The organism is Actinoplanes xinjiangensis (assembly GCF_003148685.1).
Taxonomy (GTDB): Bacteria; Actinomycetota; Actinomycetes; order Mycobacteriales; family Micromonosporaceae; genus Actinoplanes; species Actinoplanes xinjiangensis.
Map to the genome: position 1 here is coordinate 285,658 of NZ_QGGR01000005.1, position 57,671 is coordinate 343,328.

The 57,671-nt window shown below is 71.8% G+C and carries 45 protein-coding genes, 1 tRNA gene and 1 pseudogene (2 of these 47 only partly in view); 19 read left to right on the forward strand and 28 right to left on the reverse strand.

Annotated features, from left to right (window positions below; all coding sequences use genetic code 11):
- From BC793_RS13680 to BC793_RS13700, 5 genes are all read right to left on the reverse strand, one after another.
- A protein-coding gene (locus tag BC793_RS13680) for an HAD family hydrolase (protein ID WP_109593044.1) crosses the window boundary here: on the reverse strand, positions 1-609 show its 5' portion. Its footprint begins 87 nt before the window's first position; only the first 609 of its 696 coding nucleotides appear in the window; its start codon is at positions 607-609; its stop codon lies off the left edge, out of view.
- An 81-nt stretch (positions 610-690) separates the two neighbouring features.
- On the reverse strand, positions 691-1,491 hold the full coding sequence (locus BC793_RS13685) for a slipin family protein (RefSeq protein WP_109593045.1): 801 nt from the start codon (positions 1,489-1,491) through the stop codon (positions 691-693).
- A 206-nt stretch (positions 1,492-1,697) separates the two neighbouring features.
- Positions 1,698-2,585 (reverse strand): DUF6910 family protein, encoded by an 888-nt coding sequence (locus BC793_RS13690; protein WP_109592869.1) that lies wholly within the window; start codon positions 2,583-2,585, stop codon positions 1,698-1,700.
- 20 nt (positions 2,586-2,605) lie between these two features.
- The gene (locus tag BC793_RS13695) at positions 2,606-3,037 is read right to left on the reverse strand and encodes a PPOX class F420-dependent oxidoreductase (RefSeq protein ID WP_109592870.1); all 432 of its coding nucleotides are present in this window, start codon (positions 3,035-3,037) and stop codon (positions 2,606-2,608) included.
- A gap of 141 nt (positions 3,038-3,178) precedes the next feature.
- Positions 3,179-4,408 (reverse strand): hypothetical protein, encoded by a 1,230-nt coding sequence (locus BC793_RS13700; protein WP_146246257.1) that lies wholly within the window; start codon positions 4,406-4,408, stop codon positions 3,179-3,181.
- A gap of 120 nt (positions 4,409-4,528) precedes the next feature.
- Here BC793_RS13700 and BC793_RS13705 point away from each other — a divergent pair, with 120 nt between their 5' ends.
- Together BC793_RS13705 and BC793_RS13710 are read left to right on the forward strand one after the other, a co-directional pair.
- On the forward strand, positions 4,529-4,819 hold the full coding sequence (locus BC793_RS13705; protein WP_146246258.1) for a hypothetical protein: 291 nt from the start codon (positions 4,529-4,531) through the stop codon (positions 4,817-4,819).
- A 166-nt stretch (positions 4,820-4,985) separates the two neighbouring features.
- Positions 4,986-5,711: a pectate lyase gene (locus BC793_RS13710; protein WP_239169983.1), complete on the forward strand. Its 726-nt coding sequence runs from the start codon at positions 4,986-4,988 to the stop codon at positions 5,709-5,711.
- A gap of 247 nt (positions 5,712-5,958) precedes the next feature.
- Here the strand turns inward: BC793_RS13710 and BC793_RS13715 are convergent, their stop codons facing one another.
- From BC793_RS13715 to BC793_RS13735, 5 genes are all read right to left on the reverse strand, one after another.
- Positions 5,959-8,277 (reverse strand): transglutaminase TgpA family protein, encoded by a 2,319-nt coding sequence (locus tag BC793_RS13715; RefSeq protein WP_109592873.1) that lies wholly within the window; start codon positions 8,275-8,277, stop codon positions 5,959-5,961.
- Positions 8,271-9,413: a DUF58 domain-containing protein gene (locus tag BC793_RS13720; protein ID WP_109592874.1), complete on the reverse strand. Its 1,143-nt coding sequence runs from the start codon at positions 9,411-9,413 to the stop codon at positions 8,271-8,273. Before BC793_RS13720 ends, BC793_RS13715 begins: the two co-directional genes overlap by 7 nt.
- 4 nt (positions 9,414-9,417) lie before the next feature.
- A complete protein-coding gene (locus tag BC793_RS13725; protein ID WP_109592875.1) occupies positions 9,418-10,389 on the reverse strand; it encodes an AAA family ATPase in 972 nt (323 codons plus the stop codon).
- Positions 10,383-12,935, reverse strand: a complete 2,553-nt coding sequence (locus tag BC793_RS13730) for a fibronectin type III domain-containing protein (protein WP_109592876.1) — start codon at positions 12,933-12,935, stop codon at positions 10,383-10,385. The genes BC793_RS13725 and BC793_RS13730 overlap by 7 nt, the downstream gene beginning before the upstream one ends.
- Before the next feature lie 140 nt (positions 12,936-13,075).
- Positions 13,076-14,626, reverse strand: a complete 1,551-nt coding sequence (locus BC793_RS13735) for a tetratricopeptide repeat protein (RefSeq protein ID WP_158319243.1) — start codon at positions 14,624-14,626, stop codon at positions 13,076-13,078.
- A 169-nt stretch (positions 14,627-14,795) separates the two neighbouring features.
- On the opposite strand from BC793_RS13735, the gene BC793_RS13740 reads away from it, so the two are divergent.
- Positions 14,796-14,880 (forward strand) — tRNA-Leu (locus tag BC793_RS13740).
- A gap of 97 nt (positions 14,881-14,977) precedes the next feature.
- Here BC793_RS13740 and BC793_RS51275 read toward each other — a convergent pair.
- The 3 genes and pseudogenes from BC793_RS51275 to BC793_RS13755 form a co-directional block, all read right to left on the reverse strand.
- A pseudogene (locus BC793_RS51275) lies at positions 14,978-15,166 on the reverse strand (helix-turn-helix domain-containing protein); the annotation flags it as partial.
- A gap of 464 nt (positions 15,167-15,630) precedes the next feature.
- On the reverse strand, positions 15,631-18,708 hold the full coding sequence (locus tag BC793_RS13750; protein ID WP_109592878.1) for an FtsX-like permease family protein: 3,078 nt from the start codon (positions 18,706-18,708) through the stop codon (positions 15,631-15,633).
- On the reverse strand, positions 18,705-21,788 hold the full coding sequence (locus BC793_RS13755; protein ID WP_203896181.1) for an FtsX-like permease family protein: 3,084 nt from the start codon (positions 21,786-21,788) through the stop codon (positions 18,705-18,707). The genes BC793_RS13750 and BC793_RS13755 overlap by 4 nt, the downstream gene beginning before the upstream one ends.
- 273 nt (positions 21,789-22,061) lie before the next feature.
- On the opposite strand from BC793_RS13755, the gene BC793_RS13760 reads away from it, so the two are divergent.
- A complete protein-coding gene (locus BC793_RS13760; protein ID WP_146246259.1) occupies positions 22,062-22,523 on the forward strand; it encodes a hypothetical protein in 462 nt (153 codons plus the stop codon).
- A 121-nt stretch (positions 22,524-22,644) separates the two neighbouring features.
- On the opposite strand, the gene BC793_RS13765 is transcribed toward BC793_RS13760, so the two are convergent.
- Entirely contained in the window at positions 22,645-23,979 is a 1,335-nt protein-coding gene (locus tag BC793_RS13765) for a hypothetical protein (RefSeq protein WP_146246260.1), read from the reverse strand.
- Positions 23,980-24,356: 377 nt separating this feature from the next.
- Here BC793_RS13765 and BC793_RS13770 point away from each other — a divergent pair, with 377 nt between their 5' ends.
- The 5 genes from BC793_RS13770 (at position 24,357) to BC793_RS13790 (ending at position 28,045) form a co-directional block, all read left to right on the forward strand.
- Positions 24,357-24,800, forward strand: coding sequence for a hypothetical protein (locus tag BC793_RS13770; protein ID WP_109592881.1), 444 nt, complete (start codon positions 24,357-24,359; stop codon positions 24,798-24,800).
- An 80-nt stretch (positions 24,801-24,880) separates the two neighbouring features.
- Positions 24,881-25,390: a hypothetical protein gene (locus BC793_RS13775; protein ID WP_146246261.1), complete on the forward strand. Its 510-nt coding sequence runs from the start codon at positions 24,881-24,883 to the stop codon at positions 25,388-25,390.
- The gene (locus BC793_RS13780) at positions 25,387-26,199 is read left to right on the forward strand and encodes an efflux RND transporter periplasmic adaptor subunit (protein ID WP_109592883.1); all 813 of its coding nucleotides are present in this window, start codon (positions 25,387-25,389) and stop codon (positions 26,197-26,199) included. Before BC793_RS13775 ends, BC793_RS13780 begins: the two co-directional genes overlap by 4 nt.
- Positions 26,196-26,873 carry an ABC transporter ATP-binding protein gene (locus tag BC793_RS13785; RefSeq protein ID WP_109592884.1) on the forward strand — a complete coding sequence of 226 codons (678 nt, stop codon included), beginning with the start codon at positions 26,196-26,198 and terminating at the stop codon, positions 26,871-26,873. The genes BC793_RS13780 and BC793_RS13785 overlap by 4 nt, the downstream gene beginning before the upstream one ends.
- Entirely contained in the window at positions 26,870-28,045 is a 1,176-nt protein-coding gene (locus BC793_RS13790) for an ABC transporter permease (protein WP_109592885.1), read from the forward strand. Before BC793_RS13785 ends, BC793_RS13790 begins: the two co-directional genes overlap by 4 nt.
- Positions 28,046-28,057: 12 nt before the next feature.
- Here BC793_RS13790 and BC793_RS13795 read toward each other — a convergent pair whose 3' ends face one another.
- Complete coding sequence (locus BC793_RS13795; protein WP_109592886.1) at positions 28,058-29,008, reverse strand: sensor histidine kinase; 951 nt, start codon at positions 29,006-29,008, stop codon at positions 28,058-28,060.
- Positions 29,005-29,859, reverse strand: coding sequence for an MEDS domain-containing protein (locus BC793_RS13800; protein WP_109592887.1), 855 nt, complete (start codon positions 29,857-29,859; stop codon positions 29,005-29,007). The genes BC793_RS13795 and BC793_RS13800 overlap by 4 nt, the downstream gene beginning before the upstream one ends.
- A gap of 283 nt (positions 29,860-30,142) precedes the next feature.
- On the opposite strand from BC793_RS13800, the gene BC793_RS13805 reads away from it, so the two are divergent.
- From BC793_RS13805 to BC793_RS13815, 3 genes are all read left to right on the forward strand, one after another.
- Positions 30,143-30,946, forward strand: coding sequence for an alpha/beta fold hydrolase (locus BC793_RS13805; protein ID WP_109592888.1), 804 nt, complete (start codon positions 30,143-30,145; stop codon positions 30,944-30,946).
- Positions 30,943-32,175, forward strand: coding sequence for a PP2C family protein-serine/threonine phosphatase (locus tag BC793_RS13810; protein ID WP_249037379.1), 1,233 nt, complete (start codon positions 30,943-30,945; stop codon positions 32,173-32,175). The genes BC793_RS13805 and BC793_RS13810 overlap by 4 nt, the downstream gene beginning before the upstream one ends.
- A 91-nt stretch (positions 32,176-32,266) precedes the next feature.
- Entirely contained in the window at positions 32,267-32,599 is a 333-nt protein-coding gene (locus tag BC793_RS13815) for a hypothetical protein (RefSeq protein ID WP_239169990.1), read from the forward strand.
- 55 nt (positions 32,600-32,654) lie between these two features.
- Here the strand turns inward: BC793_RS13815 and BC793_RS13820 are convergent, their stop codons facing one another.
- Positions 32,655-34,013: an extracellular catalytic domain type 1 short-chain-length polyhydroxyalkanoate depolymerase gene (locus tag BC793_RS13820; protein WP_109592890.1), complete on the reverse strand. Its 1,359-nt coding sequence runs from the start codon at positions 34,011-34,013 to the stop codon at positions 32,655-32,657.
- Positions 34,014-34,361: 348 nt separating this feature from the next.
- Between BC793_RS13820 and BC793_RS13825 the strand changes: the two genes are divergently transcribed.
- Positions 34,362-37,142 carry a glycosyl hydrolase family 95 catalytic domain-containing protein gene (locus BC793_RS13825; RefSeq protein WP_109592891.1) on the forward strand — a complete coding sequence of 927 codons (2,781 nt, stop codon included), beginning with the start codon at positions 34,362-34,364 and terminating at the stop codon, positions 37,140-37,142.
- An 18-nt stretch (positions 37,143-37,160) separates the two neighbouring features.
- Here BC793_RS13825 and chrA read toward each other — a convergent pair whose 3' ends face one another.
- From chrA to BC793_RS13840, 3 genes are read right to left on the reverse strand one after another with little or no spacing between them, the layout of a single operon-like run.
- Positions 37,161-38,561: a chromate efflux transporter gene (gene chrA / locus BC793_RS13830; RefSeq protein ID WP_109592892.1), complete on the reverse strand. Its 1,401-nt coding sequence runs from the start codon at positions 38,559-38,561 to the stop codon at positions 37,161-37,163.
- Positions 38,562-38,587: 26 nt separating this feature from the next.
- A complete protein-coding gene (locus tag BC793_RS13835; protein ID WP_109592893.1) occupies positions 38,588-39,019 on the reverse strand; it encodes a chromate resistance protein ChrB domain-containing protein in 432 nt (143 codons plus the stop codon).
- On the reverse strand, positions 39,016-39,504 hold the full coding sequence (locus BC793_RS13840) for a Chromate resistance protein ChrB (protein ID WP_203896182.1): 489 nt from the start codon (positions 39,502-39,504) through the stop codon (positions 39,016-39,018). The genes BC793_RS13835 and BC793_RS13840 overlap by 4 nt, the downstream gene beginning before the upstream one ends.
- A 114-nt stretch (positions 39,505-39,618) precedes the next feature.
- Here BC793_RS13840 and BC793_RS13845 point away from each other — a divergent pair, with 114 nt between their 5' ends.
- Positions 39,619-41,412, forward strand: coding sequence for a thiamine pyrophosphate-requiring protein (locus tag BC793_RS13845; RefSeq protein WP_109592894.1), 1,794 nt, complete (start codon positions 39,619-39,621; stop codon positions 41,410-41,412).
- A gap of 16 nt (positions 41,413-41,428) precedes the next feature.
- On the opposite strand, the gene BC793_RS13850 is transcribed toward BC793_RS13845, so the two are convergent.
- Complete coding sequence (locus tag BC793_RS13850) at positions 41,429-41,797, reverse strand: STAS domain-containing protein (protein WP_158319244.1); 369 nt, start codon at positions 41,795-41,797, stop codon at positions 41,429-41,431.
- A gap of 406 nt (positions 41,798-42,203) precedes the next feature.
- Between BC793_RS13850 and BC793_RS13855 the strand changes: the two genes are divergently transcribed.
- Positions 42,204-42,920, forward strand: a complete 717-nt coding sequence (locus tag BC793_RS13855; RefSeq protein ID WP_109592896.1) for a GAF and ANTAR domain-containing protein — start codon at positions 42,204-42,206, stop codon at positions 42,918-42,920.
- A gap of 18 nt (positions 42,921-42,938) precedes the next feature.
- Here BC793_RS13855 and BC793_RS13860 read toward each other — a convergent pair whose 3' ends face one another.
- From BC793_RS13860 to BC793_RS49550, 4 genes are all read right to left on the reverse strand, one after another.
- Positions 42,939-43,697, reverse strand: coding sequence for an ANTAR domain-containing protein (locus BC793_RS13860; RefSeq protein WP_146246262.1), 759 nt, complete (start codon positions 43,695-43,697; stop codon positions 42,939-42,941).
- A gap of 111 nt (positions 43,698-43,808) precedes the next feature.
- Positions 43,809-44,936, reverse strand: a complete 1,128-nt coding sequence (locus BC793_RS13865) for a GAF and ANTAR domain-containing protein (RefSeq protein WP_109592898.1) — start codon at positions 44,934-44,936, stop codon at positions 43,809-43,811.
- 2 nt (positions 44,937-44,938) lie between these two features.
- Positions 44,939-45,661 (reverse strand): GAF and ANTAR domain-containing protein, encoded by a 723-nt coding sequence (locus BC793_RS13870; RefSeq protein ID WP_109592899.1) that lies wholly within the window; start codon positions 45,659-45,661, stop codon positions 44,939-44,941.
- Positions 45,662-45,936: 275 nt separating this feature from the next.
- A complete protein-coding gene (locus BC793_RS49550; RefSeq protein ID WP_158319245.1) occupies positions 45,937-46,539 on the reverse strand; it encodes a GAF domain-containing protein in 603 nt (200 codons plus the stop codon).
- 609 nt (positions 46,540-47,148) lie between these two features.
- Between BC793_RS49550 and BC793_RS13880 the strand changes: the two genes are divergently transcribed.
- Positions 47,149-50,199 (forward strand): tetratricopeptide repeat protein, encoded by a 3,051-nt coding sequence (locus tag BC793_RS13880; RefSeq protein ID WP_158319246.1) that lies wholly within the window; start codon positions 47,149-47,151, stop codon positions 50,197-50,199.
- Between the two features lie 75 nt (positions 50,200-50,274).
- A complete protein-coding gene (locus BC793_RS13885; RefSeq protein WP_109592902.1) occupies positions 50,275-50,886 on the forward strand; it encodes a PilZ domain-containing protein in 612 nt (203 codons plus the stop codon).
- A gap of 194 nt (positions 50,887-51,080) precedes the next feature.
- Here the strand turns inward: BC793_RS13885 and BC793_RS13890 are convergent, their stop codons facing one another.
- Positions 51,081-52,322, reverse strand: a complete 1,242-nt coding sequence (locus tag BC793_RS13890; protein ID WP_109592903.1) for an alpha/beta hydrolase family protein — start codon at positions 52,320-52,322, stop codon at positions 51,081-51,083.
- Positions 52,323-52,509: 187 nt separating this feature from the next.
- Between BC793_RS13890 and BC793_RS13895 the strand changes: the two genes are divergently transcribed.
- Entirely contained in the window at positions 52,510-53,991 is a 1,482-nt protein-coding gene (locus tag BC793_RS13895) for a sensor histidine kinase (RefSeq protein WP_239169991.1), read from the forward strand.
- On the forward strand, positions 53,979-54,620 hold the full coding sequence (locus BC793_RS13900; protein ID WP_109592904.1) for a response regulator transcription factor: 642 nt from the start codon (positions 53,979-53,981) through the stop codon (positions 54,618-54,620). The genes BC793_RS13895 and BC793_RS13900 overlap by 13 nt, the downstream gene beginning before the upstream one ends.
- 243 nt (positions 54,621-54,863) lie before the next feature.
- On the opposite strand, the gene BC793_RS13905 is transcribed toward BC793_RS13900, so the two are convergent.
- Together BC793_RS13905 and BC793_RS13910 are read right to left on the reverse strand one after the other, a co-directional pair.
- Positions 54,864-57,545 carry a hypothetical protein gene (locus BC793_RS13905; protein ID WP_109592905.1) on the reverse strand — a complete coding sequence of 894 codons (2,682 nt, stop codon included), beginning with the start codon at positions 57,543-57,545 and terminating at the stop codon, positions 54,864-54,866.
- 49 nt (positions 57,546-57,594) lie between these two features.
- On the reverse strand, positions 57,595-57,671 hold the end of the coding sequence (locus BC793_RS13910) for a glycoside hydrolase family 26 protein (RefSeq protein ID WP_146246263.1). The gene runs 889 nt beyond the window's last position; 77 of the gene's 966 nt are visible here — the last part of the coding sequence; its start codon lies beyond the right edge, outside the window; its stop codon occupies positions 57,595-57,597.

Here is a 57,671-nt window from a genome sequence, read left to right on the forward strand (position 1 = left end):
GGTGAGGACCCGGATCGAACGGGCCCCCAGAGCCGCGGCCACCGCCATGTCCGTCGTGGGGCGGTCGCCGATCACCACCAGGTCGGACGGGTGGACGCCCAGGGTCTCGGCGGCCTGGCGCAGGCCCTCGGGGTGGGGTTTGCGCAGGGTGCGGCCGCCCAGTTCGTCGGTGATGACGATCGTGGTGAAAGCTTCGGCCAGCCCGGTGGCGGCCAGTTTGGCCCGCTGGATCGCCGGGTTGCCGTCGGTCAGGCAGGCCACCGGGTAGCGGGAACTGATCGCGAGCAGCGCGTCCAGGGCCCCCGGATAGCGGGGCAGCCGGCGCGGGCGGTAGGCGGTGAAGGCGTCCACCAGCACCGGGATCAGCCCGGCGGCCAGATCGGGGGCGATGCCGTAGGCGGCCAGCGCCCGGTCGATGGTGCCGGCCCGGTCCGACCCGGCCAGGAACTGCCGGCGGAGCGCGCGGCTCAACCGGACCGGGTCGAGCCCGGCGGCGGCCCCGGCACGGCCGACCGCACGGGCCGCGCCGTAGAGGTGACTGCCCTGCGGGAACAGGGTGTCGTCCAGGTCGATGACGACGGCCAGAGGGGGTCTCTCGATCAGGTCCATGACGGAAACCTCCACAGTCCGGGCATGAGTGATGGCGCGACCTGCCAGATCGGCCGCGCCATCACCGCAGTTGAGGGTTCGTCACTCGTTCACATGCTTGTCGAAGCCGATGTACAGGCGGGCCGACGCGTTCGCCCCGAGCGCACCGAGCGTCTCCAGCTCACGCAGCCGCAGCAGGGCCGGGTGCTGCGCGTACGCCTCGGCGGCGTCGGCGAGCCGGCGCAGCGCGTCGACCTCGGCGTCGGCGCGGATCCGCTTGGCCTCGGCGTCGGCCTCGGCGGCCAGCCGTGCGGCGTCGGCACGCGACGTCGCCTCCAGCAGTTCCCGGTCGGCCTTGGTACGGGCCTCGACCATCTGTGCCTCCGCCAGGCGCTGGGCGGTGAGCACCCGGTTCATCACGTCCTGAAGGTTGCCCGGGAACACCAGGTCCTTCACGTCGGCACGGATGATCTGCACGCCGTAGCCCGCCGACACACCCTCGACGTCACGCAGGATGTCCTCGGACAGCTGGTTGCGGTTGGTGAGGATGGCGTCGAGGTTCATCGACGCGAGCGACCGGCGGGCGGCGAGCTGCACGTCGCTGTAGACCCGGTCGCTGTAGTCCGACACCCGCTCGACGGCGGCCACCGGATCGGTGACCCGGAAATGCGTGATGATGTTGACCCGGACGGCGACCTTGTCGGCGGTCAGGATCTCCTGGCCCTTGATGTTGAGCTCACGCTCACGCAGGTCGACCTGGACGACGTCGACCGTGGCCACCCGGCCACCCAGCCGGCGGCGCCGCGGCAGCTCGTACCGGCCCGGCTCCAGGACCTGGTCGAATCGGCCGTCCACGTAGCGCAGGCCACGGAAACCACTGCGAATGATCACCTCGTCGGTCATCGGGTACACCTCATTACTTCATTGCTGCGATACATCGAAAGAAAGGGAGGCCCCGTAGCGGTTCCGATGGGAAGGATCGGTCGCGGATGATGGCAGCGGACAAGCCTGGTTTGATCGCCTGTGCGCCCGCTGCTTACGCGCTTTCTTCTGCAACCGCCGGGGCCGATCGCCATTCTTCAGTGCGCGGCGGCCGGTTCACAACGCATTTACCAGTGCAACCGCAGCGCGAGCCGGCGCGACGGGGTCTCGTGGTCGTCGGCGTCGACGACGGCCAGCAGCCGGGCACCGTCCGCGGTCGTCCCCCGCAGGGCCAGACCCTCCACCTTCTCGGCGCCGGGGATCTCGGCGAACACCGGCGGCTCCCCGTCCGCCCCGAGCAGGGCCAGCCCGGACGCCACCACCGGGCCGTCGTCGACCGCGTTCGGGGTGTCCTCGGCGGCGGCGCTCACCAGCACCCGGCCGTCGGGGAGCGCCACCGCGTCGGTGACCGCCAGCGCCACCCCGTGGGCGACACCGAGGTCGTACCGGCGTACCCCATGGATCTCGATGGTGTCCGGACCGGCCTCACCGCGCACCGCGGCGAGCAGCGCGGCCACCTCGACCTCCGCCGACGCCGTCGCCGCGCCGGCCGCCAGGTTGGCGCGCTGGAACCAGCGCAACCGGTCGCCGGCCAGGCAGGCGCCCTCCAGGTTGAGCTGGTCCTCGCGCAGCCCGAGAGCGGCGGCGACGGCCAGGTAGAGCGGTCGCAGATCGGCGACCGTGAAACCGTCGGCGCCGACCAGCGAGGCCCGCATCCGCGCCGGTGACGACCCCGAGCCCAGCAGCAGGACCTCGCCACCGGGAACCGCGCACGCCGCCTCGAAGTCGGGTTTGAGATGTTTGGTGCCGGCGGCGGAGCTGAACGTCTCCAGACCGTCGACCGGGTCGACCACCCGCAGCGCCGTGGTCGCGCCCGGCCGCAGCCAGGCCGCATGGGTGGCGTCGTCCTGCGCCACCAGCCAGCCGTCACCGAACGGGGCGATCGCCGAGGCCGCCCGCACCGGCGAGCCGTCGTCGAAGGTCAGTGCCGAGGTGTCCTCGATCTCCAGCCGCACGCCCCCGATTCTCGCATCCGTCAGCGCAGCCTGGCGCCGTAGACGTGATCCACCTTCAGCGCCATCAGGACCCGGCGGTCGTCGACCATGACCCGCCGGTACTCGGCCCAGTCCGGGTGCTCACCGGCCGCGGCCCGGTAGTAGTCGACGAGAGCCTGCACCTCGGGGCCGTCCGGGTCGTCGCCCGGGCCGATCAGCGTCACCGGGCCCTCGGCGGTCGCCCACGCCCAGCCGTCCGGGCTCGTCACCTCGAAGGCCGCCCGCGGGTCACGGCGCAGGTTGGCGGCCTTCGCCCGGTTCGCGGTGATCGAGACGTAGATGGTCTCGGTTGTTCGGTCGTACCACGGCGTCACCGGTGAGAGCTGCGGCAGACCGTTGGCCTTGATCGTGGCCAGGACACCGATCTTGGCTTCTGCAAGCAATTGACGAGGGTCGAACGAAGAGTCGGTCATATCCCTGCCAATCCTCGGGTGGGGTGCGGTATTCCGGGTTCCCGTCCGGATCGACGCCCGACCGGCGTGCCGGTCGGGCGTGCCAGTTGGGCGTGGCGCGCGGGCGTGGCGCGGCGGTTTCGGGGATCCGGGCGCCGACCGTCAGGCCGCCATGCGCAGGACCGCGGCGAACAGGACGGCGCCGGACAGCAGGGCGAGCAGCACCCGCGGCTGGCGCAGGCCACGCCACCAGGGCAGAACCCAGAGCAACGCCCACACTCCGAGGAAGCCGAGAACGTGGACGCGAATCACGCCCCAGGTGAGTTCCTCGCATCCGTTGACCGCCCTGACGTTGTCACACATCGACGGCGCGTAGCTGTCGGAGCCCAGGATCACGATGCCCCAGAACGCCACCAGCACCGGTGCCGCGAACAGCGTCACCACCGGAACCGAGATGTATCCCAGCCGGTCCCGTCGGCGGTCCGACATCCAGCGTTGCAGACCCCGGGGCCGGCCCTCGGCCTCCTCGTAGTCGTCGTCGCCGGCCTCTGCAGCTCCGGCCTCTGCCACTCCGGGCTCTGCCGTTCCACGCTCTGCCGTTTCGGACTCTGCTGTTCCGGCCGAGAGATCGGCGTCGGCATCGATGCCCATGGCGTCGTCGAAGTCAGGCGTGGTCTCAACGGCGGGGACGCGATTGCCGGCGCTCGTTGCTGCTGCCACCGCGGCAGCGAGGGCGGCCGCATCGGCGGCGGCGTCTGCGGCTTCGGCAGCCGCACGGGCGGCGCGGGCGGCGGCCTCCGCGGCGACTTCGGCGGCTGCCGCGGCGATCGCCGCCGCGGCGGCAACGTCAGCCGGCCCGACATGGATGCCCGCATCATCAGTGACCGGCTGGTTCTCGGTGGTCGGCGCCTTCGATACGGCCTCCTGGATCTCCGAGTGGTCCACCTCAGCAGCGACCTCGACCGGCTCTCCCGCGGCAACGACCTCGACCGACTCACCCTCAGTCACGACCTCCACCGAGTCCCCCTCAGTCGCGACCTCGACCGGCCACTCCCCCGTCACAACCCCAGCCGGTTCTCCCTCCGTCGCAACCTTGACCGGCACCTCCTCGGCCGCGGCCTCGACCGACTCCCCCTCAATCGCGACCTCGACCGACCCTTCCCCCGTCACAACCCCAGCCGGCTCTCCCTCGGTCGCAACCTTGACCGCCCCTTTCTCAGTCACGACCTTGACCGGCACTTCCTCAGTCGCGGCCTGCACCGGCGCGGAGTCGTCGTCGTGCACCGTGGATTCCGGACGCGCACGGACACCCCCGTCTCCGGGCGCGGCAGTGCCGGTGGTGGAGACCGTGCGAGATGATGCCGCGTCGGCCGCGGTGCTGAGTTCGGACATGAGGCGTGATCATAGACAGCCGTCGCCCTTTGTCGAATACCCACCGATCGGCAGGTGGAGCACGGTGCATGGACGTGCAGCGATGCCCCGATGTACGCGGATGGACAGGGTCCACGGGTGATGACATCAGTGCCCGGCCGGACGACGTTGATGGTCGCGGCAGCGATCCCGTTCGGCTTCATTCTGATGACGTTCGAGGACACGTGGATGAATGACCTGGCCGACGACGGCACCGGCCCCGTTCATGTGACGGCCGGGCTGTGGGCGGTCTTCCTGCTGTTCTTCCCCGGGGCGATGCTGTGGCGTTTCCCGCGTGCGCGGACGGCGGCGGTCGCCGGCTGGGCACTCGCCCTGCTACCGGCAGCAGGCCTGGTGGCCTGGGCCCACAGTCTGATGACGACTGCCGGCTGAGCCCGCCAGCGCTCGCCATCACCTTAAGAGATCCTTAAGTCTGCTCCGCAGGGGAAACCGCTTTCTCGCAGGATCCGTGCCAAGGGAGAGAAACCCCGCCCCTGCGAGCGAAAGGCACATGATGGCTGATTCCCGGCGTATCAGAGGCAGAGCGATCGGGGCGGCGGTGATCGCTCTCGGACTGGGTGCGGCCGTCGTCTTCACGAACTTCGCGTCGGCGGCGGTGCCCGAGGCCAGCGGCGAGCAGGTGGTCACCGAGACGATCGAGGTCACCGGGGTCTTCGACGGCGAGAACAAGCGGTTCATCGGTGGCGGCGCGCTGGGCGGCGGCGGACAGGAGGAGGGGCAGGACCCACTGTTCCAGCTCGCGGACGGCGCGACGCTGCGCAACGTGATCCTGGGCAACCCTGCTGCCGACGGCGTGCACTGCGCCGGCAGTTGCACCCTGTCCGGAGTCCACTGGGAGGACGTCGGCGAGGATGCCGCGACGTTCCGGGGCACGAACGCGACCGTGGTGATCGAGGGCGGCAGCGCGGCGAAGGCCGACGACAAGGTCTTCCAGGACAACCGGGGCGCCGGCGGATCGGTGACCATCCGTGACTTCGAGGTCGCCGACTTCGGCAAGCTCTACCGGTCGTGCGGCAACTGTTCCACCCAGGCAGCCCGCACGGTGACGATGGAGAACATCACCGCGACCGCGCCGGGTGACGTGCTGGCCGGCATCAACTCCAACCTCGGCGACCGCCTGACGATCGACGGCGTGACCCTGGTCGGCGACGACATCGAGCTGTGCGACCGGTTCGAGGGCAACGACACCGGCGACGAGCCCACCAAGATCGGTTCCGGACCGGACGGCACGAGCTGCATCGCGAGCAACGTGACCGGTCCGTAAGACCCCCGCCGGGGCAGACGGTCCCCCAGTTACCTCCGGCTGCCCCGGCGGGCCCCGCTGTCAAAGTCGGCTGGTTCTCACCGCTGTCTCAAGCACGCTGAGACAGCGGTGAGAACCAGCCGGACTTCGCACTTCGACGCCCGAACACCCGACGCCCCGGCGCCCGACGCCCCGGCGAGCAGGCGGCCCCGAACCCGGCCGCGCCCGCATGACCACCGGCCGCGGGTGGCGGGTGGGGTTCCTTGGTTCAGGGAGGGGGTTCGGTGGTGGGTGTGCGGTTCCAGCGCAACGGCCCCGGGTGTACGGACCACCAGACCCGCCGCCACCACGAGCGACGCCCCCGCAGCGCCACGGCGTAGGCGACCGCCTGCTCCCCCGCGACCCGTGCTTGCACCGCATCGGCGGCCTCCGGCGCGAACCCGGCCGTGTTGACCGCGTCCACCAGCCCGTCCAGCTCGGGCAGCGGCACCGCGTCCACGACCGGTGACTGCTCGTCCACCGGCACCGCCCGCCGCAGCAGACCGGTCCGCTGCACCGGCCGGGGCAGCACCGCCGCATGCCGTACCGCTTCGGTGGCCGACAGGTGTGCCGGAACCGGCCGCCCGGCCAGCCGCAGCGCGTCGGTGAACTCGAGCCACGCCCCGGTGATCCGCTGCCCCGGGCTTCCGCCGGTCAGCCGTCGCCGGCGCTGGGCGTTCCGCTGGAAGGCCACCGCCCCCGCCGCCGCCCCGATCAGCAACAGCAGCCCACCGGACGTGCCGGACGCGACGAGCACCGCCGGCGGCCCGGCCTGCACGGGTGGGGCGGCGATCTGCGGCGCCGCCGACTCGGGGCCGGTGGCGGTGGGCGGTGGCGGTTCCGACTGGGACGGCGGCGGGCTCGGTGTGGGCGGGGTGAAGTCCTCCTCGACCGGCCGTACCTCGTCGGTCTTCGGCATCGGGTCGAACGCCACCCACCCGAGTCCGTCGAAGTAGACCTCCGGCCAGGCGATCGCGTCGCCGGCGGTGACCGCGCCGCCGGCGGCCGGTGCGGTGAATCCGACGACGACCCGGCTCGGCAGGCCGGTCAGCCGGGCGAGCACCGCGTACGCCGCCGCGAACTGCTCCGACGTGCCCTTCTGCCCGCCGATGTCCCGCCTGCCGAACAGGAAGTGCCGCAGGTTGGGAAGAGCGTGCCCGCTGGGCGCGTCGGCGACGTGCTGGTAGTGCTCGGCGAGGAACGCCTCGATCGCGACGGCCCGGTCGTACGGCGCCCCGTTGCCCTCGGAGAGGTGCTCGGCGAGTTTCTCCACCTGGTCGGGGGTGTCGGCGCCGATGGCCAGGTAGCGGAGGACCGCGTCCCCGGACGGCACGTTCGCGATCGGCAGCTGGTTGAGATCCGGGTTCTGGACCTGGGACACCGCCGTGTAGTGCAGACCTTCGGCGAGTCCCTCGGGCCGGATCAGGGTGCCGCTCGCCGCGTCGAAGGCGACCCGGGCCCCGGTGATACGGGTCGGCGTCGGCACTGCCGGGAGCAGCCGCCCGGTGAGCCCGGTGATGGTGATCTGCTGCTGGGTCTCGGTGACTTCGGTCCCGGCGGGCACATCGGGTGACGGCAGCACCCGGCCGGCGTTGCGGTAGACCCCGCCGACCTTCCAGGTGACCCCGTCGTAGTCGGAGAGGACGGCGAGCCGCAGCCGCACATCCCGGCCTGCGGTCTTCCCTGGGGAGGAGGCCGAGGGCGCCGGTGTGGGGGCGGCGGGATCGCCGGGGCGGAACTCCAGGAGGGGCTGTTTCGGATCGAGCGCCCAGCCGGAGATCCGGTTCAGCGGGCTCTCGTCGAGGCTGTCCACGCGCGGCGGCTGCACGTACCGTCGGGGGTCGACGGGTGTCGCGGTGACGTGGTCGCCGACCCACGGGCCGGCCGCCGCGATCACGCCGAGCAGCACCGCCAGCCCGGCGACCGCCCCGCCCACCGCGCGCACCCGCACCGCCGCGGGCGTACCCGAACCGGTTCCGGAGGCCGCGGCGAGGGCCGCCACCACCAGGCCCGCCAGAGCCAGGGTGTATCCGGTGGCCGCCGACGCGTTCGGCCCGACCACGTAGAGCGCCGCCGCGTACACGGCCACCGGCGGCACACAGCCGAGCAGCACGCGGCCACTGCGCACCGCCACCTCGGCGGCGGCGAGCCCGGCGATCCAGATCGCGGCGACCGCGACGACCACGGTGTCCGGTGCGGTCTCGACCGGGATCATCGCGGTGAGCAGCCGCGGAATCCCGTTGCCCAGCGCGTCCCGGGCCACCGCGACCGACAGCCCGGCGGCTCCGGCGGCCAGATGCAGAGCCAGCGCGAGATAGCCGCCGAGCAGCACGGTGGAGATCGGCGCGACCGCCCACGACGGCAGCCGCCGCATCGCGGCCCCGGCACCGACCGACCCGACCGCGGCGCCCGCGGCCAGCCGGAACATCAGGTCATCGGCGAAGATCCGGCCCAGCACGGCCCCGGCCAGCACCAGCATCCCGGCGAGCGCCACCGGCACGACGGCGCGGCGCACACCACCGCCGATCCTCGAGACGGGCGTCACCATCCGCGCATCCCGTCCCAGGCGGCGGCGAACTCGGCGCCGTCGACGGCCTCGATCACCAACAGGCGGTCGGTGGCCGCGGCAGGCGACGAGTCCCGGTCGCCGAGGACGGCGGCGAGAGCGATGGGGTACGCCGTCCGCAGCCCACTGACGGCCCCGAGGTCGTCACGCCCACCCGGCCCGGTCAGGAAGATCAGGGTGTCCCCGATCTTCTGCGCCCGCAGCCGGCGCAGAGTGGCCGCGAGGTCGCCGTCGCCGAGTGCCGCCTCGGTCAGCACGTCCAGGTGCGGCCCGGTCGCCGTGCCGCCGACGAGGTGCAGGCTGACCGGAAGGTCCTCCCGGACGGCCGCGACCACGATCGACGCGGCGGCCTCACAGGCGTCCTCGAAGCTGTCGTCCCGATGCGCGGTGGCCCGGTCGTCGAGGAGTACGACGATCGTGGGTTCCGCGGTGTCCAGCTGTTCGCGGACCATCAGTTCGCCCACCTTGGCGCTGCTGCGCCAGTGCACCCGCCGCAACTCGTCGCCCGGCACGTATTCCCGCAGCGTGTCGAAGGCGATCGTCCCGTGCGGCACCTTGTCGACGCTGCCGTCCAGGCTCCGGGTGAGCCCGGCCGGTGTCGCCCGCAGCGGATGCACCTTCGGATAGACCCGCACCATGATCGTCTCGCCGTAGGCCCGGGCCAGGGTGATCAGCCCGAGCGGGTCACGGCGGGTGACGTGCAGCGGCCCGATCGGCACCAGCCCGCGCCGATGGGTCGGCACCGGATAGGTCTCGACGGTGTCGTGTCCGGCCCGCAACCGCAGCAGCGGCACCTGCACGGACGTGGTGCCGCAGCGGTCGGTGGCGACGAGGGTGGCGGCCCGCATCCGGCTGGTGTTGCTGATGGTGAGGGTGACGTTCGCCGGTTCGCCGCGGGAGACCCGGTCGGGATCGGCCACCCGGGTGACGCCGAGACGCGGCCGCCAGAACGCGAACGCCACCGCCGCCAGCACCGCGATGCCGGCGGCCGCGCCGAGCAGCGCCAGATCCGGATATCCGTAGCGGAAACCGGCGCCGAGCAGCGCGGCCGCTCCGGCGATCAGGCCGATGCCACGGGCGGTGAGGCCGGAACGGGTGGTCTGGGCGGAGCGGCGCAACGGATCAGGCCGGTACGTGCTGGTCGGGCAGCGGAACGGGCACCGAGCGCAGCGCGTCGGCGAGCACCTCGGCCGGGGTCACCCCACGGAGCTGGGCGTCGGCGGAGAGCAGCACCCGGTGGGCGAAGACTGGCTCGACCAGGTCCTTGAAGTCCTCCGGCAGGACGTAGCCACGGCCGTTGATCAGCGCGTACGCCGAGGCGGCACGGGTCAGGGCGATCACGCCGCGGGGGCTGACGCCGACGCGGACCTGCGGGTGGTTGCGGGTGGCGGCGGCCAGGCGCACGGCGTACGCGTAAAGGGGGTCGGCGATGTGCACCGCCGCGACCATCCGGGTCATCTCGCCGATCATGGCGGTGTCGGTGACCGGTTCGAGGTTGTCCGGTGACCGGACCGCGGCGCCGCGCAGCACCTCGATCTCGACGTCCTCGGACGGGTACCCCACGGACAGTTTGACCAGGAAGCGGTCGAGTTGAGCCTCGGGCAGCCGGTAGGTGCCGTCCATCTCCACCGGGTTCTGGGTGGCGACGACGAGGAACGGCTGCGGCACCGGGTGCGGCACGCCGTCGACGGTGACGCGGCGTTCCTCCATCACCTCGAGCAGCGCCGACTGGGTCTTCGGTGAGGCCCGGTTGATCTCGTCGGCGATCACCAGGTTGGCGAAGACCGGCCCGGGGTGGAACTCGAATCCCCGGTTCGCCTGGTTGAAGACGGTCACCCCGGACACGTCGGAGGGCAGCAGATCGGGGGTGAACTGGATGCGCCGCCACTGGCCGCGGATGGAGGCGGCCAGCGCCCGCGCCAGGGTGGTCTTGCCGACGCCGGGCACGTCCTCGAGCAGCACGTGGCCCTGGGCGAACATCGCGGTCAGCGCCAGCCGGACGACCTCGGGCTTGCCGAGGACGACGGTGCCGATGCGGTTGGCGAGTTCACCGGCGACGTCGGCGAATCCCTGGATGTGGGCGGGAGTCAGCACGTCGACAGGTCTGCCAGGTCGTCCCCGCCGTCGAGGTTCAGCCACGCCCACGGGATGTACGTCTTGCCCTCATAGTCCACCTGGATCCACCACGTGCTTCTCTTGTCCTTGTTGTAGACGAACGCGTAGACCGATTCACCGGTCTTCTTGCAGTACGTCTTCAATCTCGTCCCGTTCTTCACCCAGCCGGCCTGCTCATCGTCGTCCTGCCTGGTGACCTTGAAGATCTCGTTGCCGTTGCGACCGTCGACCTCTTTGTCGCAATACGTCTTCTGATCACCGGAGTCGCCGTTGATGCAGGTGGCCGTGCCGTAGAGGGCGTCGGTCGTCTTCGCCATGCCCTTGGCGGCGTCGCCGGCCGCGTTCTTGGCGGTGACCGTGAACGTGTAGGCGGTACTCGGTTTCAGACCGCTGGCGTTCAGCGACGAGCAGCTGCCGGTGGAGCCCTTGCCGCCGCCGGTCACGGTGAGCGTGCACGTGGTCGTACCGCCGCCGTTGTTCACCGAGAACGTCACCTTGGCCGTGTTGTAGGTCGGATCCACCCCGGTGACGGTCACCGTGGGAGCCGCCACGGTGCGCGCCGACGCGGTCGCTGCCGCCCCGGGCCCGGCCTCGTTGACCGCCGTCACCTCGACCTGCACGTTGGCGCCGTCGCCGAGCCCGGTGAGGGTGGTCGCGGTCTCGGTGACCTCGGTCTCCTTCCCGCCGGCCTTCACCACGTACTTCGTGATGGGCCGCCCGTTGTCGACCGGCGCCGTCCACGTCACCGACACCGCCCCGGCCTGCCCGGCGACGGTGGCGGCGCCGAGGTTCTCCGGCGCGCCCGGTACGGCGAACGGGACCACGCTGTTGCTGACCGCCGACGCCTTCGACCCGGCGCCGATGTCGTTGATCGCGACGACCGTGAACGCGTAGGACTTGCCGAACTCGATCTGGTTGGCCGCCACCGACAGCTCGGTGCCGGTCGCCTCACCGATCGGAGAGGTGCCGCCCTCGGTCACGGCCGTCACCGCATACCGCACGATCTCGTGGCCCTGACCGTTGGCGGCCGGCCAGGTGATCGCGACCGTGCCGTCCGGCCTGGCCTCGGCGACCGGGGGTCCCGGCGCGTCCGGGACCTCGGCCGTCGGCATGACCTCGTTGCTGCTGCGGCCCGGCCCGTCGCCCTTGCGGTTGACCGCGTGCACCTCGAACTTGTATTTCTGCCCGTTGATCAGCTGGTCCACCACCAGCGAACGCTGGTCGGCGCCGACCTGGAAGGTGCGGCCCGCACCGGCCACCACGTACTTGGTGATCGCGGCGCCGTTGTCCGGCGCCGCCTGCCAGGAGACCCGGACCTCGGCGTTCCCGGCCGCGGCCCGCACGCTGCGCGGGGCGCCCGGCTCGGCTGCCTGCGGCTTCCTCGGCTTCTCCTTCTTCGGCGGGGCGGGCGGCGCCTTGACCGGCGGCGGATCCCCGCCGAGGACGTCGTCGTCGTACTTGTCGACGGTCCGGACCTCGTGGTTGTCGTCGACGACGCGGGCCGTCGAGGAGCCCGGCGCGTTGATGAACAGCCGGTTCTCCCGGACCTCCAGCTCCAGGTCGCCGCCGGGCCGGTCGATGTCGATCGGCGCCTGCTGCCGGCCGGTGCTGTCGAAGACGTGCACCGTGCCGTCGTTCTCCGGCACATACAGATAACCCTGATAGGTGACTGCCGGCCGCAGGTCACCCCCCGAGTCGGGGATGGTGACGTCACGCACACCGCCGGCGGTGACGGTGTAGACCCGCCGCTCGTCCGGCACGGTGACCGCGATCATGTCGTCCTCGGAACGCGGCGGCAGCTGCCCCGGGGAGTTCAGCGGCAGCGTCGTCGGCTGGCCGGCGCCCTTGTCGTCCACCCGGACCAGCACGTTCGTGGTCCGGTCCAGGACGGCGACGCCCTTGTCCAGAGCGGTGACCGCCAGATCGTGGCTGGGCGCGGCGACCGGATCGGTGCGCAGCCTGCTCGCCCCGGCCTCACCGGCCTCGATCGCCGTCACGGTGCCCTCGCTGGGCACGGCGACCCACAGCCGGCCGGCCCCGTCGAACAGACCGCCACTGATACCCGGCGGGAACTGCAACGGCTCCCCCACCGGCTGCACGGTCGACGGATCCACCTGCTGCACCTTGCCCTGCACCGCGTCGACGACGAACGCGTCGTCACCGTGCAGCGCCACGCTCACGCCGATGCCCGGCTCGAGCTGCTGGCTCCAGAAGACCTGCAGGTCGGTGAGGTCCATCGAGGCGATCGAACCGGTGTTGACGTCACGAAGCAGCACGAACCGGTCACTCTGGCTGACCTGCACCTGGTGACGCAGCGCCTGTGGCACGTCGGCACGGGTGTCGATGCGGGCGCTCACCCCGTTGAGCCGGGCCAGCTCGCCGGCCCCTTTGCTCCACACCCAGGACGCGGCGTCGAAGCTGGCCAGCGCGTCGTCGGCGGCACCGAGCCCGCGCACGGTGAGCCCGAGACCGGCCACCAGAACGGCGACGGTCGCCATCGTGACCAGTCGGCCCCGGCTGAACATCCGGCTTGCACGCCCCGATGTGCTGGCGTCAGTGCTGGTCACCGCGGCGGCCCTCCCCGTGTCGGCGCCTCAAGGACGTGGGCCACCTTAGCGAAACGACGGTCCCCGTCGATACCCGTGTCCCGCGCCTGTGGACAAAGTCAGCCCCGTTCGGTGCACACCTGGTTCGAGCTGGCGTACCGGTCGGAGGTATAGACGGCCACCACTGCAAAGCAGTACTGGAGATCCGGATTCAACCCCGCCACCGTCGTCCTGACCTTGCCCAGACCGACCTGCGCCACCGGCTTGAGCTGCTGACCCTCACGCGCCATCGTGATCATGAAGGGCGCCTTCCCACCACTCGGATCGCGCCACGTCACGTCGATCGCCGAGCCGCGATCCTTCAGCTTCACCCCGGTCGGCGGCGCACCCGACAGCTGCGGCGCACCCGCCGAGGCGGTCGCCACCGGCGTGACCGGCTTCTCACCCTCCCGGCCGATCAGCACCACCACCAGGGCACCCACCGCGACCAGCGCGACCAGCGTCGTGACAACGGTCAACCCCACGGCAAGACCACGACCACCCTTGCGGTACGGCACACCCGCACCGTTGTCCTGCTGAGGCGTCCCCGGCCACCCGGTGATCGGCACGGCCCCGTGCTGCACCGGCGGGTATCCGCCCTGGTGAACGGGCTGCGGGTTATCCACAGTGCGGTATCCGCCCTGGTGGGCGGCCTGCTCGACGGCGTGCGCCGGAGGCGTGACCGGATACCCGCCCGAAAACGGGTGCTCCGCCACGGACGGCCGCCGCTGCTCCGGCACGGCAGGCGCCGCGTCCCACGGATTCCCGAACCGCCCGTCCGGCTGCGGCTGCGGCTGCGGCTGCGGCTGCGGCTGCGGCTGCGGCTGCGGCTGCGGCTGCGGCTGCGGCTGCGGCTGCGGCTGCGGCTGCGGCTGCGGCTGCGGCTGCGGCTGCGGCTGCGGGATGAACGTCGTCTCCGCGCGTGAGACGTGCCCCGGGCGGGTGACCGGAAGCACATCGGTCGGCCGTTCCCATGCCGCTCGCGCATCCGCATCCCCGCCCCTCGGCCGGGGAACCGGACCCGGCGTCACCGCAGGCGGGAACGCTGTCGCCTGCGTCACGGCCGGCGTGACGTCGGCGACCGGAGCCACGATCCGCTGCACGGGCGCCTGATCGGTGGCAGGGGCCACATCGGCGACCGGCGGTGTCGGCACGACACTGGGAGCAGTCGTCGGCGGGGCGTCCGGCCGTACCGTCGCGCCTGAAGAATCCTCGCCCAGGTAGGACCGCGCGTGAACGACGAACTGATGGCCCTCGCCGAGGGCCGCCGGCCCGTTGGCGGCCACCCGGCCGAACGCCTTCCGCGCCTCGTGCCGGTTGCCCAGCTCCTGGGCGACGATGCCGAGGTCGTAGGAGATGTGCAGCATGAGCGGATCACCGTCGCCGAGCCGCCACTGCCCCGCCGCGTAGGCGTCCTCGAGCATCCGCCGCGCCGCCATCGGATCATCCGACTGCAGGAACACCCCGGCCAGCTCCCGCTGGGCGGTGAGCACGTCCGGTTCGTCCTCCCCCAGGTTCTCCCGCCCCAACTCCACGGCCCGCTCCAGCAGAACCTGAGCCGACCCGAGATCACCCGACGCGATCAGGGCACGCGCACGTTCGATGGCGGGAGTCAGGGGGGATCGGGACACGTCCGCCATGCTGCCCGTTTCCCCCGCCGGGCGCCACACCCCCGGGAACGACCGGCCCCCGCTTCGACCGGGGTCCGGGGCCGTATATAGTTCTGTCCGTGCAGCCGACAGGGCAGCCAAAACCCAGGTGAAAGCCAGGGCGGCGGTCCCGCTAAACTGCACGTAGCAGGTCCGGGTGGCGGAATGGCAGACGCGCTAGCTTGAGGTGCTAGTGCCCTTTATCGGGCGTGGGGGTTCAAGTCCCCCCTCGGACACAGATTAAGCACACGGCCGAAGTCGTCAGAGACGACCTCGGCCTTCAGTGTTTTCAGGTCGAGTTAGGTTTTCCGCAGGCCGATGCCGGCTCACCGGGGACGGGGTACGGACCCGGCCCTGCTCCAGCCGGGAATAGTAATCCGGCGACAGCGCCGCCAGACCCGCCACCTCCTCCCGGCGCAGACCGGGGGTGCGGCGCCGGCCACCACCGGGCAGACCGACGTCCTCGGGCCGTAAACGCTCCCGCCGGTGGCGAAGGAAATCCCCGAGCGCTTTGTCGTCCATGTCGACCTCCCCTCGCGCCGGTGTGAATCCAGCATCGCCGGAAGGAACCGGGATATGAAGGCCACGTTCAGCCTAGGTGTCCCATACCGTGGCTACCGCCTGATCCCTGCCATCGCCAACATGCACGGACAGCATTCGTTCTCCTGCGATGCAGGCATCGGCGTTCGTTCAGAGGCGCGACGGAGAAGGCGGTTCAGCCCGGGCCTGGCGGTCACTGCCGCCGGGCCCGGACGGTCCCATGGAGATCGCCGGTGGTGGCCATGTCGACGAAGAGTTCAGCGAGCGCGTGTCCGGACGTGGTCATGGCGGCCTCCTCAAGCGGTTGATGCGCCGAGCCTGGGCCGGATCCCTCGGGCGTAACCAGGCACAGCCCGTCCGAGGATCATTCGTCCCGGCCCGGCCTCTTCGTCTTCACGGCCACGCCGGGGCCGCCGAGCACCCCGAACCTGCACCGGGCCCCGATGTCACAGCGTTCCCCGGCGCATCACCCGCCGGCGCAGATGGCGTCCCGTGGCGACGGCCACGGCCGTGTGCACCAGTAGGACCACCGCACCCACCGCCAGCAGCACGGTGACCCGCGGCCAGCGGGGCAGTGGGAGGTCCGGCGGGTACGGGCCGGCGAGCGGCAGGGCCCAGCCGGTGACCAGCCACGCGATCGCCGCGACCAGCAGTCCGATCACTACGGCGACGGCGACCAGTGCCGGGTACGTCCAGAGCATCGCCTGGCCGGCCGGGCCGGGACGCAGCCCCTGGGCCCGCAGCGCGGCGAGGTCCTCGGCCCGGCGGCGCCGGTCCACCGCCGCCGCCAGCACCAGTGCGCCCGCTCCCAGCAGTACGGCCAGAGCGCCGGCCAGTACGTGGAACCAGAGCGCCAGCGCCGGCCCCTGTTGTTCGAGGCGGCGGCGTGACTGATCGGAGCGGACGTCGGCGATGACGGTGAGCCCCTGTGCTGAGACCCGGTCCAGGATGTCCGGCGGTGCCGCCGCGTTGAGCCAGATCTGGGGCGCGTTGCCGAGGCCGACGTTCATGGTCATCCGGTCCGCGTACTCGAGGTCGACCACGACGGCCCGGCGGCCCAGCTGGGGCACGACCGGCAGGGTCTCGGTGTTGGTGATCAGCATGGGCGTGGAGTCCAGGCCGCTGATGACGTCGTCGGCGAGGGGGTCACCGGCCACGACGGCCGGGATCGGGTCCGGGGTGCTGGCCGGCTTGATCCAGACGAGCGGGGTGTCGCTGACCGATTCGGCGAAGTTGAGTCGCAGGCCGTCCGGCGCCTGCGTCAGCCGTACCTCCGGGATTGTCCGCCAGCTGTTCGGGTCGGCCAGCTGGGCCGGGGGCAATACTTCCCGGTCCGGGCCGGTGGCGCGCACGCCGTGGAGCATCACCTCGGCGGTGATGGGGAACGAGCCGGTCCGGGCGAGCCCGATGCCGTCGATCCGGCATCCTTCCTGGCAGACCGCGATCCTCTGCTGGTACGTGACCGACCGGTTCTGCAGCTCGCCGAGCTCGACCACCGCGTCACCGGTCCCGTCCAGCGACGATACCGACACCTGGAGCCGCAGGCCTTTCGTGCCCGGTACCAGGCCGGACGCCGACACGTCGAGGGCGATGTCCGGGCCGGGGAACTGCGGTGGAGCGGGCAATTCCGGGCGCAACCGGCTGGCGACCTGGGCCGGCCCGGGTCCGTCGCTCGACCACGCCGCGACGGCCGCCAGCCGGGTGGAGTCCACGGCCAGGCCGGGTGCGTCGGCGGCGGAGCCGCCCGGGGGCAGCCGGGTGACCGCCATGGCGAAGTCACCGTCCGGGTCGATCCGGCGCACCGCGGCCAGCAACTGCTGGGGTTGTGCCGTCTGCACGGTGAGGACCCGGTCCGCACCGATGCCGAGGGTGGCCTCGACGGCGCGGCCGGCGGCGGCGGTGTCCACCGCGCAGGTCGCGTATCCGGCCACGGCCGTGGTGGCCACCAGCAGTGCGAAGAGCCGGCCGGCGCCGGGTCGGCGGGCGAGCTGCAGACCGGCCAGGGCGACACCGAGGCGGCCGCGGTGCAGGGCGCGGACCGCGTACCGGCTGATCAAGGGGAGCAGGGCGCGGGCGGCGAGCAGGCCGAGGGCGAGCATCAGGATGGCGGGTGCGAGCAGGCCCATCCCGGTCAGTGAACCCTTGGAGAGTACGAGCTGGACCGAGGCGATGATGGCGAGGAGTACGGCGAGCGCCTCCGCCGCAATCGCCCACCGGCCGTTGGCGGTCGAGGGGTTCCGGCGCAGCAGTCCGGCGACCGAGCCGACGAACTGGCGGCGCTGGGCCACCATCACCGACAGCAGCGCAGCCCCTGTGGCCAGTGGTGCGTAGCGCAGTGAGCTCCAGTCGGAGGGGATGCCGCCGTCCGGCAGGACGATCGCCGCGATCGCGTTGACCAGCAGCTGCCCGATCACGCAGCCGCACAGCGCGCCGGCCAGGACCGCGATGAGGCTTTCGCCGGCCGCCAGCCACCACCGCGTCCACCATCGCGACCCACGCAGCGCGACGACCGCCAACTCGCTCTGCCGGCCCTCGAGGCCGTAGCCGACGGTGAGGAAGATGGTGAAGCAGGCGAGCAGGATCAGTGGTGCGGCCAGCACCGGCACGAGCGGCCGGGTCGACGACTGTCCGATGTCGATGCGGTCCAGCAGCGCCGTCATGCCGGTGTCGATCTGCACCGCCATGCCGACGTCGGCGGTGGTCTGCTGCAACTCCTGCAGGTCGGCCCGGAGCTGGCCGAGACGGTCGGGGTGCAACGCGGCCGGGCCGGCCCGGCCGTCCATCGCCAGCGCGATCTTGCCGTGGTCCATCGTCTGCTGCGTCACCGCGGCGGTGAAGATCGGTTCGCCCGGGCCGGTCTCCGGTGTCGCGGTGAAGTAGCCGCGGGCGCCCCAGAAGCTGTCACCCGGGTCGGTCGGCCGGTAGGTGCCGGCGATCAGAAGGCGCCGCGGCTTGCCGTCCGGTAGCCAGGCCTTCCGCCGCGGATCCGGACTCGGCAGGGCCGACCGCAGCTCGACCGAGTCGCCCGCCTTGAGGTTGAGCCGCTGCGCCGTGTGCTCCCCGAGCAGTACATCGCCCTCGGCGGCCAGGCAGCGGCCGGTCAGGATCTGCAGGTGGGCGCAGACGTCCTGGCGGTAGACGAAGCGCCCGGCGTTCGCCGGGTTCGAGTCGATGCCGATGACCCAGTACTCCGCCGAGTAGACGTAGGTGAAGCCGGGCAGGGCGACCAGCGCCGTGGCCACGTCGCCGAACTGCACCCCACCCTGCTCCGCCGGGTCCGGGACCTGGCTCGGGTCCTGGGTGTCCTCGTCGGTGGCGACGCGCTCGTTCTGTTCCGCCCTCGCCACCAGGCCCAGCTCGTTCGGCGCGGCGGTGGCGATCTGGCCGACGGCGACCGCGCGGCCGACCGCGAGCAGATAGGCCGGCGCGGCGACCGCGGAGGTGACCGCCAGCAGGCCGAGCAGTGCCAGGGTGACGGCCTGCCCGCGGCGGTGCCAGAGCATGACGAAGACCAGCGAGATCATCGACGGTCCTCTTTCGGATCGGCACCGCGTCCGGCGGCGGTGCCGGCCGGTACGCCGCCGGCATGCCGGTCGGGCGGCGGCGCGGAGCCGGGCGCTCGCAGGTTGCGAAGGAGCGGGAGCACCGACAGCCATCCGGTCATGCCGAGCATGACCAGGGCGACCAGCGCGGACAGCGTGAGCACAGCGCCGCTGAGCGTGGCCGGCGGCGGCAGCACCGCCCAGCCGTCGGTGAACGGTGGCACGATGATCCGGGTGAGCGGCCCGACCAGCGAGGCGGCGAACACACCGATCGACAGACCGGCCAGTACGATGGCGGCCGTCCCGGCATAACCGGTGGTGAATGCGACCGGGGCGGGTAGTCCCTGCAGGCGCAGCGCCTCGAGTTGCCCGCGCAGGAGGGGCCGGTCGACGGCGACAGCGACGGCTGTCGTGGCCGCGGCGAGCAGCAGCGCCGCCACACCGGCCAGGAACCCGAACCGCGCGACGGCGGCCGGTCCCTGGCGGCCGAGGACGGCGGATCGTTCCGCGGCGCTGTCGTCCGTGATCACGGTGAGCCCGGCCGCGGTCAGGTCGGCCACCAGGCCCGAGCGGGCGCCGGCGGAGAGCCAGACCTGGAACTCTCCGGGCGGCTCGCTCTCACCCGTGACACGGCGGGTGGCGTCCAGGTCGACGAGGATGCCGTCCGTTCCGAGCCTGGGCAGGGCTTGCGCGGTGCCGGCGACCCGCGCCGGGACCCGGCCGAACGAGTTCAGCAGCGGGTCGGTGAGCCGCCATTCGGCCGGGGCTTCGCCGACCAGTACCACCGGCAGGGGCATCGAGGTGTCGGATGCCCAGACCTCGGTGCCGCTCGACGGCGCTGCCAGCTCATTGCGGTCGGCGGACAGCCGCAGGCCGTCGCCGGTCGTGGCGATGTCGATGGCGACGTCACCGTTGGCGGGCCGCCACCAGCCGATATTGCCGAACTGGGCGGGGTCAAGGACCTCCGCCGCCGGGCCGTCCTGCCGCAGGCTCTGCAGCGTCACCACGGTGTCCGGCGGGAGCGGGGTCCCCTTGCCTTTCCGGTCCGGCGCGGTCAGCCTCCAGCGGACCAGGCGACAGCCGGGCGCGGCGGCGCATCCGGGCGCCGGAGCCGAGACCGTCCTCTCCCCCGCGGCCGGAACACCGAAGTCGACCTGCACCGGCAGGCCGGTGCCCTCGTGCTGGAGCAGCAGCTCGACGGTGACCGGGGCGGTGCCCTCGTACCGTGCCCGGAGAGTCAACCGGTCGCCGGTGACCATCGGCAGTTGCTTCACGCTGCCGGCCGCCGTCGCGTCCGGGAGCAGACCGACCGGCCCGAACTCGGGGCGCCACTCGGCGACCGCGGCGAGCCGCGTGGTGTCCACGGCCAGCACCCGCGGGATGGTCGTGGTGTCGGCGACCACCGCCATCGCCTCCCGGCCGCCCGGATCGGCCCGCCGGACCGCCGCGAGCAGCGCCGTACGGTTCGGCGCCTGGACCTTGAGCACCCGGGCGGCGCCCAGCTCCGCGGCGCTGCGATCGGCCCGAACGGTTTGGTCGGCGGCCAGCCCGCCGGCCGCCGTGGTGAAGCTGGCGACCGCCACGACGATCAGGGCGAACACCCGGTCGGCGCCGCGTTGCCGGGAGATCTGGACGGCGGTGAGGCCGAGCCGGAGCCACCCGCCGGGCAACGCCAAGCCGACGGCCCGGTCTGCGACGCGTACCAGCAGCCGGGCGGCCAGCAGTGCCATGGCCAGCGCGGCGAGCGCGGGTGCGGCGGCCTTGAGGCCGTCCTCCGACCCGCCGGACCGCGCCTGGTAGACCGCGGCGACAGCGAGTGCGGCGAGCACCTGGTCGACCAGGGTGGAGCGCCAGTCGGCGCGTCCCGTCGCCGAGCGCTGCAGTAGCACCGCGACCGGCTGCCGCAGCATCAGCGCCTCACCGAGGATCAGTACGAGCAGGCTGCCGAACAGTACGGCGGCGACGGCGGCTCCGACGAGTAGCAGCGCGGCGCCCCGGTCGACCGGGGGCACCGACCCGGCGAGGCCACCGGCGAGCAGGAGCCCGGCGGGCGCACCGACCAGCACACCGAGCAGCAGCGGCACCAGGTGTTGTCCCCAGGCCAGCCGCAGGATGTCGCCCCGGCTCAGGCCGTGCAGTTTGAGCAGCGCCACGTCGGTACGCCGGTCCCGGCCGGTGCAGCGCCCGGCGATCCCGATCGCGAACCAGGTCAGGATCAGCGTCTGCAGGCCCGCGGTGAGAACGCCGCGGCGCACCGTGTCCCGGTCCTCGGCGATGCGCTCCAGCACCGTGTCGATGCCGGTGATCATCCGCAGCCGGTTCAGGCTCAGCCGGGCCTCGGCAGCGTCCAGCGCGACACCGAGGCGCTGCGCGCGGTCGCCGCGGATCAGGTCTGGCGGGACCTGGACGTCGTAGGTGAGTGTCGGCTCCGCGAACAGGGGGGAACCGAACGTCTCGACCGGTGTGAAGACCGGGTCGAGTCCGGGGGTCTCGGCCCGGAACAGCGGGTTGCTCCAGTACGGGTCCGCGGGATCGCGTAGCGAGTAACGGGCGACGACCGTGAACTGGAGCGGGGTGCTCAGCCGGCCCAGCAGGGTCAGTTTGTCGCCGGTCTTCAGCCCGAGGTTCTGGGCGGTGGCGGTGCTGACCGCGATCTGGAGGGGGGCGGACGGGCAGGGCCCGTCGAGGCGGACGTGCTGACAGAGGTCGTCCCGGTAGGCGACCGCCATGTTCGCGTCTCCGCCGGCCCGGGTGACGCTCAGCCGTAGCTGGATCCCGCGCACCGGCTGGTCCAGTGAGCTGGACAGCTCACCGGCGGCGACGGCGGCGAACCGGCGGAGCGCGTCGGCGGCGTCGTCCTGGGTAGTGGTCTCGGTCTGGATCGAGACGTTGCGCTGGGCCGCCGAGGCGGCGCTCAGCTGCGCCTCGGCGGCGCGGGTCGCGGCTGCGTAGGCATACCAGGGACCGGCGGCCGCGACGGCGGCGGCCAGCGCGGTCAGCACAAAGATCGCCAGTACCTGCGCGGTCCGCGCCCGCACCGCGTCGAAAACGAGCGCGAACAAACTCCACCCTCCCCCGATCAACGGGCAGGCTACGCGATAGCCACAGCATGTGGGGGGCCACTGTGGATCCACGGCGAACCGTGACTCGGCCGGACGGTCTGATCACTACGTTGCGCACCGCCCGCCGGCAGGTGACCGCGGCCCCGTCGATCCATTTCGGGACATCGCCGGCACGCCTTCGGGCTCGGCTCGGCGCTGTTCGGCCTGCGCCGGTTCTACGCACGAGCGGCGGCATGCGAGTGTGGCGGGGAGGGTATCTGCGGATCACGGGGGGTGATTGAGCTGAGCACCGTCCTTGTGCTGGCCGGTATCGCGCTCATTCTGTGCGGTGTGGGCGTAACGATCATGCAGTTGCGTCCCGGCGAAACCGGCATCGGCCTGCTGCGAGGCGGCAATGCCGAAACCCGCCGGGCCGTGCGCCGGGCGATCCGGGAGGGTGAGACCGAGGACCCCGGAGTCGACCGGCTGGCCCGCGCCGCGCTCCAGGCGATGGTGCCACCCCGTTGGGCGCGTTACCTCTTCGCGACGATGCTGGCTCTCGCGGTTCTCCTACTGGCGACCGGCTCCCATACGGTCACCGACATCGCGGTGCGCACGTCACAAGTGCTTCTGTGGTCGGGCCTGCTCGTGCTGAACGTGGTCAACCAGCGCCGCTTCGACAACTACCGGGGCTTGCGTCCGGTCCGGGCGGACCGCGACACCACAAGCGCAAGCGACCGGGCCGGCCCGGCCTGACGGCGCGCCGCGACCGCGGTCACCGACCCGCCGGCCGGTGCGACCACGGCGTGCCCGGATCGCTGATGGGCACGGCCGGGACCGCACCGTGCCCATCGGCGAGAACTCGACGGCTCAGATGTCAGGCGAGCGGGACGAGGCCGATGTCGACGACGGCCTCGCCGGCGTCGGTCACCTCCACCACGGCGCTCCAGCCCTGGGGGTAATAGTCACCGGTGCTGCCGATGACGTCCGAATCGCCCGCGTCGTCGCCGACGTCCGGCACGGTGAACCGGTAGGGCGACTCGACCATCAGATAGACGTTCGCCACATAGCGGCCCGGCTTCAGCCGCGCGAAGTAGGTGCCCGCTTCGATGAGGTGGGCGCGGGGGACGTCCCAGTCCGGTTCGGTGCCCTCCAGCACGAACTCGATCTTGCCCACCTTTCCGTACGCGCTCGGCTCGTCCGCGTCGCGCCGGCCGTCACGGTCGTCGTCCAGCCAGGCTCGGCCACTCATCGTCCCCTCGGCGAAGTAGACCGTGCCGCCCTGAGCGGTGTTGTTCCCGGTGCTCTCCTCCGGGCTCGTCGTGGCGACGGTGGCGGTGAAGACCAGCGGCCCGTCCGGGGTGCCCGGTCCGGCGACCAGCCGGAGCCGCAGCCAGTTGTACAGCTGTGTCACGTCGTACAGACCGTCGTGGGCGCATTCGACGGCCCGGTCGGCATCCGTACCGACCAGGGCGCAACTCCAATCGGGGTGATCGGGGTCGAGTGACGCCGCGCGCACGGTCGGGGGCAGCGGGATCCGCACCGTGACGTCGTGCGCCGGGCTCCCTCCGGCGTTGTCGATCTCGACGTGCAGGTCGAACTGCTGGTTCGCCTTGACCTGCTGGGCGGGATCGACGGAGACACTGTTGACCGCGATGTCGGCGGGGCTCGGCACGACGTACCGGAAGGTCGTCTGACCGCTGTTGTTGCTCAGCGAGCGCTCGCGCGTGGTGGTGGACACCGATCCGCTCATCGTGACCGTGTCGCCCACCGTCCCGGCGGGGAGCAGGACCGTCAGGTTCAGGCCCTCGACCTCACCGGCACCGACGGTACGCCCGTTGGTGCATGCCCACGTCGCGGTCGAGGTGTCGCAGGTCCAGCCGAACTGTTCGTTCTCGGCGGGATCCATCGTGCTGCCCGGCGGCGGGGTGAAGTGGAACGTCACCCGGGCCGCGGCTCTCGTACCGATATTGGTGACGAACGCCTGCACGAACGCCCGTGCACCGCGGCCGCCCAGGTAGGACACGTCGGTGGACTCCGGGCGCCAGGCGAACTCCAGGTCCGCCCGGCCGGCGGCTGCCCCGGCCACCACGCCGGCGGGCCCCGTAGCGGCCGCCGCCGGATTCGCGAGCACCGTCGCCGTCGCGAGTGCCACCGTCAGGGCCGGCAACGACGCCAGGAGCGTCCGCACCGACCGCGATATCTTGATCATGATCTCCCCCGTTGAAGCCGTCCGCCGGTGCAGGCCACGCCTGCCGTTCACCATTCCCCAGGCCAACCGGCGATCAGAGGCATCGTAAACCCTCGATCTGTCACGGTGGGGCCGACTTCCCCCGGCCGGAATGGGATCCGGAACCGCGCGGAATGGCATCGGAAACGGGATCTCGAATCATGCCGATCGGGGCGTGACTCTAGAATTCGGCCCGTTTTGTTAGGTTTCCTTATGTTTACCGGGGGTTTGCGGAGGCGGGGTTGCAAAGAAATCCCGGGGAGTGCAAGATCGCATCGACATTTGTCAACTCCTATGTGTATCCGGCAGATTCTCCGAGCTTCATCGCCGGTATGCATGGGACAAACGAGGGGAACACAATGTCTTCCGTCGTCCAGCACCGCCGGCCTCTCCGGGCCCTCGCGATCGGGGTGGTGGCCGGGCTCACCGCCGGGATCGCCGTCGCCGGCGCACCGGCCATGGCCGCCCAGACCTACTGGCCCGTCAGCGGCACCCTGAACACCGGTGGCCACCTGGTTCAGTACTCGTCGTGGCGCGTCCACGAGGCCAACGGGCGGGCGGGACTCGACGTGAACAACAACGTCGGCTCCTGTGGCCAGCCCATTCGCCTCGGGCTGCGGAACATGCTCGGTGACCAGGTCACCGCGTCGAACGTCTACACCGGTACGTCGGCTGGGCTGAAGTACTTCACCATGGCCAGCAGCGGCAGCACCACCATCCCGGCGAACTACTACGCGATCAACGGCCGGATGACCGCGTGCAGCGGCACCGACAACACGTGGGCCGGTCAGATCTACATCTGATCGGGTACCGGTCAAGTCCTGTCACCGGTGGGTGGGGCACGATGTCGGTGCCTCACCCCCTTCCCCTGGAGAACCGAGCCGTGCTCAAAAACATCCGTGGTGTAGCCGTACCACTGCTTGCTCTCGGGTTTTTGCCGGGGTGTTCCGGCGGAGACGGAAGTGGCACCGTCGACGACACGGCGCAGAAACTGCTCAAGCCGCCCGCCGTGGTGGAGGAATACAAGGCGAAAGCCGCGGCATATCCGTTCCCGCTACCGGCGAATTACCAATTCCCGGCCACGATGCCGGAGCCTGCCGAGAACGTCCTCTCCGAGCCGGGCATCGGCACCGTCTACGCCGATCGGTACTGGCAGTGTGCGTGGATGGCCGAATGGCTGCAGAACCGGAAGGACACCGAGCGCGCCGCCACCGCCATGAACTGGCTGGAGCGTTTCCGGGAGAGCGACTTCATGCGGAGGTATCTGGAGCCTCCGGGCCCGGAGCAGTGGACCGACTCGGTGCTGGCCGAAGCCAAGCTGGGCGACCCGACCAAGCTTCGATCGATGTACGGCGGCTGCCAAGAGGTCGCCGGCATGCCGCCGCTCGCATGAGGCGGTGTACCCGCTGGGCGCTGATCGCCGGGCTGGTCGCACTGCTGCCGGGGTGCTCGGCCCCGGCCGCCCGGCAGGAGCCCGAACCCCCGGCCGCGGAACCGCGACAGGTGACCGTCGCGCGCACCTCGATCGTCAGCGTCGTCACGCTCCAGGCGACCGTCGTCACCACACCGACCACCACGATCACCGCACCGGCGGCGGGAGTCGTGGTCGGGTTCACCGGGAACGGCTACCGGTTCCGGGCCGACGGACGCACGAGCCTCGTCACCCTGCCGGACCAGACCGAGTTGCAGTCCGAGCTGGTCGAACCGGGCCGGGCGGTGCTGGCCAACTTTCCGATCGCGACGGTCCGCGGCACCGGTTTCGGGTTACGCGCACCGGTCGACAACAACACCCTGATCCGGTTGTACGCCGGGTCACTCGACGGGACACAGGCCCAGATCAAGAAGGGTCCCGGCCCGTTCTCCTGTCCCCTGGTCAACCACATCCCCACGGCCGGCGCGCCGGACCCGGGCAGTCTGGCACTGACCTGTGTGGTGCCGGCGGACGTCCGGGTCTTCGCGGGCATGGAGGCGGTCATGGCGGTCACCACCGGGGAGCGCACCGACGTGCTGAGCCTGCCCGTGGAGGCCGTCGCGGGCACGGCCGGATCGGGAAAGGTCACTCGCAGGACGGCCGACGGGTGGAGCTCCCAGCCGGTGACGCTGGGGATCACCGACGGCGTCACGGTGGAGATCACCGACGGACTGGCGGAGGGCGACGTCGTACGGCTGCCGGCCCCCGACCTCGACGGCGTCGGATCATGACCACCCTGGAGTTGACCGCCGGCGCCAAGTCCGTGTCCCTGCCGGGTGGCCGGCCGCTGCCGGTGCTGACCGGCGTCGACCTCAGCGTCGAACCCGGGGAGACGCTCGCCATCCAGGGAGCGTCCGGCTCCGGGAAGAGCACACTGCTGGCCGTACTGGGCCTGCTGGACTCGCTGACCGGCGGACGCTATACCGTCGGCGGGATCGACGTCGCCGCCATCTCGGAGCGGCGGCGGGCCCGGCTCCGGTCCACCACGTTCGGTTTCATCTACCAGCGGTTCTGCCTGATCAGCCACCTGACGGCAGAGGAGAACGTCGAGGCGCCCCTGCTGCACGGCGGGGTCCGGCGGCGCGAACGCGCCCGTCGGGCACGCGACCTCCTCGACCAGGTGGGCCTCACCGATCGCCGCGAGCACCGCCCGGGACAGCTCTCCGGCGGCGAGCAGCAACGCGTCGCCGTCGCCCGGGCGCTGGTCCATCGGCCGTCGGTGGTGCTGGCGGACGAGCCGACCGGGTCCCTCGACCAGGACACGGGTACGGCCGTGATGAGATCGCTGCTCGACCTGGCGGCCGACGACGGCGTGACACTGATCGTGGTCACCCATGACCCGGCCGTGGCGGCCGTGTGCGGCCGGGTCGTCCGGCTCGACCGGGGAGCGGTCCAGGGCTCGTGAAGGTCATCAGCCTCGCGCTCATCGCCTGGCAGGGCATCCGCCGGCGGCCACTGCGGAACCTGCTCAGCGCGCTCAGTCTCACCGTCGGCGTGCTGGCGCTGGTGCTCGTCCTGAGCGGCGGCGCCGTCGTCCGCGAGACCATCGTGTTCGACTCCCGCCTCCAGGGCGGCGACGCGCTGACAGCGAACCTGACGCTCACCGACTCGCCGCAGAAGTTCGCTGTCGCCGAGTACTGGCGGTCCTCGCTGGGCCGTGCACTGGCACCGCAGCGGGGCATCGCGTCGGTCACCGCGTCCAACGACGGCGCCCTCCTCCGCAAGGGTGACGAAACCGTCAGCGATCTGGTCGTCGTCACCACGGAGAAGGCGCTCCTCGAGATCCGGCCGTTTCCCGTCCTGCGAGGGACCTGGCTCACCGACGAACCCACCTACGCGCCCACCGTCGTCCTGAACCACCGGGCGGATCAGATGGTCGAGGGGCAGACCGGCCCGGTCACCCTGGTCGCCGGCGGTCAGACGTTCCGCACGTCGGTCATCGGGGTGGTGTACGACGCCGAACCGCGGCCCGTCGCCTACCTGGACATGCACGCGGACGGCCCGTGGCAGGCGGCGATCGAGGACACGAACGTCTACTCCGTACAGTTCACGGCACCGGCCTGGTCGATCGGCGACGCCCGTTCGAGGATCAACGAGCTCGCCTCGATCAGCGACCGGGCGGCGGATGTCACCGGTGTCGAGCGGACCGACCGACTGGAGACCTTCGACCGGCAACTCGATCTCGTCAACCGCGTCTTCCTGGCCGTCGCGATCCTCAGCCTGCTGATCGGCGCGCTCGGCATCCTCAACATCGGGCTGTCCACGGTACGGGAGCGCTCCGATGAGTTGTCCCTGCGCCGGTCCTTCGGCGCGACCCGTCCTCAGGTCGTCGTCATCATGCTGCTGGAGTCACAGTTCGTCGCCCTGGTGTCCGGCCTGGCCGGGATCGCCCTGGTCGCCGGTGGCCTGCCGCTGATCACGGCGCACTTCGCCGACCGGTTCCAGGAGGTCTCGACCGGCTTCCCGGTCGGTGGTGCGCTCCTGGGCCTCGCGGCCGGGTCGGTGGCGGCTCTCGTCGGCAGCCTCGCGCCCGCCCTTCGCGCCTCCCGGGTCCCGATCGCCGCGATCATGCGCTGACCGGGCCGCCGGCTACGGGAGGTTCGCGTGCAACCGGACGCTGGTGCCCTCCGCGGCGGTGTGGATCCGCACGAGATCGCACAGCTGGTGGGCGAGGAGCAGGCCACGGCCGCCCTCGGCGTCGCCCGGGGGTGGGATCCGGCCGGCCAGCGGATCGGTCAGCACACCGCTGTCGCTCACCTGGCAGATCAGCCGGCCGGGCTCGGTCCAGATGCTGACGCGGCCGCCGCCGTCGGTGTGTTCGATGGTGTTGTCGACCAGTTCGTTCACCGCGATGACCAGATCGTCGATCGCCACGTCGCCGAGTCCGCCGGCGGTGGCGTGGGCGGTGACGAACCGGCGTACCCGGGTGAGACTGGACATGCCGGCGTAGCTCAGGCCGGCCGCGGTGGACGGCACGGGCGGCAGCGGCAGGTTGACGGCTGCCGCGGTGAGGAACGGGTCACCGTATCGGGGACTGGGTCGCCGGTCGCCGCGCTCGGTCACGGCGGGATGGGTGCGCCAGGCGTCGTGCAACCGGCCGGAGTCCAGGTTCGCCGCGTCGTAGGGGCACAGCATCGCCGCGTTCCTCATCCGGAAGACCGGGTTGATCAGCGCCTCGTGCATGGCGCAGGCCGGATATTCGACGGGGCAGCGGCCGGGCCACACCGATTCGCTGACGACGGTGATGCGGCGAGCGGCATGTTCGGTGCTGAAGGACAGCAGCAGGCCGGGGATGATGCGGCCGGGGTTACGGCCGGCCACCGCCATGTCCGTGAAGCGGACCTGTGCGCTCACGTCGGCGAGTGCGTCACGCAGCAGCGCCAGGTTCGGTCCGGGAACAGCGACGAGGACCGCGTCGCCGGTGGCCAGCGCCGACCGTACGAACGCGGTGGTGAAGTGCAGGTATTCATGCTGGTCGTGGTAAAGCAGGCCGGAATGGTCGAGCACCGCCGCGTCGACGGCGGCGGCGGTCAACGTCATGGGGCGGTTACCGTGCGCGGCTCGCCGGCGAAGGCCAGCAGGGTGCGCATCGACGGGGAGGCGCCGACCACGGTCATCGGGGGCAGTCCGGCAGCGGCCGCCGTGCTCAGCGTGCGCGCCGCGGCGCCGTCGAGGAACCGTAGGCCGGAGAGGTCCACCACCAGCGGCTGTGACCGGTCCGGGCTGTCCTCTCTCAGGTGATCCATCAGGGTCTGCAACGCGCCGCGGTTCGACAGGTCCGCCTCGCCTTCCAGGCGGATGCCCGGAGGGTCCACGGTGCGTACGGCCCTCAGCAGCGGGACGGTCCGCGGGTCCGAGCCGGCGGCGACGGTGGCCGGGTGCGACTCGCAGATCCCGCGCAGTGCGGCGTCGGTGAACAACCTTCGGTCATAGAGGCAGATCGCCATGGCGAACCCGTCGGCGAACACCCGGTTCACCTGGGCCTCATACCAGGTCAGCCGGTCGGCGCCGGGTAGTGGCCGGCTCGCCCACGACATGTCCCCGACGGCGCGCAGTCCGGTGTATCCGGCGTCACGCGCACGGTCGGACTCGTACCGCCACCCGTCGACGGTCGCCTGCGGGTCGAACGACCCCGACGCGAGATAGGAGTCCTCCGGTGCCGACATCCGCAGGTGCCCGTCGGCGATTGCCCGCCGGGCGTCGGTGCCCTGCGCCGCGAGTTCCGCCTCGATCTCTTCCGCGCCGCCACCGAAATACAGGATCCGGTGTCGCTCCCGCAGGCCGGCCCGGATGTACGTGGCGAGGCTCCGCAGCCGGGTCGCGTCGTCGTCGAAGACCACACACGCGTGATCACCGAGGCGTAGGCGATCGATGGCGCTGACCTCGATCATCGGGCTCCCTCTGACAACCACACATGCGGCCGCGGCCCGAACCCTACCCTGTCGGTGAGCCGTCACATGTCCGCGAGACCGCGGTTACCGGCACCACGGCGGGGTAAAAGCCCCTCCAGTCCGCGTACCGGGCTGGCCGGGGGATGTTCCACATCGGCGGCTGGGGGGTGCACGCCGAGGTGGGCATGCGTATCGCCTCACCGTCTGGCAGGGTCGTGGGCGGCGCTGACGGTGTGATCAACGGTCGTTCCGTGTCCGCCGCCGGGAATGCGAGGATACGGGCATGGACGTTCGAGTTCGGAGCAACATCACGTTCACAGGCCGTGACCACGGCCCGGTGGTGATGCTCTCGCACGGATTCGGGTGCGACCAGAACATGTGGCGGCAGGTCACCGCGAAGCTCGGTGAGCAGTCGCGGTTGCTCCTGTTCGACCATGTCGGGGCGGGCCGGTCCGATCTGACGGCATGGGACCCGGCGAGGTATGCGAGTCTCGACGGCTACGCCCGGGACGTCCTGGAGATCTGCCGGGATCTGGACCTGCGTGACGTGATCTTCGTCGGGCACTCGGTCAGCGCGATGATCGGAGTTCTCGCCGTCGCCGAGGAGCCCGACCGCTTCGCCGGCCTGGTCCTGCTCACTCCCTCACCGTGTTACATCGACGAGGGCGACTACCGGGGCGGATTCACCCACGACGACATCGACGAGTTGCTGGAATCGCTGGACAGCAACTATCTGGGATGGTCCGCCGCCATGGCGCCGGTGATCATGGGGAACCCCGATCGACCGGAACTGGGCCAGGAGCTGACGGACAGTTTCTGCCGTACCGACCCGACCATCGCGAAGGCGTTCGCGAGGGTCACCTTCCTGTCGGATCAGCGCGCCGACCTGCCCCGGGTGCGCGTGCCCACGCTGGTGCTCCAGTCGGCGGTCGACGCGATCGCGCCACCCGAGGTGGGCGCCTACGTCAGCGCTCACATACCGGGCAGCCGCCTGGTCACCCTGGACGCCATCGGGCACTGCCCTCAGCTGAGCGCACCGCAGGCCACCGCGCAGGCCATCACGTCGTTCGTGGCCGAGTGCCGGTGAGCGAGCCGTCTCCGCGCACCGGACCGCGCTGTGAGCCGGTGCCCGAGTCGGCGTTTCCTGCCATGCTGGAGGACGACATCGACGATCTTTACGACACCGCACCGTGCGGCAATCTCTCGACGCTGCTGGACGGCACGATCGCCAAGATCAATGTGACGCTGCTCGACTGGCTCGGGTACACCCGGGACGAAGTCGTCGGACGTAAGCGCTTCAGTGACCTGCTCACCGTCGGCGGCCGGCTGTACCACGAGACCCACTTCGCCCCGCTGCTCCAGATGCGCGGCGAGATCAACGGCATCGCCCTCGATCTGCGATGCGCGGACGGCTCCCGGATGCCGGTGCTGGTCACCTCCACGGTCAAGACCGGCGGTGACGGCCAGCCCCTGCTGATCCGCACCACCATCTTCGACGCCCGCGAACGCCGCGCCTACGAGCGGGAGCTCCTGTACGCCAGCAAGCAGGCCGAAGCCGAACGCGAACGCCTGCGGGAACTGGTCGCCGAGCTGCAACACAGCCTGCTTCCCGATCCGTTGCCGACACCACCGCGCATGCAGGTCGGCGCCTACTACCACATGGCCTCCACCGACCGGATCGGCGGAGACTTCTACGACCTGTTCCCTCTCGACGGGGGCCGGTGGGGGTTCTTCCTCGGCGACGTGTGCGGCAAAGGCCCCGTCGCCGCCGCCACCACCGCGGCCGCCCGCTACACCCTGCGCACCGCCGCGGCATACGAGCCCGAGCCGGCGGCCGTGCTCGCCCATCTCAACAGCGTCCTCTACCAGGGCTATCACAGCCGGTCGCACCGCCATTGCACGGTCGTCTTCGGCATCCTCACCCCCACCGCCTCCGGCTACTCGGTGACCATCGCCGGCGGCGGCCATCCCGCACCCATGCTGCTGCGTGCCGACGGCACCGTCGAGGCCCAGCCCACCACCGGTGGCACTCTCATCGGCAGCCTCCGGAAACCGAACATCGCGACGCGGACCTTCTCCGTGGCCGCCGGCGATACGTTGCTCCTCTACAGCGACGGTCTGCCCGAGGCACGTACCGGCCCCGGCACGGACCGCTACGGCGAAGAGGCCCTACGGACATTCCTCGCCCAGCTGACGCCCACCTCCGCCCCGGTGGCCGTCGAGGCGCTGACCGGGCTCCTCGGCACCCTCGAACGCCTCGATGACGACGTGGCGCTCATGGCGTTGTCCTTCGACGGCACGGGATCGGACGACTGACCGGATTCCGGCCCCACCCGGCGCGGATGTCCGGGGACCGGGACCGCCCGGCCGCCGTTTGGTGCGGTCCGAGGGGGGAAATCAAGGTGGCATGCAGCCAATCGATCAGTTCGGGACCGCCACACCCACCGAGACCTCGCTCGTCGCCCGGGTCGATGTCGGCATGGTCGTCGTGGACTCCGCGGGCGACGACGCCGGCCGGGTGAGCGCCGTGCAGCAGCCCGGCACGGACGTCCGCCCGGACACCGCGGCCGGGATCGCCGAGATGCTCATGAGCGCCGGATATCTCCGCGTCGACGGCACCGGGGCGCTGTCCAACGACACCTACGCGTCCGGCGACCAGATCGCCGACGTCATCGACGACGAGCCCGGCATCGTACGGCTGAGCGTGCTCCGCGACGAGCTGCCGCGGGCGGCCGTCTGACGCCGCGGGCCTTCGGCACGCGATCCGGTGCCGAAGGCCGGGCGCCGGACGGACGTCACCCGCGCAGGCTCCACCGCTGGCCGGCGCTACCCGAGCACGACCACAGGTTGATCCTCGTGCCGTTCGCGGTGCCGCTGCCGGACGTGTCCAGGCAGAGGCCGGACTGGACGCCGGTGATCGTGCCGTCGGCGTTGACGTCCCACTGCTGATGGGACTGGCCACTGCAGTCGTAGACGATCACCGCGGTGCCGTTGGCGGTGCCCCGCCCGGAGGCGTCCAGGCACTTGTTGCCGTAGACGGTCAGTTGCTTCGACGTCGTGTGGGTCCACCGCTGGTTGGTGTTGCCGTGGCAGTCGTACAGCTGGGTGCCGGCGCCGTTGACGGTCGCGGCGCCGACGACGTCGAGGCAGCGGCCCGATCCGGCTCCGGTGATCATCACATCGGTCCGCGCCGGCGGGCTGGTGCTGGGCGGGGTGGAGGGCGTGCCGCCGTCCAGGCCGAGGAACGAGATGGCGTACGCGAGCTGACCCGCCTGGGGAAGGTCGTGCCCCACACCGGCGATGCCGACTCCCTCGATCGTGGCCTGGGTACCCGTCGAGCCGTACCGGTTCCTGGTCCACGACGGCTGCGGTCGGTCGGTGAACGCCGGGGTGGTGGACAGACCGTGCAGGTTGGTCCACTGCTTGATCTCCTCGCCGAAGTTCGGGTAGGCGAGGGTCGTGTCCCGGTCACCGTGCCACAGCTGGATCCGCGGGTAGGGACCGGCGTATCCGGGGTACATCGCCCGGGCGGTGTCGCCCCACTGCTGTGCACTCCTGATGAGGGTGCCTCCGGAGCACTGGCTGTTCCACAGCGAGCCGTTGGTGGTGGCGAAGCAGCCCGCCGGCACGCCGGAGAACGCCGACGCGGCCTTGAACACGTCGGGGTACTGGGCGGCCAGCACGTTGGTCATCATGGCGCCGGACGAGAATCCGCTGACCACGATGCGTGCCGGGTCGACGTTGTAGCGCGACCGGGCCCAGCCGACCATCGACATGATGCCGGTGGAGTCGCCGCCGCCGTTGCGCCGTAGCGCGGCCGGGCTGGACACGTCGAAGCACTTCTCGGTACGGGTCGCCTCGGGCAGCACGACGACGTAGCCGTACCGGTCGGCCGCCGTCAGGTAGTCCTTGCCGTTCCAGCCGGCCACCGCGGAGGCCGAGCCGCCGCAGTAGTGCACCAGCACCAGCAGGGCGGGCCGGGACGCGACACGGTCCGGGACGTACGTGAACATCCGGAGGTTTGTCGGGTTCGCGCCGAACCCGGTGACCTGGGTGAGCGCCGCGGCCGAGGCGGGCCGCGCCAGGAGGAGCAGCGACAGGACGACGAGGGGCCCCACCACGGCCGCCAGCGCGACGCGCAGCTTGCGATTCATGCGGAGTCCTTTCCACGGGGGTACGGCGGACGGCGCGACTCGAGCGCGGGGGACGTCCGGCCGGGAGGGCGTGAAGTTAACGCTCACGCAGCCGCACGTCAAACGTCGGCATCAATGCGTTAAAGCAGCTCCCGTACAGGAGTAACGGCTTTTCATAACCCTTTTTCGGAAGGCTCTTTTCGCATTCTTCTGGAGAAATAATGACGACTCACCGCTCCTTATTGACGAAAGCGCTGTGAAAGCTAACATCGATGAAGCGGCATATGCGGCGGCTCTTCCCCGGGCCCGCCACGCGCCGCGAGGGCGAGTCCGCCACCGTCTCCGGCTCCGTATCCCCGGGAGTTCACGATGAGCAGAGTTTCCAGACGCCACCTCCTGTCGGCGGGCGCCGCCGGGGCCGGCGCGACCCTGCTGCCGCTGGGGTGGCCGACCGGATCGGCCTCCGCGCCCGCCGGGGCCGCCGCGGTCGCCGACGATCTCAGGCTCCGGTACGACAGGCCGGCCGGCACCGAGTGGCTGCGTGCGCTGCCGATCGGCAACGGCCGGCTCGGCGCCATGGTGTTCGGCAACACCGACACCGAGCGGTTGCAGCTCAACGAGGACACGGTGTGGGCCGGTGGCCCGTACGACTCCAGCAACTCCCGGGGTGCCGCCTCGCTCGCCGACATCCGGCGGCTGGTCTTCGCCGACCAGTGGAGCCAGGCGCAGAACCTGATCAACCAGGCGATGCTCGGCAAGCCGGTGGGGCAGTTGGCGTATCAGACCGTCGGCAATCTCAAGCTCACGTTGCCGGCCACCGGCGCGGCCTCGCAGTACAGCCGGGTCCTGGACCTGACCACCGCCACCGCGTCGGTGTCCTACGTGTCGGGCGGCGTGCGTTTCCAGCGTGAGGTGTTCGCCAGCGCGCCGGACCAGGTCATCGTGGTGCGGCTGACCGCGGACCGGGCCAATGCGATCACCTTCACCGCGACCTTCGACAGCCCGCAGCGCACCACGGTCTCCAGCCCCGACGGCACCACCATCGGTCTGGACGGCATCTCCGGGAGCATGGAGGGCATCACCGGCTCGGTCCGGTTCCTCGCCCTGGCGCAGGCGGTCACCACCGGCGGTAGTGTCACCAGCTCCGGTGGCACCCTGCGGGTGTCCGGCGCCACCAGCGTGACACTGCTGATCTCGATCGGGTCCAGCTACGTCGACTTCCGCACCGTCAACGGCGACTACCAGGGCATCGCCCGCACCCGGCTGGCCGCTGCCCGGGCCCTCCCCCACGATCAGCTGCGCAGCCGTCATCTGGCCGATTACCAGGCGTTGTTCAACCGGGTCTCGATCGATCTCGGCCGGACCGCCGCGGCCGACCAGACGACCGACGTCCGGATCGCGCGGCACGCCGAGCAGAACGACCCGCAGTTCGCCGCCCTGCTGTTCCAGTTCGGCCGGTACCTGTTGATCTCGTCGTCCCGGCCCGGCACGCAGCCGGCCAATCTCCAGGGCATCTGGAACGACTCGATGGCGCCGCAGTGGGATTCCAAATACACGATCAACGCCAACCTGCCGATGAACTACTGGCTGGCCGACACCACGAACCTGTCCGAGTGCTTCCTCCCGGTCTTCGACATGATCAAGGACCTGACGGTCACCGGCGCCCGCACCGCCCAGGTGCAGTACGGCGCCGGTGGCTGGGTCACCCACCACAACACCGACGCGTGGCGCGGCTCCTCGGTCGTCGACGGCGCGGTGTGGGGCATGTGGCAGACCGGTGGCGCGTGGCTGGCCACCCTGATCTGGGACCACTACCGGTTCACCGGGGACGTGGAGTTCCTGCGGGCCAACTACGCGGCCCTCAAGGGTGCCGCGCAGTTCTTCCTGGACACACTGGTCGCCGACCCGGCCCGTGGCTACCTGGTGACGAACCCGTCGAACTCGCCGGAGCTGCCGCACCACACCGATGTCAGCGTCTGTGCCGGGCCGACCATGGACAACCAGATCCTGCGCGACCTCTTCGACGCCGTCACCCGGGCCGGCGAGGTGCTCGACCTGGACGCCCCGTTCCGTACCCGGGTCCGCGCGGCCCGCGACAGGCTGGCGCCGATGCGCGTGGGCTCCCGCGGCAACATCCAGGAGTGGCTCGCCGACTGGATCGAACCCGAGCGTAATCACCGGCACGTCTCGCACCTGTACGGCCTGCACCCGAGCAACCAGATCACCAGGCGCGGCACCCCGCAGCTGCACGAGGCCGCGCGCCGGACGCTGGAGTTGCGCGGTGACGACGGTACCGGCTGGTCACTCGCCTGGAAGATCAACTACTGGGCCCGGCTGGAGGACGGCACCCGCGCCCACAAGCTGTACCGCGACCTGGTCCGTACCGACCGGATGGCACCGAACATGTTCGACCTGCACCCGCCGTTCCAGATCGACGGCAACTTCGGCGCCACCTCCGGGATCGCCGAGATGCTGCTGCAGAGCCACCACGACGAGCTGCATCTGCTGCCCGCACTGCCGTCCGCGTGGCCCGCCGGGCGGGTCTCGGGCCTGCGCGGCCGCGGCGGCTACACGGTGGCCATGGCGTGGACCGGCGGCCGGGCCGACGAGTTCCTCATCCGGGCCGACCGCGACGGCACCCTGAAGGTACGCGCGGCGCTGTTCACCACCGCCCATACGCTCGGCGACCTCACCGACGGCAGCACACCGGGGACCACCCGGCCGGAGACGGACGTCGTCCAGTTCACCGTCCGGGCCGGGCACACCTACCGGGCGGCACGACCGGGCACGTCGCCGAGCCCGAGCGTGCCGGCTTCCTCGGATCCGGGCCCGTCACCGTCGTCCGGCACGGGCGCCACGGCGGTCTACACCGTCACGGGTTCGTGGTCCGGGGGCCTTCAGGCGGAGGTACGGGTGACCGCCGGCGCGGCACCGATCACCGGCTGGACGGTGTCCTGGACCTTCCCGAACGGACAGGTCGTCAACCAGGTCTGGAACGGTTCGCACACCCAGAGCGGTACGCGCGTGACCGTGTCGAACGCGGCCTACAACGGTGCGCTGCCGGCCGGTGGTTCCACCACCTTCGGTTTCCTGGCCGGCGGGAACGGTCCGCACGACCCGCCGGCCGACCTCACCGTCAGCACCCGGTGATCGCCGCGGGGACCGGCGTCACACTCCGGGAAGGCCGGCCAGCCCGGCGATCAGGCCCAGCCCGGCACTGACGCCGAGCACCCGCAGCACCGACCATCTACGCCAGAAGATCAGCACCGCCGCGATGACGGCGATGGCCAGGGGTACGGGCCGCACCGCGCCGAGGTCGGGCAGCGTCATGTGCACCGGCCCCGCATCGACCTCGTGCACCGCGCTGAACAGGGTGTGCACGGCGAAGTAGAGACCCAGGTTCGCGATCACCCCGACGACCGCCGCGGTGATGCCGGTCAGTGCCGCCGACAGCGACCGGTTGCCGCGCAGCCGCTCCACGTACGGCGCGCCGAGCAGGATGAACAGGAAACACGGCACGAACGTCACCCACGTGGTCAACAGCGACGCGGCGACGCCGGCCACCCACGGGTCCAGACTGCCGGGGTTGCCGTAGGCGCCGAGGAACGCCACGAACTGCACCACCATGATCAGCGGCCCGGGGGTGGATTCGGCGAGCGCGAGACCGCGGACCATGTCGCCGGCGGACAGCCACGCGTAGTGCTCGACGGCGCGCTGGGCCACGAACGCGAGTACCGCGTAGGCGCCACCGAAGGTGACCACCGCGGTGCCGGAGAAGAACAGGCCCTGCTGGGTGTAGACGCTGTCCGTGCCGGTGAACACGGCGAACAGCGCCACCGGGATGAACCAGGCGGCCAGCCCGATCGCCAGGATCGTCGCGGTCCGCCGGCCGGACGGCTGGTCGTGGTGCAGGACGTCGTCGGAGACCAGCGGCTCGGGGCCGTCCTTGGCGGCACCGTGGCCGCCGGACGACTCGACCAGACCGGGACGCAGGCGGTGCAGGGCCCAGCCGGCCAGCGCGGCGAGCGCCACGACCACCGGGAACGGCACGGCGAACACCGCCAGCGACAGGAACGCGAGCACCGCGAAGGCGACCAGGGTGCGGTGCGACAGTGCCCGCCCGGCGACCCGCCACACCGCCTGCACGACCACCGCGACCACCGCCGGGGCGAGCCCGGCGAACAGCGCCGTGACCACGGTGGTGTCTCCGAATCCGACGTAGACCGCCGACAGCGCGAGCAGCGCGACCACGCCGGGCAGCACGAAGAGGGTGCCGGCGACCAGGCCGCCGCGGAGGCCGTTGAGCAGCCAGCCGACGTAGATGGCCAGTTGCTGGGCCTCCGGGCCGGGCAGCAGCATGCAGTAGTTCAGCGCGTGCAGGAACCGCTTCTGCCCGATCCAGCGGCGTTCGTCGACCAGGTGCCGCTGCATGACGGCGATCTGCCCGGCCGGGCCGCCGAAGGTCTGCAGGGAGATGGCGAACCAGGCTCGTACCGCCTGGTTGAAGGGAACGACATCGCCGGACACGACGGCGGGCGGCGCGGGGTGATCGGGCTCGGTGGTCGTCACGGTGGGTCTCCTGGAGAGCTGCGGTGTCAGCCGGGCGTGCGGTTCAGCAGCACCGTGCGGCGCTGGTATTCGTAGAGGCCGTCGAAGAGCGGGCCGCTCAGCGCGATGACCCGCTCGTCGTCACAGGTCATCGACAGGCCGCGCAGGATCACGTCGAAGCCGGGGCCTTCCGGTGCGTCGTAGCGCTCGTCGGCCAGATCCGCCTCGTGCACGATCTCGGCGATCTTCCACAGCACCGGGTCGTGCAACTCGTACCGCCGCAGGATCGTCTCGAACGAGCAGTCACCCCGGTGGTGGCCGAGCTCGGCACCGCGCATGTCGAACGGGGTCGCGTCGGCGGGCACCGCGGTGCGGTCGTCGACGAAGAGGAACTCCGCGTCCGGGTCGATGTGCGTCCGGATCAGCCACGCGCACGCGGCGCGGTCGATGTGGACTCCGGCCCGGGTCGCCCACCTCATGCCCGCTCCCCCACGGTGATGTGCCGTTCGGCGAGGTCCTGCACCGCGATCCGTGCGGTCTCGCGCTCGGGCGGGGGGAAGTAGTCGCGGTCGGTGATCCGGCGCAGCTCGCCGCGCAGTCTGCGGACCAGGCGGGTGCCTTCGGCCTCGTCCGCGGGGACCGTCGCGGCCTGCTCGATCACCGCCCGGTACTCGGCGGCGCGGGCCGTGCGCATGCCGTCGACGACGGCCTGTTCCTGCGCGAGGTCACCCGGCGAGGCGATCCAGATCATCGCGGTGCCGCCGTTGTCGACGACCTCCTCGGCGACCCAGTCGAGCTGCTCACGGGTCCGGTCGCCGGCGGGCAGGGCGATCAGGCCGTCACCCAGCCGGGCCACGCCGAGGCGCTCCAGCTTGCGCCACACCGCGATGCGCGGCTGCGACGGTTCCCGGGGGATCCGGTACGACAGCAGCACCCACTGCCCGGTGTCCTGGACACGATCCACCCGGACACAGTAACCGTGGTTACGTTCGCAGCGGAAGACGGGGTCGCCCGGCGATCAGCGGTTCAGTGGCAGCGGGGCGGGTAGTCACGGTGGCGTCGACGAGAAGGGACGGCGATGACCGAGCGGACAGTGTCGGACCTGGTGGTGCAACGCCTGCTGGCCTGGGGCACCGACCGGGTCTTCGGATATTCCGGGGACGGCATCGACGGTGTGATCGGGGCCTTGCGGCGGTCCGGGAAGCCGGCGTTCGTACAGGCCAGGCACGAGGAGGCGGCGGCCTTCATGGCGGTCGGGCACGCCAAGTACACCGGTGGCCCCGGAGTCTGCCTGTCCACCCAGGGCCCCGGCGCGGTCCACCTGCTCAACGGCCTCTACGACGCGAAACTCGACTCCCAGCCGGTGGTGGCGATCGTCGGCCAGCAGATGTCCACGGTGCTGGGCAGCGCCTACCAGCAGGAGATCGACCTGGTCCGGCTGTTCGCCGACGTGTGCGCCGAGTTCGTCCAGGTCGCGCACACTGCCGAGCAGGTTCCGATGCTGCTGGACCGCGCCTTCCGGACCGCCCTGACGACCCGCGGCCCCACCTGCGTGATCCTGCCGCACGACGTGCAGTCGGCACCGGCGCCCGACCCGGAGGCGCACGAACACGGCGTGATGGTGACCAGCCCCGGGCTGCGTCCGGCCCGGATCGTGCCCCGGCCGGAGGACCTGCGGGAGGCGGCCGAGGTGCTCGCCTCCGGGCAACGGGTGGCGATCATGGTCGGACAGGGCGCGTACGGGGCGCGGCCGGAGATCCTCGAACTGGCCGAGCGCCTCGGGGCCGGCGTCACCGCGTCCCTGCTCGGCAAACCGGTCCTCGACGAGACGCTGCCCCGCCACACCGGCGTCATGGGGCACCTGGGGACCACCGCCAGCGAGGAGCTGATGCGCGACTGCGACACGCTGCTGCTGATCGGCACCAACGACCCGTGGACCGAGTTCTACCCCAGGCCGGGACAGGCCCGGGCGGTGCAGATCGACATCGACGGCCGGCGGCTCGGCGTACGCTATCCGATCGAGGTCCCGCTCCTCGGCGATGCCGCCGAGACGCTGCGGGAACTGCTCGCACTCATACCGGCCCGGCCGCGCGGCGCCTGGGCCGGGCAGATCGAGGAATCGGTGCGGCGCTGGCACCGCATCGCGGCGGCCCGTGCCGCCGCGGCCGCCGAACCGCTCAACCCGCAACACGTCGTCCGGGCGCTGTCCGGCCGGCTGCCCGCCGACGCGCAGGTCGCCGTCGACGTCGGCTCGGTCGTCTACTGGTACGCGCGGCACCTGCGCCTGCCGCCCGGCGCCCCGGCGCACCTGTCGAGCACCCTGGCCTCCATGGGGTGCGGGCTGCCGTACGGTCTGGCCGCGAAGCTGGCGGCACCACAGCGCCCGGTCGTCGTGCTCACCGGTGACGGCGCGATGCAGATGACCGGGCTGGCCGAGCTCGTCACGGTGGCCGCCCGCTGGCGTGACTGGGCCGATCCGCGGTTCGTGATCTGCGTCCTCGACAACCGTGATCTCGCCGAGGTGAGCTGGGAACAACGCGAGGCCGAGGGTGAGCCGCGGTTCGCGACCTCCCAGGATCTGCCCGACGTGCCGTACGCCCGGTACGCCGAACTGCTCGGCCTGCGCGGGGTGCGTGTCGACGACCCGGATCAGGTCGACGGCGCGTGGGAACTCGCACTGGCCGCCGACCGGCCGACGGTGATCGAGACGGTCGTCGACCCGGCCATCCCGCTGCTGCCACCCGGCCGTCCGTACGACCAGGTGCGGGCCATGTACCAGGGCCTGGCCACCGAGACCGGGGAACAGGCCCGCCGCGCCGAGGCACATCTGCGCCGCGAACGCGCCGACGAGGGATTCGACGACCCCCGGTGAGCCGCCGGGCCGGCCGTCACGACCGCACGAGGATCCGGTCGGGATCGACGATCGCCAGCACCCGGTCGGTCATGACGGTGGCACCGCGGAGCACGAGACACTGCTCGGCGGCGACGGCGTCCAGGTGCATCCGCAGGACCAGATTCGCGGCGGCGGCACCGAAGAAGGTGACGCGTGTCAGGTCGCAGCACACCGTCTCCCGGCCGCTCTCCCGGTCGCCGAACGCCTGGGTCAGCACGTCCCGCAACAGCGGTGCGGTGTCCTGATCGACATCACCGTCGACCGCCACGACCGTCCACGGCACAGCCGGCGCGCCCTCGCCGTGCCCGGACTCCGCGCCTCGCGAGACGGTGAGAACGGTCGTGCCGCTGTCATCGGTGATCACCGCGGACCCACCCTCGCGGAAGGGGCGCCCGTGCAAGCCGACGTGTCCCAGCCGAAGCCGGTACAACTGCTCAACTTCCATGGCCTCACCTCTGTCATCGCGGACAACGATGGGCACACGGTTTGACCCACGAACGAGGCTAGTCCCGACTTCGCGCCGGGCGCCAGCGTTACGCCGACCTTCCGCCGCGATGTGCCTAACCCCGGCTGTGGAGAGAACGGTGACGCCCACTCCGGGTGGCTAGACTGGAGGCCTGTGGTCGGCGTATCGAACGGCGTCGACGAGCCCAGCGTCAAAGAAGCGGCGCAGGTCCCGGCTTCCCGGTCCCGGGGAGCCTACAGTGACCTGCGTGTCAGCTCGTCCTGACGGATCATGACTGCTGCGCCGTTGCAGAGGATGAATGCTCATGTCCGAACAGCCGCCCCTCGAGCCGACCCACGCGTTCGCCGAACTCGGCCGGATCAACCTCAACGAGACCGACCTCGACGGTGTTCTCCGGCAGGTGGCGACCCTCGCCAGGCGCACCATCGCCGGCGTGGACGAGGCGTCGGTCACTCTGATCCGCGGGAGGACCGCACACACCGCGGCCTTCACCGGCGAGCTGGCCCAGGCCATGGACGAGCGGCAGTACGAAGAGGCCGGCGGCCCCTGCATCGACGCCGCCGTCTCCGCGTCCACCGTGTCGGTGCCCGACCTGACGAGCGAGCGCCGCTGGCCGCACTACATTCCCGCAGCCCTCGACGCGGGGGTCCGCAGCTCGCTGTCGGTCGGCCTGCCGGTGCACGAGAACGTCACCGGAGCACTGAACCTGTACGCCATCAAGGCCGAGGCATTCGACGACGAAGCGGTCGTCCTCGCACAGACGTTCTCCGGATACGCCGCGGTCGCGCTGGCCAACGCCCATCTGTACGACGCGACGGCGACACTGGCGCAGCACATGCAGGCGGCGATGGAGTTCCGTGCGGTGATCGAACAGGCCAAAGGCATCCTGATGGCCCAGGAGCGCTGCACGGCCGACGAGGCCTTCGCCCTGTTGAGCAGGATGTCGCAGGTCAGCAACCGCAAACTCCACGACGTGGCAACCGCCCTGGTCGCCGCCACCGACCGGAGCGAACAGCTGTAGCCGGCGGCGGACGGTCCGTCAGTTCTCCGGGTGCGAGCGTGGTCTGGCCGCGCTGTCGAGCAGGGCGGCCGCCATGTCGGCCAGCGAGTCACCGGCCTCGGCGGCCCGGAGCCGTAGCCGCCGATAGGCCTCAGCGGCGGTGCAATGGTCACGTGCCATGAGCACCCCGAAGGCGCACTGGATGGTGTCGCGCACCGTGAAGGCCCGCACCAGCCCGGCGAGGAGCTGCCGGGCACCGGGGTCCATGCCGTCCGGCCCGTCGCCGGACGGTGGCGGCTGCCCGGCGTAGAGGTTGCGGACACCGCCGATCAGCGGAGCCAGGCCGGTGGCGTCGCGCCCGTAGAGATTGAGTACGGCGACCGGTGCGCCGCTGCCGGCGAACAGCGGTATCGACAGTGAGACGTGCAGGCCCAGATCGTGGGCCGCCCGGTGGAACCCCGGCCAGGACATGGTCGCCGCGATGTCGGGGACCCCGACCGGCGTGGCCACCTCGAGCGAATGCAGACACGGCCCGGCGTCGTCGGCGTACTGCGCCTGGTCGACCGCCCGCGCCAGGTCGCTGCTGGCGGCCACGGTGGTGTAGCCCTTGCCACGCCACGCCGTGATCGACGCGTAGTCGACGGGGGCCACCGTGTCGGCCGCCAGCCGGGCGACCCGCGCCAGGTGGACGTCGACGATCGAGGCGTCGTCCGCGGTTGCGGCCAGTGCCACGAGGGCGCCCGCCAGCGCAGCCCGCGCCGACGGTTCGGGAGTCGGCCGGTCCTCTGCAGTCGGCATGACATGCCTTTCTCGTCGCGGCCCCTCCGGTGTCCCGCCGGCACGTGGCAGCATGGGCCGCGAGGTGGGCCTGGCGATGGACCCGGGTGCCCGCTGTCGCGGCACAGCGCCCTATCCGTGTTCGGGCGGTACCGGCGCCGGCAGCCGGTAGCGCAACAGCCGGGTGCCGTCGGTGGGGTCGGTGAGGATCACGAGGTCGTCGTCGATCTGGTCGCTCACCCACAGGCCGTCACCACTTCCCGGGCCCCTGGCGGCGACAGCCGGCACGGTGACGTCCACCGGCCCACCACGACCGGCGTTGCCGACCTCGCACCACAGGCTGCCGGCGCGCGACCACAGCCACAGCCGACCGGAACCGCCGCGCCCCACGGCGGCGACCGCCGCTCCATGGATGGCGCGTACCAGCCGGTGCCGCACCGGTTCGGCCAGTCCGGCGGCGAGCAGCCGGCGGTCCACCACGTCGTGGAGCACGTCGAGAGTGTCGAGATCGAAGCCCCGGACGAGCACCACGAGATCCGTTTTCGGGTCGGCGTCGGAGCGGGCGGTGGCGGGGTCGCCGTCCACGACGGCGCGGGCGATGTCGGCGAGCGGCCGGCCGACGCGTTCACCCAGCCGCGACAGCTCGTCCAGAGCGCCGTCGATGTCGAGGCCCAGGCGTTCAGCGAGGACCCCCTTGGCCTGCTCGATGAGCACCCTGCTGTTCAGCACGTGCCGCAGCTGCTCACCCAGAACCCGGCGCTGAGCCAACGTGCGGTGCTGGAGAAGACCGACCGTGGTCACGTTGGCCAGCGCCTGGCCCAGCCGGACGTCGCCGTCGCGGAGCGGCCCGGCCTGCCCGCGGAGCAGGGCGAGTACCCCGATGACCTCGCCGCGCAGCCGCATCGGTAGCGCGTACACCGCGCGGAACCCGGCGACGCGGGCCTGCCGGGTGAACTGCGGCCACCGCCCGCCGTCCGCGTCCAGGTCGGGCACGGCCACCATCTCACCGGTGACGAAACTGTCCACGCACGGCGCCACGTCGTTCTCGAACAGCTCCAGCAGCCGGCGGTACTCCGAGGACGCCGCCGTCAACCGCAGGACCCCGTGCAGGTCCGCCACCATCACGCCGGCCAGCTCGACATCCAGCAGTTGGACGCTGCGCCTGGTGAGCAGGCGCACGAACTCCACCACGTCGATGTCGGCGACCAGCGTGTCGGACAACTCCACGAACGCCTCGGCAATCGCCTGTTCCCGCGACATGCTCACCTCGTCCCATCCCTGTCACCGGCACCACTGCCCGGATCGTCGTCGAGCTGGTCGAAGCGCAACCGGCGGGCCACCACGTCATCGGCCACCGCCTCCAGGGTGCGGGCCACGGCGAACGCGTACGCGCGGAGCCGGGCGTACGCCTCCTCGAGTCCCGTCTCCAGCTGCACACTGATCATGCCGGTGGCCTGGTGCACCACCGCCTGCTGGACCAGGTAGCTGCCGGCACCACCGCCGTGGTCACCGTTGCGGTCCTCGTCCGACAGGGCCTCGGCCAGCAGCAGGTCGGTGACCGCGTCGGCGAAGTCCAGCGCATCGGCCAGGTCCTGACCGGCCAGCAGGCCCGGACTGTCGCGATACAGGTCCAGCACGCCGACCCCCAGCGCGCCGGCACGCAACGGCAGCGCGAACACCGCCCGCGTCCCCGCCTGCACCGCCGCCCCGGCGAACATCGGCCACCGGTCGCGCCAGGCCCGGGCCAGCAGATCATCGGCCAGCACCGGGCTCCCCGTGTCGAAGGCGTCCCGGCACGGGCCCTCACCGAGCAGCAGCTGGAGGTTCTCCACGCGCTCGCTGACGGTGTCCGTGGTGTAGCGGACCTGCTGCGTGGCGCCGGCCATCACCGCGACACCCACACCGCGGATGTCGGGGAAGTGGGCCACACACGCCCGGCACAACTCGTCCACGTCCGGGCCGTGCGCCACCACCAGCCGATCCACCCGCGACCGCCGTCCTTCGCTAGGCACCACGACCACGGCCAGCCCCGCACTCGCAAACACACCGACCTGTCACCAACACGGAACCTCCGATCCTGCCGGGGAGCGACCACGCGAATTCGGATCCGGCATCACGAGAACCGGCATCCCACCGAGAGAGCACCGTCCGCATATTGGCAGATCTACCTGCCACCCTACGCCGGGCGGCCGCCACCCACCGCGCGGCGACGCCGATCCCCGCGGGCCCGCCCGGGAGATTGACCCGGGCGGGTGGCCGATCACACCCACCGCGCCGTCGGCGCGGCCGGCATCTCCATGAACCGGGCGAACGTCAGCGGGGACCGGGTACGGGGGTGCACGACGTCGGTGGGCCCGTCGTAGAGGTACGCGTCGGCCAGGGCTACCGCGGCGTACCCGGCGAACGTCTCGGCCAGCATGACCGCGTCCTCGTCGAAGGCGTGCGGCGTGCGGGCGTACAGGTTGAGAGCGCCGCTGACCGATGCGCGCAGCGGCAGTCCGACGGACACCGAGCTGTGCATCCCGGCGTCGACGGCGTGGTCGGCCCAGTCCGGCCACCGGCCGTCCTCGGCGATGTCCGGCACGCTCACCGTGAGGGAGGCGGCGGCCGCGGTCAGACAGGGGCCGTGGCCCCGGTGGTACTGCCACTCGTCGACGATCATGGACGGTGGTCCGGTGAAGGCGGCGGTGTGCACCCCTTCGGATCCGACCAGAAGAACCGAGACGTCATCGGCTCCCGGGATGCCCCGCCGGGCCACGTCCGCCACCCTGGCCAGGGCCGTCGTGACATCCGTCCGGCTGAAGTCGATCCGCGCGAGTTCGGCGTACGCGTCGATGTGCTCGGTGGTCTGCGGGTGCGTCATGGAAGGTGTCCTTCCGACATGCCGCCGCACGAGGCCGGGTGCGGGGCGGGAGTTACGGGTCGCTGCAGGACCGCGATGTCTCCGGTCCGGGACCGCGCCGCTTCTTGACGCCGGCTCACCGGCGCTTCGCGCCGGCCGCAGACCGCATGCTATGCCCGGCTCGCCGCCTCCGAAACAATCATCACGGTACGGCGGGCGGACGCCGGCGCTGAAGGCCGTCGTGCCGATCGTCCCCGCACCAGGTGACGACGGTCCGGGCACCGGCCGAAAAATCAGTGCCGGCGCCGTGCAGGGGAACCCGGCCCGCGGACCGGGGTCTGGGGCGACGGTCCTGCGGGCCGGAGGGGGCGTCCGCTGCCCGGCGCCGGCGACTGAGTCCACTCGCCGCGGCCGGTGAGCCCCCGCGTCACCGACCGCCAGCGATACATCCACGCTATCGGCATCCATCCGGTGCCGGACTTAAAATCGGCTGTACCTCGATGCGCCTCCACAAATCACTCTGAGCTGGGAAAATGCCGGCCAGTTGGCGTCGGCGGCAAGAGAACCGGCAAAATCTCGGCCGGGCTGTCGCATCGGTGGCGGCGACGGGGACATCTGAACGGGAGCACCGTGACCCAGAACGACGGCGGCCATCCGCAGACGAGCGGTGAGATCCTGCGGACTCAGCGCGTCCGGCTGCGATTGACGCAGGAGGATCTGGCGCTACGGGCGGGTGTCAGCGTGCGTTCGGTGCGCAATCTGGAACGCGGCGCCGGTGGGCTGCCCCGGGCACAGACGCTGCGGCGGCTGGCGTCTGCGGTGGGCCTGACCGATCTCGGCAGCGCCGGGCCGGGGCCGCGGGCGCGCCGGGCCGGGCTCCACGTCGCGGTGCTGGGGCCGCTGACCGTCCACGACGACGGGCGTGAGGTGCCGATCCCGTCGCCGATGCAGCGGCGGCTGCTCGGGCTGCTCGCGTTGCATCCCGGACAGCTGGTACGCACGGCCGAGATCGTCGAGGCACTGTGGGGCGGGCGCCCGCCGGCCACCCACGTGAACCTGATCCACGTGTACATCGGCGCCCTCCGCAAGAGCCTGGAGCCGGCCCGGGAGTCCCGGTCGGGTTCCTCGGTCATCGTCACCGGGCCGGACGGCTACCGGCTGGCCCTGGACCGCGACCGGATCGATCTCGCCCGGTTCGAGGACCTGGTACGGCGGGCCGCCGGCGGGCGCGAGGACGCCTACGACGGCTACGAGCGGGCGCTGCAGTGCTGGCGCGGACCGGTCGATCCGGAGATCGGCCGGCATCCCGCCGCGGTGGCGGCGGCCCAGCAGCGGATCGTCGCGACGCTGGCGTTCGCCGATGTGGCGATCGAGCTGCGGCGGTACGACGCGGCGATGCGCCGGCTCGACCCGTTGAGCCGCGCCGAACCCCTGCACGAAGGGCTGCACGCGCGGGTGGTGCTGGCGCTCGCCGGTTCCGGTCGGCAGGCCGAGGCGCTACAGCATTTCGCTGCGGTCCGCGCGCGCATCGTCCAGGAGCTGGGGGTCGAGCCGGGGCCGCAGCTGACCGACGCCCACCTGGGGGTGCTGCGCCAGGAGCTGCCCGGCGAGCCGGCACCGGCACGGAAGACGCCGCAACCGGTGACCGTGACCCCGGCCGAGCTGCCCCCGGCGACACCGTTCCTGACCGGGCGCTCCCCCGCGCTGCGGAGCCTGAACCGGCTGGTCGCCGGCTCCGGTGCCGGGCAGCCGGCCACGACGATCGCGGCGATCTCCGGCGGCCCCGGCACCGGGAAGACCGCGCTCGCCGTGCACTGGGGGCACTCGGTGCGTGAACGCTTCCCGGACGGCCAGCTGTTCGTGAACCTGCGCGGATTCCATCCCACCGGGCAGGTCGTGCCGGCGCACCGGGCGATGCGGACCTTCCTGGAGTCGCTCGGCGTATCCCCCCGGCAGATCCCGCAGAACGAGGACGGGCAGGTCAACCTCTACCGGAGTCTGCTGGCCACCCGCCGGGTGCTGATCGTGCTGGACAACGCCCGCGACGCCGAGCACGTACGGCCGTTGCTGCCCGGCAGCGCCGGATCGGTCGCTGTGGTGACCAGCCGCAACAGGCTGACCGGCCTGGTCGCGGTGGAGGGCGGCATCTCGGTCGGCCTGGAGGCGCTCAGCCCGGAGGACGCGCACGAGCTGATGAGCCGTCGTCTCGGTACCGGCCGGCTCGCGGCCGAGCCGGATGCCGCGACTGAGATCGGGCGCCTCTGCGGGTATCTGCCGCTGGCGCTGGCGATCGTGACCGCCCGTGCGATGCAGGCGGAACTCCCGCTCTCCTCCTTCGTCAAGCATCTGCACGCGGAGCAGGACCGGCTGGACGCCCTGGGCAGCGACGAGACGACGATCGACGTCCGGACGGTCTTCTCCTGGTCGTACGGCGTACTGACTCCCGCGGCGGCCCGGCTGTTCCGTCTGCTGGGCGCCCATATCGGCACCGACATCGGGGTGGGTGCCGCCGCGAGCCTGGCCGGGTGCACCGTCGAGCAGGTGCGCGCTCCGCTCGCCGAGCTGGTCCGGGGCAGCCTGGTGGAAGAGGAGCCGAACGGCCGGTACACCATGCACGATTTGCTGCGCGTCTATGCGCTGGAGGTGGCCGACGCCGTGGACACCCCGGACGACCGGCGGGCCGCGACGGGCCGGCTCCTCGACCACTACCTGTCGCGCACCCTGGGCGCCGGGCGGATCACCGATCCCACCCGGGTGCCCGTCGACCTCGGTGATCCGCCGGTCGCGCCGGCCGCGTTCGACAGCCTCGCGGCGGCGGCGGACTGGTTGGCGACGGAACGGCAGAACGTGGTGGCCGCCCAGGTCACGGCGGCACACGTGGCCGTACCCGAGGAAGCGGCCGACGCCGGCATGGACGACCGGGCGTGGTGGCTGGGCTGGGCGATCGCCGACTATCTCCAGCGCAGCGGGCACTGGCAGGAGTGGGTGGAGACGCAGCGGATCGCGCTGGAGGCGGCCCGGCGGCTCGGCGACATCCGGCGGGAGACGAACGCCGACCGCAACCTCGGCATCGCGTACGCCCGGCTGGGCGACTTCGAGAAGGCGATGCCGTGCTACCGGCGGGCCCTGGCCCTGTACGAGCGGATCGGCGACCTGACCAGTGCGGCGTCCACACATCTGAACCTGGGGTGGATGGCCGACCGGCGGCGGGACTTCGGCGCGGCCCTGCACCACGCCCGGCAGGCACTGGCCCTGTCCCGCTCGGCGCAGAACCCGATGGGTGAGGCCGACGCACTCAACACGGTCGGCTGGTACCTGATCCAGCTGGGTGAGCCCCGGGCGGCGCTGGACCCGTGCCGGCAGGCGCTGGCCCTGTTCGAAGCGGCCGGCCAGCGTGTCCGCCAGGCCGACACCTGGGACACCCTGGGGTACGTGTACCACCACCTCGGTGACCACGAGCAGGCTCTGGTCGCGTACCGGGAGGCCCTGACGCTCTATGTCGAGAAGTCGGACCGCTACCACGAGTCCCTGGTCCTGAACCACATGGGCGACACCCACCGGGCGGCGGACGACGTCCCGGCCGCCCGGGACTGCTGGCGGCAGGCGCTGCGGATCCTCGACGACCTGGGGCACGCCGAGGCCGCCGAGGTCCGCGACAAGCTGGCCGGGCTGTCGCGGTGATCCCACATACGCGGCACCGGGGTGCCGATAACGTTCCGAGTGGGAACAGGCCCCGTACCGAAGGATCCGACGATCATGGTCAGCACCTCTGAGAAACCACAGCCGTGGGCCGTTCCGGCGGTCACCGTCTCGATCGGCGGAGGCCCGGCCCAGACCTGCCGGGTGACCCGGGAGACCGACGGCACGCTGCGCCTGGGACTCACCAGTTTCGCCATGGTCGGCGTCGACGCCACCCTGCTGTGGACACAGAACGGCCGGGGTTTCAGCATCGAGGGCACGGTCGTGCCGCAGCCCGTCAACAGCATCCCGGGTGTGTACCTGCGGGTGGACGAGACCGCCGGCGGCATCGAGCGCCGCCGCTCCGAGCGGGTCGCGGTGCACGTGCCGGTCGTGGTGGTGCTGCCGTCGGGTCACCTGTTCCCCGGCCGGACCATGAACCTGTCGGTCGGCGGGGCGCACGTCGTCGTCGATCTGGACGAGGTCGGCGACGACGCGCTGATCACCCTGGCCGAGGAGCTGACCCGGGGCGGGCGCGTCAACGTCGAGTTCCTGCTCCCGGACGGGCCGGTGGACATCGGCTGCCAGGTCGGCGGCGGCGGTGACGAGCCGGGCGACGTACGGCTGCTGTTCGTGGACGTGACCCCGCAGACCCGCAACCGGCTCGGCGCCTTCCTCGACGCACTCTGAGAGCCGGGAACGACCGCTCCCGAACACCGGCTGACCGTGAACTCGGTCCCGACGGCGCCGCGATGACAATCCGGGGCTGCTTCCCACAGCACCTTCCGAGCCGGTCAGGGACCTGACCCAACCGCGCCGGCCGACCACCTGACCGGCTCGGCGAACGCTGCGGCGTCCGGTGGGGACGCCGCAGCCGTCTCGCGTCACCGGACGAATTCGATCTCGGGGTACCGCGGATGCGGGGCGCGCAGCAGACCGCCGTCCCGCCGCCGCAGATGCTGGTCGAAGAAGGCGCGCAGGTAGGAGCGCTGGACGGTGACGGAGCGGTGCGGCTCGAGAGTGCCGACCATCTCGGCCAGCTGCTCCGGGGTGAGACCGATCGCCGCGGCGGCCTGCGGATAGAAGACGACGCCGTCGTTGAACGAGCCGTGCACCGCGCCGAGCAGCTTCAGCTCACGTTTCCAGCCGCGCTGAGCGGCCCAGAACGTGTTCCAGGTGGGGTCTTCTACGCCGGCGCCGTGGTCGCTGCTGAGCAGCAGGAACGGCCGGTCGGAGCCGGCGACCGCGGAGTCGCCGACCAGGGTGCCGTCGAGATTGACGCCGGCCTTCAGCCGCCGGTCACCGTGCATCGAGGCGGCGGCGGTGCTGCCGCCCAGGGAGTGGCCGAACATGCCGGCCCGGTCCAGGTCGAACGCGCCGCGCAGACCCTCGGGCAGCCGCCGGCGGCCGGCGTCGGGATTGCCGCCGGCGTTCAGCACGGCCAGCTGATCGAGGACGAACCGGATGTCGGCCGTGCGAACGTCGGCGACCCGGCCGATGACCTCGTCGTCGAGCTCCGGCGGGAGGGCGGCGACCTCGACGCGCCCGTCGGGGAACTCGACCTCCGAGGCGTCATGGGTGTGATCGACGGTCACGACGATGTACCCGTGACTTGCCAGATCCTCGGCGAGGACGGTACTGGTACCCCGGTCGCCGCCGAGACCGGGCGAGTACAGCACGACCGGGTGACCGCCGGCCTTCCGGGCGACCGGCGCGCCGACCCGGCCGTGCGTGGCGGTGGCGCGGATCTGGTCGGCGGGAAAGCCGAAGGCCTCCGCGAAATGCGGCACCGCTCCGGCTGACAGCCAGGGCGCGGGCAGGTGACCCCGGGTGCTGCGGGCCGGGTACCAGATCTGGACCATGATCTCGCGCAACGGATGGGCGGGCACCCACGGGTCGGTGCGCGTGGTGTCCCGCAGGTGCAGCGCGACGGTGCCGAGGCAGTCCCGGCCGGTCGGCGCGGGCAGGAGGTAGCCACCGGTGAACCGACGGTGCGCGGCAAGCGGTGCGGCGGACGATGCGGCGGCGGATCCGGCGGCGGCCAGTCCGAGACCCGAGGCGAGGGCGGCCGTCAGCAGCGTTCGGCGGCGCAGTGGCCGTACCGCGGCGGGAAAGCTCTTGATCATCGGTTTGATCTCTTTCGGTCTCGTGACGGGATCGGGGGGCGGCCGGCGGGCCGCCCGGTGACCACGCTGCCGGAGGAGCGCCGCGTTGTCGGTGGGGCTGGCAGCCGGTAAAGGGTGCGGTTATCCGCACCCTCGGCGGAGGGGTGGCCCCATGGCCGCTGAGCTGCGGGGTGTCTACCTTGATCACGTGACCTCGGCATCAGTGGTGAATCTCCGGACAGCGCCGGCGGCCCTGTGGGCGGCGCGCTCCTGGCGTGCCACCGCCCACGCGCTCGTGGGGCTGCCGCTCGGTGTGGTGAGCTTCTCGCTCACCGGCGGCCTGCCCATCGGCGCCGCCTACTGCGCGGGGTGGAGCCTGCTCTACGCCGCGCCCGATGCCTGGCCGATGACGGCCATGTTCCTGCTGCTCACCGTGGTGTCGCCGCTGCCGGCGCTGTGGTCGGTGCGGGGTCTCACCGCATTGCAGCGCCGACGTTTCCGGATGCTGCTCGGCGTCGACATCCCACCCCTGCCGCGCCCCGGTGACCAGTCGCCGCCGCTTCCCGGTGACGCACCGCCGCCGCGCCCCGGCAACCCGCTGCCGCCGCGCCCCAGCGACCTGCTGCCACCGCGATCCCGCGATCTACTGCCGCCACGAGTCGGTGACGCGCTGCCGACGCGTCCTGGTGATGTGCTCCCGGGCCGGGCTGTTCGCGCGGCGCGGGCGGCGGGCACCTGGCGGCAGATCGCCTACCACGTGCTGGCGTTGTTCATCGGCGTGGCCGGGGGCGCCCTGACGGCCGCTTTCTGGACGGTCGGGATCGGCCTCGGGCTGGTCGTCCCGATGCGGCTGCTCGGCCTGTGGGCGGACGAGGGATGGTTGCCGGCCACGGCGCCGGCGGGTGTTCTCGCGGTGGCGGCGCTGCTGGCGGCGCCGTGGGTGGCCCGGGGTGTGGCCCGCACCGACACGGCGGTGGCCCGGGCACTGCTCGGCCCGAGCCGCAACGAGCAATTGACGCTGCGGGTGGAGTCGCTGGCCCGCAGCCGGGCCGACGTCGTCGCCGCCACCGATGCCGAGCGCCGGCGCATCGAGCGTGACCTGCACGACGGCGCCCAGCAGCGACTGGTCTCCCTCGCGATGAACCTGGGCATGGCCCGCGCCGGTCTCGCCGACGCGCCGGCTCCCGCCCGGGAGGCCATCGCGGCCGCCCACGACGAGGCCGTCCAGGCCCTCGCCGAGTTGCGGGAGTTCGTCCGCGGCCTGCATCCGGCCGTCCTCGACGACCGCGGCCTCGACGCGGCCCTGTCCGGGATCGTCGCCCGCGCCCCGCTGCCGGTGCGGCTGACCGTCGCCGTGCCGGAGCGCTGTCCACCGGTCATCGAGGCGATCGCCTACTTCGTCGTCTCGGAGGCTCTCACCAACATCGCGAAGCATGCGAGCGCGACCCGCGCCGAGGTCACCGTCGGCCGCACCGCCGACCGGCTCCGCATCGTCATCACCGACAACGGCCGGGGCGGTGCCACTATCGGCGGCCGGGGCGGGGGCGTCGGCGGCGGGAGCGAGGGCGGGGGCGGGACGGGGCTTCGGGGGCTCGCGCAGCGTGCGGCTTCTGTCGATGGGACGTTCGCTCTCCACAGCCCGGTCGGCGGGCCGACCACGATCACCGTGGAGCTGCCGTGCGCACGGTGATCGCGGAGGATTCGGTGCTGCTGCGGGCCGGTCTGACCAGGCTTCTGGACGACGGCGGGTTCGATGTCGTCGAAGCGGTCTCCGACGCCGATCAGCTTCTGCGGGCGGTCGAGGAGCATCGTCCCGACGTGGCGCTCGTCGACGTGCGGATGCCGCCCACCTACACCGATGAGGGCATCCGGGCCGCCCTCGTCATCCGTCAACAGTTCCCGGCGGTCGCCGTGGTCGTCCTGTCCCAGTATGTCGAGGAACGGTATGCAACCGACCTGCTGTCGGTGCGGACCACCGGGGTCGGCTACCTGCTGAAGGACCGGGTCGCGCACGTCACCGAATTCCTGGACGCGCTGCGCCGGGTGGCCGCCGGCGGCACCGCCCTGGACCCGGAGGTGGTCGCCCAGCTGATCGTGCGGCATCGCCCCGACCCGCTGGAACGCCTCACCCCGCGTGAGTCGGAGGTGCTACGGCTGATGGCCGAGGGCCGATCCAACAACGGCATCGTCGACGCCCTTCGGGTCAGCCACAGCGCGGTCGAGAAGTACATCAGCAGCATCTTCACCAAGCTCGAGCTTCCGGCCGCCGAGTCCGACCACCGGCGCGTGCTCGCCGTCCTGAAGTTCCTGCGCACCTGACACTGCTGACAGCCCGGCCAACCGACAGCCCAGCCGGGCGACGCCTCGAAGAAGGACCGGCGGCCGGGGGCGTGCCAATTGTCCGCTGTGGTCGTCATCGGAGCCGACCACACGACCGGCACCGCGACACGACCGGCACCACGAGATGACGGGCACCACGACACGACCCGCACCACGACACGACCCGCACCACGACACGACCGCGGAGCGCCCGGGGCCGCAAGGCCCCGGGCGCTCGCCGACTCAGTCGGTCACGGTGCCGTCGACCGACGGCAACTCGACCGGCTCCCACGCGTTGGGCAGGAAGAACAGCGGCTGGAACCGAACATGTTCCGCGCCCTCCGCCAGCCCGTCCGCGACGGTGGGCACGGTGAACTGCACCGTTGTCGTGCCCGGCGGGATCTCCAGCCACGGCTGCACGTTCGTGGCGGACAGCGGCCGGGACGGCTCCGGTTCCTCGCCGCTGTTCGCGGTGAACCACTCCGGGTCGACGTCGGTCGACGTCAGCTCCGGGCCGGCCGTCGGCGCCTGCGGCAGCAGGAGCAGGTACGTGTAGTCGTCGGCCGCCCCGGACAGGGTCGCCGTCCAGGTCAGCGGTGATCCCTCGGCCGCGGTGACGGACGGGGTGATGGTGACCTCGGGCTCCGGCTCGTCCTCGCGGACGACGACACCGCCGTCGTAGTCGCCGACCACCGCGTTGCGGATCGCCTTCGCCGACACCGTGTACCGCCGGTCACCGCCGTACGTGGTGTTGCCCGGCACCGAGACCGGCACCGGGATCCGGGTGGTCCCCGGCTTGATGTCGGCCACCCAGGTGGTCGTCTCGTAGGTGCGCGGCTCGGTCAGGAACAGCCGGATCTTCGCCGCCCGCGGCCCGGTGGAGCGCACCTGCACCGTGTAGTCGGCCGTGCCGGAGTCACCTTCGTCGACGGTGATCTCGCCGACGTCGACACGGTCGAGCGGGGCCGGCCGCGGCGCGGGTGTGCCGGGACGCCAGCCCCAGGCGTCGATCAGCCAGGCCGGTCCGTCACCGCGCGGGGTGATGTCGAGGCGGGCCACCGTGCGGACGCCCGGCGGCAGCGGCAGCCGGACCTCCTGCGCCCAGTGAGACGTGGTCCAGTCGCTGCCGGGCAGGCCGGCCACGGTCGCGGTGCCCAGTTCGGTGCGCCGGCCGCGGTCGTCGGTGACCGCGACGGTGAATCCGGTGGCCGCCGCGTTCGGCGGCACGATCAGCCGCATCGCCAGCGCCTGGGAGCCGGCTACCGGCAGCGCCTTCGCCGGGGTGAGGGTGGCGGTGGCGGTGCCGTCGAACGCGACCGCGTGCCGGCCGGGTTCGGGTGCCCAGAGCGGCACGAAATGCGGCGATGCCGCGGAGAAGTCCTCCGGGTCCAGGCAGGGGTTTCCGGACGCGGACGGCACCTGGTCACAGAGACGGGCCTGCTGTACGCCCAGACTGGCGTCCGGAATGATGGCGGCGGTCCGGTTCGCCCCGATGGCGTGGCTGAGCACCCGGGCCGGGCCGGCCGACGGTGCGCGCACCCCGGTGCCGTCGAGCAGCGGGCGGGCCCGGTCGTCACCGCCGGCGAACAGGCGTGCCGCCGTCGCGATGTAGGTGGCGCCGGCCGTCTGCTGCTGTGCCGGGGTGAGGCGGGTGGGGGCCACTCCGGCCGTACACAGGGGGTCGTCCTCGCCCCGGAAGTCGTCGAACGCCGGCCCGATCGCCTGCCCGGGCGTCCACTCGGTGTTGAAGTAGTTGTGGTTCGCGCCGATCATGTAGAGCGCGCTGTGCAGCGCCCGCCCGGAGCTGACCCCGCGCGTGGCGTCGATGAACATCTGACCCTGGAGGTCGGAGACGTCGCCGTCGCAGCCGGGCAGGATCGTCGCCGACGGCACGTCGGGCTGCGGGTTCTGGCCGAACAGGGTGGGCCCGATGAGCAGTTGGCCGCGGATCGTCCAGCGGACCCGGCCCCGGTAGTCGTCCTTGGCCGGCGGGTTGAGGCTGTCCAGGGCGGCCCGGTTCACTCCTTCGCCGCCGCGCGAGTGTCCCATCAGGAACACCCGGGACAGGTCGGCCCGGGGCGCCGCCCGGACGATCGCGGGTGCGCCGGCTCGGCCGCTGCCGGACCAGTCGGCCCAGCGGGCCAGGTGTGTGCGGACCAGCGACGAACGGGCCTGCGCGCCGCCGTCGGTGTCGGCGGTGTCCTGGGCGTTGATGCCGTTGGCCGAGATCGACACGGTGACGTAGCCCTGGGAGGCGAGCAGTTGCTGCGCCTGGAGGTAGCCGCGGTGGCTGGGCACCGCCGCGGAACCGGCCGGGCACGGCCACTGGAGGGCGATCGAATCGGGGTCGTCGCCGGTGAAGCAGGTCCAGTGGCGGCCGTGCAGGAACAGCGCCAGCGGCCGCTTACCCGCCGCACCCTTCGGGGCGACCACGACGGCCTGCATCTCCACCGGGGACGGGTAGGTCGACAGTTTCACGCCGGGCAGCGAGTATTCGCCGGTGGTCGTCGCGTACGGCCCCTTGACGCCGGGGTCGACGGTGGTGGCCGGCAGCTCGGGCGTGGTGGCCGGCGCGGTGGCCGACCGGCGCTGCTGTGCCCGGGGCGCCGCCGCGTCGACCCGTTTGCCGCCGATCCGGACCTCCAGATCGGTCAGCCGGCCCACCGGGCCGCCCGGGAGGACGAACGTCCGCAGATCGGAGGCACCCTCGGCGCGGCCGAGCAACCGGTTCCCGGCCCAGAACTCGACCGCGGCGTCACCCGGTGGGATCGGCTTCTCGCTGGTCCAGGTCAGGGCTCGCTCGTCGAACGACCAGCCGGGCGGGAGCCCGGCCGGCGCGGGCCGGGGCGGGTCCGCCGAGGCGGGCGCCGACACTCCCATCAGCAGCGTGCTTGTCGCCACCGCGGCGACCAGAAATTTACGCATGCACTCCGTCATAGTCGGCGCATGCAAATATTCGGATGGCTGAGGGTGTTCAGCCGGAGAAGCGGGTACTACGGGCCATCTTCCGGTAGGCGGCCAGTGCCTCGTCGTCGGTGTCCGGCCGGAAGT

Coding starts and splice junctions, on each gene's coding strand:
- BC793_RS13685 (WP_109593045.1), bottom strand. CDS start 1,491: ATGACCGACGAGGTGATCATTCGCAGTGGTTTCCGTGGCCTGCGCTAC.
- BC793_RS13695 (WP_109592870.1), bottom strand. CDS start 3,037: ATGACCGACTCTTCGTTCGACCCTCGTCAATTGCTTGCAGAAGCCAAG.
- BC793_RS13700 (WP_146246257.1), bottom strand. CDS start 4,408: ATGTCCGAACTCAGCACCGCGGCCGACGCGGCATCATCTCGCACGGTC.
- BC793_RS13705 (WP_146246258.1), top strand. CDS start 4,529: ATGACATCAGTGCCCGGCCGGACGACGTTGATGGTCGCGGCAGCGATC.
- BC793_RS13715 (WP_109592873.1), bottom strand. CDS start 8,277: ATGGTGACGCCCGTCTCGAGGATCGGCGGTGGTGTGCGCCGCGCCGTC.
- BC793_RS13730 (WP_109592876.1), bottom strand. CDS start 12,935: ATGTTCAGCCGGGGCCGACTGGTCACGATGGCGACCGTCGCCGTTCTG.
- BC793_RS13750 (WP_109592878.1), bottom strand. CDS start 18,708: ATGATCTCGCTGGTCTTCGTCATGCTCTGGCACCGCCGCGGGCAGGCC.
- BC793_RS13765 (WP_146246260.1), bottom strand. CDS start 23,979: ATGATCAAGATATCGCGGTCGGTGCGGACGCTCCTGGCGTCGTTGCCG.
- BC793_RS13770 (WP_109592881.1), top strand. CDS start 24,357: ATGTCTTCCGTCGTCCAGCACCGCCGGCCTCTCCGGGCCCTCGCGATC.
- BC793_RS13780 (WP_109592883.1), top strand. CDS start 25,387: ATGAGGCGGTGTACCCGCTGGGCGCTGATCGCCGGGCTGGTCGCACTG.
- BC793_RS13785 (WP_109592884.1), top strand. CDS start 26,196: ATGACCACCCTGGAGTTGACCGCCGGCGCCAAGTCCGTGTCCCTGCCG.
- BC793_RS13795 (WP_109592886.1), bottom strand. CDS start 29,008: ATGACGTTGACCGCCGCCGCCGTCGACGCGGCGGTGCTCGACCATTCC.
- BC793_RS13800 (WP_109592887.1), bottom strand. CDS start 29,859: ATGATCGAGGTCAGCGCCATCGATCGCCTACGCCTCGGTGATCACGCG.
- BC793_RS13805 (WP_109592888.1), top strand. CDS start 30,143: ATGGACGTTCGAGTTCGGAGCAACATCACGTTCACAGGCCGTGACCAC.
- BC793_RS13815 (WP_239169990.1), top strand. CDS start 32,267: ATGCAGCCAATCGATCAGTTCGGGACCGCCACACCCACCGAGACCTCG.
- BC793_RS13820 (WP_109592890.1), bottom strand. CDS start 34,013: ATGAATCGCAAGCTGCGCGTCGCGCTGGCGGCCGTGGTGGGGCCCCTC.
- BC793_RS13825 (WP_109592891.1), top strand. CDS start 34,362: ATGAGCAGAGTTTCCAGACGCCACCTCCTGTCGGCGGGCGCCGCCGGG.
- BC793_RS13835 (WP_109592893.1), bottom strand. CDS start 39,019: ATGAGGTGGGCGACCCGGGCCGGAGTCCACATCGACCGCGCCGCGTGC.
- BC793_RS13845 (WP_109592894.1), top strand. CDS start 39,619: ATGACCGAGCGGACAGTGTCGGACCTGGTGGTGCAACGCCTGCTGGCC.
- BC793_RS13855 (WP_109592896.1), top strand. CDS start 42,204: ATGTCCGAACAGCCGCCCCTCGAGCCGACCCACGCGTTCGCCGAACTC.
- BC793_RS13860 (WP_146246262.1), bottom strand. CDS start 43,697: ATGCCGACTGCAGAGGACCGGCCGACTCCCGAACCGTCGGCGCGGGCT.
- BC793_RS13865 (WP_109592898.1), bottom strand. CDS start 44,936: ATGTCGCGGGAACAGGCGATTGCCGAGGCGTTCGTGGAGTTGTCCGAC.
- BC793_RS49550 (WP_158319245.1), bottom strand. CDS start 46,539: ATGACGCACCCGCAGACCACCGAGCACATCGACGCGTACGCCGAACTC.
- BC793_RS13885 (WP_109592902.1), top strand. CDS start 50,275: ATGGTCAGCACCTCTGAGAAACCACAGCCGTGGGCCGTTCCGGCGGTC.
- BC793_RS13890 (WP_109592903.1), bottom strand. CDS start 52,322: ATGATCAAGAGCTTTCCCGCCGCGGTACGGCCACTGCGCCGCCGAACG.
- BC793_RS13905 (WP_109592905.1), bottom strand. CDS start 57,545: ATGCGTAAATTTCTGGTCGCCGCGGTGGCGACAAGCACGCTGCTGATG.